Origin of the sequence: Nocardiopsis alba (assembly GCF_000710955.1) — a bacterium.
Taxonomy (GTDB): Bacteria; Actinomycetota; Actinomycetes; order Streptosporangiales; family Streptosporangiaceae; genus Nocardiopsis; species Nocardiopsis alba.
Genome location: NZ_BAZE01000010.1, coordinates 57,672 through 115,342 on the forward strand (window position 1 = coordinate 57,672; position 57,671 = coordinate 115,342).

40 protein-coding genes (2 of these 40 cut by a window edge) are annotated in these 57,671 nt (G+C 70.1%); 10 read left to right on the plus strand and 30 right to left on the minus strand.

The annotated features are described in order from the left end of the window. From TR33_RS18070 to TR33_RS18110, 8 genes are all read right to left on the minus strand, one after another. Window positions 1–972, minus strand: the 5' end (the start) of a protein-coding gene (locus TR33_RS18070; RefSeq protein WP_042284341.1) for a protein kinase family protein. 1,116 nt of this gene lie to the left of the window's left edge; only the first 972 of its 2,088 coding nucleotides appear in the window; the start codon lies at window positions 970–972; the stop codon falls past the left edge of the window. Window positions 973–998: 26 nt separating this feature from the next. Then, a complete protein-coding gene (locus TR33_RS18075) occupies window positions 999–3,029 on the minus strand; it encodes a WD40 repeat domain-containing serine/threonine protein kinase (RefSeq protein ID WP_042284343.1) in 2,031 nt (676 codons plus the stop codon). Between the two features lie 455 nt (window positions 3,030–3,484). Further along, a complete protein-coding gene (locus tag TR33_RS18085; protein ID WP_042284349.1) occupies window positions 3,485–5,521 on the minus strand; it encodes a protein kinase in 2,037 nt (678 codons plus the stop codon). Window positions 5,522–5,567: 46 nt separating this feature from the next. Further along, the gene (locus TR33_RS18090) at window positions 5,568–7,619 is read right to left on the minus strand and encodes a serine/threonine-protein kinase (protein WP_042284351.1); all 2,052 of its coding nucleotides are present in this window, start codon (window positions 7,617–7,619) and stop codon (window positions 5,568–5,570) included. A gap of 16 nt (window positions 7,620–7,635) precedes the next feature. After that, the gene (locus TR33_RS18095; RefSeq protein ID WP_042284354.1) at window positions 7,636–9,735 is read right to left on the minus strand and encodes a serine/threonine-protein kinase; all 2,100 of its coding nucleotides are present in this window, start codon (window positions 9,733–9,735) and stop codon (window positions 7,636–7,638) included. 194 nt (window positions 9,736–9,929) lie between these two features. Further along, window positions 9,930–11,999: a protein kinase domain-containing protein gene (locus TR33_RS18100; protein ID WP_234305884.1), complete on the minus strand. Its 2,070-nt coding sequence runs from the start codon at window positions 11,997–11,999 to the stop codon at window positions 9,930–9,932. A gap of 151 nt (window positions 12,000–12,150) precedes the next feature. Then, the gene (gene solA, locus TR33_RS18105; protein WP_042284358.1) at window positions 12,151–13,341 is read right to left on the minus strand and encodes an N-methyl-L-tryptophan oxidase; all 1,191 of its coding nucleotides are present in this window, start codon (window positions 13,339–13,341) and stop codon (window positions 12,151–12,153) included. 74 nt (window positions 13,342–13,415) lie between these two features. After that, entirely contained in the window at window positions 13,416–13,787 is a 372-nt protein-coding gene (locus TR33_RS18110; protein WP_014910506.1) for a hypothetical protein, read from the minus strand. A 584-nt stretch (window positions 13,788–14,371) separates the two neighbouring features. Between TR33_RS18110 and TR33_RS18115 the strand changes: the two genes are divergently transcribed. Beyond that, a complete protein-coding gene (locus TR33_RS18115) occupies window positions 14,372–15,664 on the plus strand; it encodes an MFS transporter (RefSeq protein WP_042284360.1) in 1,293 nt (430 codons plus the stop codon). Between the two features lie 99 nt (window positions 15,665–15,763). Further along, window positions 15,764–15,985, plus strand: coding sequence for a type II toxin-antitoxin system VapB family antitoxin (gene vapB, locus TR33_RS18120; RefSeq protein WP_042284504.1), 222 nt, complete (start codon window positions 15,764–15,766; stop codon window positions 15,983–15,985). Window positions 15,986–16,090: 105 nt separating this feature from the next. Here the strand turns inward: vapB and TR33_RS25745 are convergent, their stop codons facing one another. Further along, on the minus strand, window positions 16,091–16,903 hold the full coding sequence (locus tag TR33_RS25745) for a VanZ family protein (protein WP_052358194.1): 813 nt from the start codon (window positions 16,901–16,903) through the stop codon (window positions 16,091–16,093). Window positions 16,904–17,291: 388 nt separating this feature from the next. Here TR33_RS25745 and TR33_RS18130 point away from each other — a divergent pair, with 388 nt between their 5' ends. Further along, entirely contained in the window at window positions 17,292–18,791 is a 1,500-nt protein-coding gene (locus TR33_RS18130) for a DUF4190 domain-containing protein (RefSeq protein WP_042284361.1), read from the plus strand. A gap of 106 nt (window positions 18,792–18,897) precedes the next feature. Here the strand turns inward: TR33_RS18130 and TR33_RS18135 are convergent, their stop codons facing one another. The 12 genes from TR33_RS18135 to TR33_RS18190 all read right to left on the minus strand — a co-directional run bounded on the left by TR33_RS18135 (window position 18,898) and on the right by TR33_RS18190 (window position 34,939). Then, window positions 18,898–20,715 (minus strand): acyl-CoA dehydrogenase, encoded by a 1,818-nt coding sequence (locus TR33_RS18135; protein WP_042284362.1) that lies wholly within the window; start codon window positions 20,713–20,715, stop codon window positions 18,898–18,900. A gap of 257 nt (window positions 20,716–20,972) precedes the next feature. Further along, window positions 20,973–22,673, minus strand: coding sequence for a thiopeptide-type bacteriocin biosynthesis protein (locus TR33_RS18140; protein WP_042284363.1), 1,701 nt, complete (start codon window positions 22,671–22,673; stop codon window positions 20,973–20,975). Beyond that, a complete protein-coding gene (locus tag TR33_RS18145; RefSeq protein WP_042284365.1) occupies window positions 22,670–24,085 on the minus strand; it encodes a hypothetical protein in 1,416 nt (471 codons plus the stop codon). Before TR33_RS18145 ends, TR33_RS18140 begins: the two co-directional genes overlap by 4 nt. Further along, complete coding sequence (locus tag TR33_RS18150; RefSeq protein ID WP_042284367.1) at window positions 24,037–25,860, minus strand: YcaO-like family protein; 1,824 nt, start codon at window positions 25,858–25,860, stop codon at window positions 24,037–24,039. Before TR33_RS18150 ends, TR33_RS18145 begins: the two co-directional genes overlap by 49 nt. Before the next feature lie 11 nt (window positions 25,861–25,871). Further along, a complete protein-coding gene (locus TR33_RS18155) occupies window positions 25,872–27,467 on the minus strand; it encodes a hypothetical protein (RefSeq protein WP_042284368.1) in 1,596 nt (531 codons plus the stop codon). Continuing rightward, a complete protein-coding gene (locus tag TR33_RS18160) occupies window positions 27,460–28,614 on the minus strand; it encodes a lantibiotic dehydratase C-terminal domain-containing protein (protein ID WP_042284370.1) in 1,155 nt (384 codons plus the stop codon). Before TR33_RS18160 ends, TR33_RS18155 begins: the two co-directional genes overlap by 8 nt. Before the next feature lie 4 nt (window positions 28,615–28,618). Continuing rightward, window positions 28,619–31,300 (minus strand): lantibiotic dehydratase, encoded by a 2,682-nt coding sequence (locus TR33_RS18165; RefSeq protein ID WP_042284372.1) that lies wholly within the window; start codon window positions 31,298–31,300, stop codon window positions 28,619–28,621. Beyond that, window positions 31,297–32,187, minus strand: a complete 891-nt coding sequence (locus tag TR33_RS18170; protein ID WP_014912034.1) for an ABC transporter permease — start codon at window positions 32,185–32,187, stop codon at window positions 31,297–31,299. The genes TR33_RS18165 and TR33_RS18170 overlap by 4 nt, the downstream gene beginning before the upstream one ends. Further along, complete coding sequence (locus tag TR33_RS18175) at window positions 32,184–33,101, minus strand: ABC transporter ATP-binding protein (RefSeq protein WP_017533063.1); 918 nt, start codon at window positions 33,099–33,101, stop codon at window positions 32,184–32,186. The genes TR33_RS18170 and TR33_RS18175 overlap by 4 nt, the downstream gene beginning before the upstream one ends. An 88-nt stretch (window positions 33,102–33,189) precedes the next feature. Further along, window positions 33,190–33,372: a thiazolylpeptide-type bacteriocin gene (locus TR33_RS18180; RefSeq protein WP_017533064.1), complete on the minus strand. Its 183-nt coding sequence runs from the start codon at window positions 33,370–33,372 to the stop codon at window positions 33,190–33,192. A gap of 159 nt (window positions 33,373–33,531) precedes the next feature. Next, the gene (locus TR33_RS18185) at window positions 33,532–33,714 is read right to left on the minus strand and encodes a thiazolylpeptide-type bacteriocin (protein WP_017533065.1); all 183 of its coding nucleotides are present in this window, start codon (window positions 33,712–33,714) and stop codon (window positions 33,532–33,534) included. A gap of 208 nt (window positions 33,715–33,922) precedes the next feature. After that, on the minus strand, window positions 33,923–34,939 hold the full coding sequence (locus tag TR33_RS18190; RefSeq protein ID WP_042284374.1) for a hypothetical protein: 1,017 nt from the start codon (window positions 34,937–34,939) through the stop codon (window positions 33,923–33,925). 939 nt (window positions 34,940–35,878) lie between these two features. On the opposite strand from TR33_RS18190, the gene TR33_RS18195 reads away from it, so the two are divergent. Beyond that, a complete protein-coding gene (locus TR33_RS18195) occupies window positions 35,879–37,114 on the plus strand; it encodes an MFS transporter (protein WP_042284376.1) in 1,236 nt (411 codons plus the stop codon). Window positions 37,115–37,174: 60 nt separating this feature from the next. On the opposite strand, the gene TR33_RS18200 is transcribed toward TR33_RS18195, so the two are convergent. Then, entirely contained in the window at window positions 37,175–37,873 is a 699-nt protein-coding gene (locus tag TR33_RS18200) for a DedA family protein (RefSeq protein WP_042284378.1), read from the minus strand. Window positions 37,874–37,984: 111 nt separating this feature from the next. Beyond that, the gene (locus TR33_RS18205) at window positions 37,985–38,821 is read right to left on the minus strand and encodes an aldo/keto reductase (protein ID WP_042284380.1); all 837 of its coding nucleotides are present in this window, start codon (window positions 38,819–38,821) and stop codon (window positions 37,985–37,987) included. Between the two features lie 148 nt (window positions 38,822–38,969). Here TR33_RS18205 and TR33_RS18210 point away from each other — a divergent pair, with 148 nt between their 5' ends. Both TR33_RS18210 and TR33_RS18215 read left to right on the plus strand, forming a co-directional pair. Further along, a complete protein-coding gene (locus tag TR33_RS18210; protein WP_026124716.1) occupies window positions 38,970–39,572 on the plus strand; it encodes a suppressor of fused domain protein in 603 nt (200 codons plus the stop codon). Between the two features lie 79 nt (window positions 39,573–39,651). Then, on the plus strand, window positions 39,652–41,676 hold the full coding sequence (locus TR33_RS18215; protein WP_042284382.1) for an acyltransferase family protein: 2,025 nt from the start codon (window positions 39,652–39,654) through the stop codon (window positions 41,674–41,676). 47 nt (window positions 41,677–41,723) lie between these two features. On the opposite strand, the gene TR33_RS18220 is transcribed toward TR33_RS18215, so the two are convergent. The 3 genes from TR33_RS18220 to TR33_RS18230 form a co-directional block, all read right to left on the minus strand. Further along, window positions 41,724–46,736 carry a DNA repair ATPase gene (locus TR33_RS18220; RefSeq protein WP_042284384.1) on the minus strand — a complete coding sequence of 1,671 codons (5,013 nt, stop codon included), beginning with the start codon at window positions 46,734–46,736 and terminating at the stop codon, window positions 41,724–41,726. An 11-nt stretch (window positions 46,737–46,747) separates the two neighbouring features. Beyond that, window positions 46,748–48,793: a flotillin family protein gene (locus tag TR33_RS18225; RefSeq protein WP_017533072.1), complete on the minus strand. Its 2,046-nt coding sequence runs from the start codon at window positions 48,791–48,793 to the stop codon at window positions 46,748–46,750. Between the two features lie 201 nt (window positions 48,794–48,994). After that, window positions 48,995–49,639 (minus strand): OB-fold-containig protein, encoded by a 645-nt coding sequence (locus tag TR33_RS18230; RefSeq protein ID WP_017533073.1) that lies wholly within the window; start codon window positions 49,637–49,639, stop codon window positions 48,995–48,997. A 418-nt stretch (window positions 49,640–50,057) separates the two neighbouring features. Here TR33_RS18230 and TR33_RS18235 point away from each other — a divergent pair, with 418 nt between their 5' ends. The 4 genes from TR33_RS18235 (at window position 50,058) to TR33_RS18250 (ending at window position 53,328) form a co-directional block, all read left to right on the plus strand. Continuing rightward, on the plus strand, window positions 50,058–50,477 hold the full coding sequence (locus TR33_RS18235) for a YciI family protein (protein WP_017533074.1): 420 nt from the start codon (window positions 50,058–50,060) through the stop codon (window positions 50,475–50,477). An 82-nt stretch (window positions 50,478–50,559) separates the two neighbouring features. Further along, the gene (locus TR33_RS18240) at window positions 50,560–51,822 is read left to right on the plus strand and encodes an RNA polymerase sigma factor (protein ID WP_042284386.1); all 1,263 of its coding nucleotides are present in this window, start codon (window positions 50,560–50,562) and stop codon (window positions 51,820–51,822) included. A 68-nt stretch (window positions 51,823–51,890) separates the two neighbouring features. Continuing rightward, a complete protein-coding gene (locus tag TR33_RS18245) occupies window positions 51,891–52,874 on the plus strand; it encodes an NAD-dependent epimerase/dehydratase family protein (protein WP_042284387.1) in 984 nt (327 codons plus the stop codon). Between the two features lie 172 nt (window positions 52,875–53,046). Next, window positions 53,047–53,328 carry a CD225/dispanin family protein gene (locus tag TR33_RS18250; protein ID WP_042284389.1) on the plus strand — a complete coding sequence of 94 codons (282 nt, stop codon included), beginning with the start codon at window positions 53,047–53,049 and terminating at the stop codon, window positions 53,326–53,328. Between the two features lie 58 nt (window positions 53,329–53,386). On the opposite strand, the gene TR33_RS18255 is transcribed toward TR33_RS18250, so the two are convergent. From TR33_RS18255 to dnaJ, 4 genes are all read right to left on the minus strand, one after another. Beyond that, window positions 53,387–53,983: a Uma2 family endonuclease gene (locus tag TR33_RS18255; protein ID WP_042284391.1), complete on the minus strand. Its 597-nt coding sequence runs from the start codon at window positions 53,981–53,983 to the stop codon at window positions 53,387–53,389. Between the two features lie 159 nt (window positions 53,984–54,142). Next, entirely contained in the window at window positions 54,143–56,770 is a 2,628-nt protein-coding gene (gene clpB / locus TR33_RS18260; RefSeq protein WP_017533077.1) for an ATP-dependent chaperone ClpB, read from the minus strand. A gap of 112 nt (window positions 56,771–56,882) precedes the next feature. Next, entirely contained in the window at window positions 56,883–57,386 is a 504-nt protein-coding gene (locus TR33_RS18265) for a heat shock protein transcriptional repressor HspR (protein ID WP_086003582.1), read from the minus strand. Further along, window positions 57,383–57,671, minus strand: partial view of a molecular chaperone DnaJ gene (dnaJ, locus tag TR33_RS18270; protein WP_014908313.1) — the 3' end only. Its footprint extends 875 nt past the window's final position; only the last 289 of its 1,164 coding nucleotides appear in the window; its start codon lies beyond the right edge, outside the window — the gene reads right to left on this strand; its stop codon occupies window positions 57,383–57,385. Before dnaJ ends, TR33_RS18265 begins: the two co-directional genes overlap by 4 nt.

Consider the following 57,671-nt stretch of genomic DNA (forward strand, 5'->3'; position numbering starts at 1 on the left):
TCCGTCGTTGAGGCGCAGGTAGCCCCAGGTGATCCCGGTACCGGCTACCAAGGTCAGGGCCAGAGCGGCCCCCGCCATGCCGAGCAGTCGTTTTCGATGATCGGTCGTTCGGGGAGCGGGTGTCTCGGGGATCAGACGGCGCATCTCGTCCGCTCCCCGGGTGATGAGGGAGCCGAATTCGGGCGGCCATGAGGTCGAGGAGGCGGCGCCACCGAGCATCTCGATCAGGTCGGTCGCGCTCGGTCGCATCCTGGTGGAGGCCTGGAGACAGGAGTCGACGACCCCGCGCAGGTGAAGGGGCATTCTCTCCACCCCTCTCGGGTCGGTGGTACCGCTCACGGCGAAGCACAGGACGGCCGCCCAGGAGAACACGTCCCCCGCCGGGGTCCCCTGCCCTTCCGGTGGGGTGAGAGAGGTGTACGTGTCGTTCGAGCCGTCCAGAGAGGACGCGGCCGGACTCGACAGGAGGGCCCGGGTCTCATCGAGCAGTACGTTCTGTGGCCGCAGTTCGGTGTGCGCGTGTCCTATGGAATGAAGGGACGCCAGGCCTCGAGCGGTGGTCACCGCGAGGGCGTGCAGAGCGGAGACGGAGAGCGGGCCGTGTGTCCGTACGAATGTGGCCAGGTCCGTTCCGGGAGGGTTCTCGGCCGCGACCCAGGGGACGGGTGAGGTCGGGTCGAAGTCCACGACGCGGGCCACGTCAGGTCCGGAGACCGCGAGGGATACTTCCATCCTTCGGGCGAAGGCGGCTCGGAAAATCGGGTCGGTGGCCCTTTCCGGTCGTGCGATCCGTACCCGGACGGGTGGTCGGTTCGGGCCGGTGGCCCAGTAGGAGCGTGTGTCGACGTCCTCGCCCAGCCGGGCCAAGAGGCGGTAGGGGCCGACAAAAGGGGGGTCGTGGGGATGGAGGGGGAGCATGAACGCCTTGTCGATGTCGCGTGGACCGAAGGAACCGGCGGGTGTGCGAACCACCCGTCAGGTGTGGAGGGGGGAGGCCGTCAGCCGATCTCGGAGACCAACTCGAAGGTCTCGGCATCCAGAACGAGGAGGGTCTGGTCCTCCACGGTGACCAAGAGCTCTCCGTCCGGATGGGGTGTGACCTTCTCCAAGAGCAGAGTGTGTCCGGAGGTCAGTTCCTCCCCGGACGCCACGTCCCAGGCTCGCCCACCGGATTCGTCACCGGTCGCTCGAGAGGCCCCGGAGGAGTACAGGATGGTCCCGTCGGGTGAGAAGACCAGGCCGCCGGTGTGAAGGGGAAGCGGGATCTCGTGGAGGTTCTCCCCCTTCTCCAAGTCGTACACGAGGACATGGTCGTCCATATGGATCGACATGATGTCTCCGGTGGGGGAGATCGCCGAGGGGTAGAACTGAAAGTCGTACTCGCTGTCCGGTGCGCTCCCCGGGCCGCTGACGACCTCTTCGAAGGTCTCGACGTCATGTACGAAGACCCGGGGATAGATGTCACGGTAGGTCAGGAGGAGAAGTTCCCCGGTCTGGTCGAACCTCATGTCGAGCAGTGGTTCCTCCAGTTCCGTGGAGAACACGACGGTGTCCTCCCGCCAGTCCCATAGGTAGAGGCGGGAATCCCTCTCCTGAGTGACCACGGTCAGAGCGACGAGGGACGCGTCCGGGCTGATCGAGACGGTGTCATGGAAGAGGATGTCCTCGCTGGGCTCTTCTGCGAGCTTGAACTGGGCGAGGGTCTCGAAGTCGGGATCACGCACCAGTACGGTCGGTTGATGAGCGGTGACGACGGTTCCGTCGTCCGCGATGTCCAAGGAACCCGGGTAGGTGGAGTAACGTTCCAGCATCTCCCCGCTTTCCCAGGCCCAACGGGTCAGTTCGGTAGCGGTGTGAACGTACAGTTCGTCCCCGTCCGGGGTGAAGAACAGGCCGTAGACCGAACCGTTGATCCCGGGGGCGTCCTCTTCCTCCACGGAGTCCTCCGGTGATCCTTCCTGTCCGGTGGCGATCTCCTCGGTCGTTTCGTCTCCCTTCCAAGGAGAGACGACGGCCAAAGCCACCCCTGCTCCGAGGATGAGCGCGGCCGTACCGGCCCCCGCCGCGATGAGACCGGCGCGCCGCCTCTTCGGTCTCGGGACATCGGAGCCGGAGGCTCCCCGAGAGGTGGCCCCTCCAGAGTGGACGGCCTGCCGAGCCTCCTGCTGCCGTACGTCGATCGAGCGATTGATTTCGATGGGAAGCCAACCATGTTCGGCGGCGGGCAGCGGAAATGAGGAGAGTTCGCTGAGGATCTCGTCGGAAGAGGGGCGTTCGGTGGGGTTCTTGGCGAGGCAGCGGGTGAGGAGGGGGCGCAGGTTTTCCGGCACTCCATCCAGATCCGGGTCCCGGCTCACCAGTCGAGACAGGACCTCGGCCGCCGGACCCTTCCCGAAGGGAGCCCGACCGGTGGCGGCGTGGACCACCACCCCGGCGAGGGAGAAGACATCGCTTGTTCGGCCGACCTCCTGCCCCAGTACCTGTTCGGGGGATGTGTACGAAGGGGTGCCGAAGGACTGGCCGGTCTTGGTGAGGACGGTGCCCTCGACGGCGCGGGCGATGCCGAAGTCGATGACCTGGGGCCCACGCGGTGAGAGCAGGACGTTGCTCGGTTTGAGGTCACGGTGCACCAGCCCGGCGGCGTGGATCGACTGAAGGGCACGGGCCAGACCGAGGGTGAGTACCAGGAGGGACGGCTCCGGGAAGGTGCCGTTCTCGCGCACGGCCTCCTTGAGGGTGGGTCCGGGAACGTACTCGGTGGCCATCCAGGGGGCCGGCGCGTCGGGGTCGGCGTCCACGACCGCCGGGGTGAAGGGGCCCGTGACCATACGGGCGGTTCGCACCTCGCGGGCGAACCGGGCGCGGAACTCACGGTCCTGGGCCAACTCGGCTCTGGTCACCTTGACGGCGGCCAGACGGTCGGCCGGGGTCCGGGCCAGATAGACCTCGCCCATGCCTCCCGCCCCCAGTCGAGCGAGGAGACGATGCGGTCCGATACGGACGGGGTCCGAGGGGGCCAGGGGATGCACGGTGGATCGTTCCTTGTGGTCGTCGTGGTGTCGTCGCGCCGAGGCGGTGGCCCCGTTTCACCGGTGCCGGTCGGCCGACCCGGTGGGGGAGGGGTGGTGGGGCCGTGTCCTCGTGGCCGGTATCGGCCACGGAAGCCGGGGTGCGTCCGGCCGGAGGCCGGGAGCCGCCGGGGACGGAGGCGGGACCTCGAGAGGGGGCGCGGGCCTGTTCGGTGCGGACGACCTTGACGGCGGCGGTGCGTCCGTCCCGGTCCAGGCCCAGGTGGACGCGTTTTCCGCCGCCGGTTTCGAGGGGGCGACGATCCGGTGGGGGTCATCGGCGGAGGGCTGACGCATGAGGGCTCTCGTGACGATGCGGTACGGCGTTCCGGGCGAAGTCTACTGGTGCGTTCTATAACGGGGCGTACGCCGTCCCTCGCCCGCCCTTCCCAGGTCGGGAGGGGCGGGCGGCGGGTTCAGTGGAGGGTGTCGATCGGTTCGAAGGTCTCCGGGTCGAGCAGGACGAGACGGGAGTCCGCGGCGGTCGTGGCGGCGATGACCTCACCGTCGGGGTGGAGGGCGAGCCCGGAGTAGCGGACGGGGTCCTCCGCCTCGGCCCACAGGTCCTCGCCCGTCTCGATGTCCCACGCGTAGGGGTGGTGGTTCCAGGCCGCGTCACCGACGGAGACCATCCAGTTGGCGTGGAGGACGTTCCGCTCGGGGTCGATGACCAGGTCGAGGAGGAGGGGGGAGTCGTCGGTCTCGAACTCCTCGCGGGTGAAGGAGGCGATCTCGCCGCCGTCGGAGGTGTCGACGAGGACGATCCGATCGTCGTCGAGGTAGGCGAGGCGGGAACCGGCGACGTCCACCGCCAGCGAGGTGGACGTGGACCCTCGGAACTCGCGGACCTTCTCGCCGGTGTCGGCGTTCCAGATGACGATCTCGTCGCCGGTGCTGGTGGCGAAGTGGTCGTCGTCCACGAAGGTGGTCGTGTACTGGAGCCTGGAGAGCATCGGCTCTCCGGCCTCGCCGGTCTCGGTGTCGACGACGTGGGTGTTCGCCTCGGCCCCGAGCCGGGAGTCCAGGGTGACGGCCAGGCGCCGGCCGTCCGGAGAGAAGCCGAAGGCCTGCACGTTCAGCGGCTTGCTCATCCAACGTCCCTGTTCGTCCGGGCCGTCCTGGGGGCCCAGGAGTTCGGTGTCGGTCCCGGCGGCCAGGTCGTATCCGTGGGCGAGGGTGATGCTGTCGTCGCGTCCTTCGGGCTCCACGAGTTCGGGGACCACCACGGTGCAGCCGAAGGGGGAGAACACCGGGGTGCTCCGGGAACCGACGCTCACGGAGTCGGTGGGGCGGGCGATCTCCTCGCCCTCGCGCCAGTCCCAGATCGAGAGCCCCTCGGTCGAGGTCGTGGCCAGTACGTCCCCGTCGGCGGAGAACACCGGGTTCGAGAGGGAGACGTCCGAGGGCAGGGGGGTCTCCGGGGCGGGGTGGGCCGAGGAGTCCGGACAGTCCGCGTCGGTGACCAGGGCGGTGCCTTCGGGCTCCGGGTCGTTCGTCTCGGAGTGGCCGCCGAGCCGGTCGTAGGCGATCACCGCGCCCACCGAACCGAGCACGACCAGGGTCAGCGCGCCGGCGCCGAGGGCGAGAAGACGACCACGTCCGGGCCTCTTCCCCTCGCCCGCGTCCGTCGTGTCGGAAGGGTCGGAAGGGGAGGCGAGCGCGTTCCGCTGGCGGTCGGCCACGGCGTCGATCACGGAGCGGAGCCGAGGAGGCCAGGCGGGCGGTTCGGCGGGGCCGCCCAACATCCGCACCAGGTCGACGGCGCTGGGGCGTAGTCGCGGATCGAGTTTGAGGCAGGTGTCGACGAGTCCTCGGAGTTGGAGCGGGACGTGGGCCAGGCCCGCGGGGCCCTCCACCCCGCCGGCGGCGTAGCAGAGGGTGGCGGCCCACGAGAACACGTCCGTCGCGGGGGAGGCTCCCCCTTCGGGTGCCGCGAACGCCGGATGCGGCGCGCGTCGTCCGGCGTCGGAGGTCGCCCATTCCAGGCCGGGGTCGGCCAGGAGCGCCGATCGGGAGGCCATCAGTACACCGTCCGGCCAGAGCGAACCGTGGACCAGGCCGGCCGCGTGCAGGTCGGCCAGGCCTTGGGCGAGCGCCTGGGCCAGCGGGGGGAGGGCGTCCGCCGGAAGCGGACCGTGGTCGCGGACCAGGTCGGTCAGGGAGGGGCCGAGGGGGCGGGAGACGGCGGCCCAGGGGACCGCGCCTCGGACGTCGGTCTCCCGGATCGAGCACACGTGGCGTCCCGGAAGGCCGCGGGCCGCCTCCACCTGGCGGGAGAAGGCCGAGCGGAACCCGGGGTCGGTGGCGTACTCGGGACGGACGATCTTCACCGCCACCGGGTCGCGGCCGTCGGCCGTCCCCAGGTACACGCGGGCGTAGGCGTCCTCGCCCAGGCGGGCGCGCAGACGGTAGGGACCGACGGAGGGCGGATCGTGCGGGTGGAGAGGGAACATGGGCCTTACCGGGTGACGAGGTGCGTGTGGACGTCGACGGGCGCGCTCATAGCCGGTCCAGGATCCGCAGTTCGGTGGCGTCCACGACCCACATGCCGTTGCCGTTGCCCGGGACGCCGATGAGGACCTCGCCCTCGGGATGCACGCTGATCTCGTGCATGTAGCCCTCGTTCGCCTCGGCGGTCAGGTCCTCTCCGGTGGAGTACTCCCACACCTTCATGTACGCCTTGGAGAAGTCGTAGTCCCCCGGGACGTAGGTGACGTAGACCCGGTCGGCCTCGAGGCTGTACTCGACGTCGTGCACCCTGAAGTCCTCCTCCATGTCCTCGTCGACGAACCGGGTGACGTCGGAGGTGTCGGTGAAGTTCTGCCGTCGGGCCCCCGTCGCCTCCGGTCGGAGGAGGTTCCGGTCGTCCACGAAGTACACGGCCTCGGGGTTGAGGGCGGGGCTGTCGGTGCCCTCGGCGATGATCTCCCCGCTCTCCACGTTCCACAGGTAGAGCCGTTCGAGCCAGTCCTGGGCGACGACGTGGGAGCCGTCCGCGCTGACGGCGAGGGCTCTCACGCTCGTCGGCCCGTCGGCGAGGGTGGTGCCCAGTTCTCCGGTCTCCAGGTCGTACAGCAGAACGGTGGAGTCGGACGAGGCGTCGCCCGACCCGACGACCAGCCGGCCGCCGTCCCGGGTGAAGGCGATCGATCCGATGTCGAACCCCTCCGCGTAGACGGTGTGCTCCCCGCTCTCCAGGTGGTAGACGTGCGCGCCGTCGTCGGAGGCGTAGGCCAGGAGGCAGTCGTTCGGGCTGAACGTGGGGTGGCCGTACCGTGCCGGGATCTCCGTCTCGATCCGCGCGACCTCCGTCTGTTCCCGCCAGTCCCATAGGGCCAGGCCCCCGGTGCCGGCCACCGCGAGGACCTCGCCGTCGGAGGAGAAGTTCGTGTAGAACATGCCCTCGTCCGTGTTGGGCGGGGTGAGTTCGTCCTCGGCGGCCTCGGCGAACTCGGGCGCCAGGTGTTCCTTCGGAGAGCAGACCTCGCGTTGGGCGACCCCCGGGTCCTCCTCGGGATCGCCGGGGAGGCCACCGATCAGGCCGGCCTGGCCCGCGGTCCACGTTCCCAGGCCGGCGACCATGGTCAGGGCGAGGGCCGCCGCCCCCGCGATGAGGAGTCGGCCGCCCAGGCGTCCCCGGCCTCCGGCCCTCGAACCCGTCGCCACGGCGTCGCGGTACTCGTCGGCGATCCCGGCGATGCGTTCGGCGGCCGCGGGAGGCAACCAGGAGGAGGCGATCGGGGCCGGTGACACGGGGCCTCCGAGGTCCCGCACCACCTGCGCGGCGGTGGGCCGGGACGCCGGGTCCTTGGCCAGGCAGGCCGAGACGATCCCGCGCAGCGACTCCGGGACGTCCTCGAGGTCGGGTTCGAGGTGGGCGATCCGGTACAGGACGGTGGAGGGGTGCCCGTCGCCGAACGGCCCCCGCCCGGTGAGGGCGTGGATCAGGACGCCGCCGAGCGCGAAGACGTCGGCGGGCGGCCCTGGAGCCTTCCCGCCCACGGCCTCGGGGGACATGAAGCCGGGGGTGCCGACGAACCGGTCCTCTCCGCCGTCCTGGGCGTCGCCCAGGGTGTGGGCGATCCCGAAGTCGATCACCTGGGGTCCCTCGCCGGCGACCATGACGTTCCCGGGCTTGAGGTCACGGTGGACCAGCCCGGACGCGTGGACGCGTTCGAGCGCCTGGGCGATGGCCCGACCCATGAAGCGCACGGTCTCCTCGGGGAGGGGGCCGGTGTCCTGCACCAACTCTTGGAGGGAGGGCCCCATCACGTACTCGGTGGCCAGCCAGGGGGTCCGGCCCGAGGTGTCGGCGGCCAGGACACGGGGGGTGAAGAGCCCGTGGACCCGCCGGACGAGGTCGAGCTCTCGGGCGAACCGTTCGCGAAAACCGGGGTCGTAGGCGTATTCGGCGCGGACCATTTTGACCGCGGCCGGGGTGCCGTCGGGGCCCAGCCCGAGGTGGACGCGGCCCATGCCGCCCGACCCCAGCAGGGCGACGACACGGTAGGGGCCGATCTCTCGGGGATCGTTCGGCGCGGATGGACGCATGACTGCCTTCCGGGGATCAGGAGATCTCGGCGACGATCTCGAAATCGCCGTTCAGGATCTGGACGCTCGTGACTCCACCGTCGGTGGAAGTGGTGGCGAGGTACTCCCCGCCGGGGTCGACCCCGATGACGGAGTCGAACTCCAGGCCCTCGGAGGGCAGGGGTTCTCCGGTGGCGGTGTCCCACATGTAGCCCTCGGAGGTGCCGAAGAGGGACGAGGCGCCGTAGGCGACCGAGCCGTCGGGGGAGAGCGCGACGTACCCGAGCTCCCCCACCGCCTCTTCGGGGACGTCCAGGTCCTGGACGTCCCCGCCGGCGAGGTCGACCACGAAGGCCTTCTCGTCGTCGGCGGCCACCACGAGCGTCTCGCCGTCGCCCGACACCCTGGCGTCGTAGGTCTCGGCGTCGTCGAAGCGGTGGAGTTCCTCCCCGGTCTCGGGGTCCCAGACGACCGTGGCGATGGACTCGGAGTAGTCGCGTACGGCGAGGACGCCCACCAGGACCGAATCGTCCAGCGCGTACTCCAGGTGGGTCAACATGCCCTCCACCTCGAAGTCGGAGGTCACCTCGCCCTTCTCCACGTCCCAGATCTGGATGAAGGGGTCGCCTTCGACGGTCCCGTCCTGGCTGGCCAGGGCGGCCAGCGTGGAACCGTCCCTCGTGATCGCCGGCATGTCGAACATGCCGAACTCCTCGGTCCGCCCCAGTACGGCGATCCGGTCGTCCACACCGCCGTCCCAGACACGGATGTACTGCTCGACGGTGGACGCCACGTAGCCGGTGGAGGTGAATCGGGCGCCGGTCGCCGGTGGGTAATCCTCGATCAGCTCTCCGGTGCGCCAGTCCCAGGTGGACAGGGTGCCCGAGCCGAAGACGTGGACGAGGTCCCCGTCCTCGGAGAAGTCGATGGTGTAGACGAAGCCGGCGAAGTGGTCGGAGGCCGGACGTTCCTCGTCGTCGGCCCCCTCACCCGGCGGCTCGGCGTCCGAACCGTCGGAGTCGGTGTCCTCTCCGCCCCCTCCCGCCGTGGGCGGGGGGTCTTCGGCCCGGTCCGGAAGGACGGTCCAGGCGAGGGCGCCCCCGCCGAGCAGGATCAGGGCGCAGACGGCGGCGGCCGCGACCACCACCGATCTGCGGCGCCACCACGACTCCGGGCCCTGCCGGGCCTGTTCCGCCATGGGGACGGTGGTCGATCCGCCGCCCATGGGGACGGTGGTGTGCTCGTTCGCGCCGGCCCGCTCCGTCTCCACGGCCTTGGCGTCGATCTGTCGGTCGACCCGGGTGGGCAGCCATCCGTGCTCGGCCGAGGGCAGTGGCGTTCCGGACAGTTCGTGGAGGATCTCGTCCGCGTCGGGACGTCGAGCGGGGTCCTTCTCCAGGCAACGCGCGAGCAACGGTCGCAATGGTCCCTCGGGGAGCGCACCGAGGTTCGGTTCCCCGTTCATGACCTTGTTCAGCACGCTGATCGACGTGCCCTCGCCGAAGGGCGGGAGCCCGCTCGCCGCGAAGAGCACCGCGCCGGCCATCGAGAACACGTCCGCTTTCGGGGTCACGTTCTCGCCGACGATCTGTTCGGGCGAGGTGTAGGAGGGGGTGCCGAAGGTCTGGCCGGTCCTGGTGAGCACGGTGCCCTCGACGGCGCGGGCGATACCGAAGTCGATGACCTGGGGCCCGCGTGGCGAGAGGAGGATGTTGCCGGGTTTGAGGTCGCGGTGCATCAGCCCGGCGGCGTGGATCGTCGACAGGGCGCGGGCCAGCCCCAGGGTGAGCACCAGCAGGGATTCGGCGGGGAAGGGGCCGTTCTCCCGCACGGCCTCCTTGAGGGTGGGGCCGGGGACGTACTCGGTGGCCATCCAGGGGGCCGGCGCGTCGGGGTCGGCGTCCACGACCGCCGGGGTGAAGGGGCCGCGCACCCGTTGCGCGGTGCGCACCTCGCGGGCGAACCGGGCCCGGAACTGGGCGTCGTGGGCGAGCTCCTCCTTGACCACCTTCATGGCGCACAGGTGGCCGTCGGGGGTTCTCGCGAGATAGACCCTGCCCATGCCTCCGGCGCCGAGGCGGGCGAGAAGTCGGTGGGGTCCGATGGAGGAGGGGTCGTCGACGGCGAGGGGTTGCACGGCTGCGGGTCCTTACTGCGTGCGGGACCTGGTGTTCCGGCTGGTCCAGGGGCGTACGAGGGAGGAGGTACCCCGTCAATGTAGCCGGTCGAGGACAAAGCCCCCAGGGAGATGACCTCTTCCGGACGGCGCTCGCACCCCTCCGGGGAAGGTGGACCGCCCGCGGTGACGGGACCGGGCCGGGTGGAGAGGGGTCAGGGGTCGCCGACCCGACCCAGGGCGACCGTTTCCAGGAAGACCACCTCGTCGACCTTCGGATGCCCCGAGGCGATCACACGCCCCTTCGGCCCCACCGCGAGGATCGGGAAGAGGGTGGTGGCCCCGACGGTGAGGAGCTCACCGGTCGCGCTGTCCCACGCCGAACCCCCGGTGAGGCCATGCGGCCCCTCGACGGGTGCCTGCCCGCCGATCAGGGTCGCTCCGTCCGGGGTGAACAGCAGGGATCGGGCCCTGGAGCCGGGCGGGGTGTCCGAGGGGCGCTCCAAGGTCATGGTCGAGGTCAGGGCGGCCAGGTCGTACAGGGCCAGGTCGGCGTCCTCGCCGTACTCGACGGCCGCGAAGTCCCGGTCGGGCGCCGTGGCGAAGGCCGTGACCCGTGAACGTCGGGCGTCGTCGCCAGAGTCGGCCTCGATCACGCCGTGCGGTGACAGATCGGGGGTGTTCCACACCGACAGCACGGAGCCGCCGGAGGCGTCGGAGACGAGCGCGACCAGCCGGGTGCCGTCGTGGTTGAAGGACGGCGCCTCGGGGATGCCGTCGACGACCGTCTCCGCGAGAAGCCCTCCGCCCGTCAGGTCCCACAGGAGGAGAAGGTGCTCCCCCGCACCGGCCGGATCGGTGTTGGAGAGGGTGGCGGCCATGGTGCCGTCCGGGCTCAACGCCAGGGAACGCAGCATGCCCCGATCCGGCTCCTCCTCGACCAGGACCTCGGGGGCGCCTCCGCTCGCGGGCCACAGCTCCACCCGGTCGAAGGAGGACAGACCCACCAACGCTCCGTCGGAGCGCACCGCGAACTCCCGGGGAGCGGGTTCGTGGACGGACAAGGGGGATCCGGCCCCCCGTTTCCACAGTTCGAGCGAGGCCCGGGTGTGCACCCACAGTCCGCCTTGGGGCGTGAAGGCCAGTCCGACGAGTGGATCGTCGAGGGCGAGCGGAGCGAAGCCCGCCGCGGCTCCACCGCCCCCTTCGGCGCTGGGCCGTAGGACGAACAGCACCAGACAGAGCACGGCGACCAGCGCCATCGCGCACATCGAGATCGGGGCCGTCGGGAACCGCCGCCTCGGTTCCCGGGAGATGGGGCGGACCGGAGCACCGGAGTGGGTGGGCGCGGGGGATCCCTCCTCCCGGAGGTCCACAGGGTCGACCGGAGGGGGCGCCGACGTGGGCGGAGGCTCCTCCTCGGGGGCCAACCGGACGAGCGGGTTCAGGTGGGGAGCCCGGTAGGGGGGATCCCCTGTCAGCGTCGAACGCAGGTCGACTACGGTGCGATCGATCTGCTCGGTGAACGCCTCGGGCAGTCGACCGTCTCCGGGAACGGCCGACACCCGCAGACGCAGCAACAGACTTCCCGCGCTCGGTCGGTCGGCGGGGTCCTCGGACAGACAGGACGCGAGCATCTCCCGCAGCGGAACGGGCAGGACCTCGCCCAGGCGCGAGCGGACCCGTGCGGCCCGTAGCGGAGGCGGCGGAGCGAGGTCCGGGGCGGGGATGTCGGCCCCGGTCGCGGCGAAGACCACGACCTCGGCCAGACGGAACACGTCGTCGGGCAGTGGGGCCCGGGTCCCCGCACGTGATCCGGCGAGGCCGGGGCCGAGGATGCGGGAGAGGGGACCGGCCCCCTCGACGGCGTCCGCGATCCCGAAGTCGATCACCTGTGGGCCGTGCGGTGTCAGGAGCACGTGGTCCGGGCTCAGGTCCAGATGCGCGAGACCCACGTCGTGGGCCGTGCGCAGAGCCTCGGCCAGACCCAGCGTCAAGGGCGGCAGGGCGGAGGAGGGGAGCGCGCCGCACTCGGTGACCGCCTGGGCGAGCGAAGGGCCGGGAAGGTATTCGGTGGCCATCCACGGGATCGACGCGTAGGGGTCGGCGTCCAGGAGCGCGGGGGTGTGAGGGCCGCGGATACGCCGGGAGGCGTGGATCGCGCGGACGAAGCGTCGACGGAAACGGGGATCACGCGCGAGTTCCTCGTCGACCGGCTTCACGGTGGCGGGGTGGCCGTCGGGTGAGGTGCCGAGAAAGACCGTTCCCATACGATTCGTGCGCACTCGCGCACGGAGAGTATAGGGTCCGATGAAGAGAGGGTCCCTGGGCGAGAGAGGTTGCACGATACCGACCTGGGGGTGGGTGGCGCCCCTGGTACGGGGCCGGTCACGACGGGGCGAGGGAGGTCGCCGACGAGAGGCGTCGGGGTGGGGGTCACCCGTCCCAACGATGTGGGTCGAACATACCGATCGGCAGGTCCGTGCGTCCCTCTCCCGCCAGATCGGCCAACGCCTCGCCCACGGCGGAGGCGAACTTGAAGCCGTGGCCGGAGAAGCCTCCGGCCAGGACCAGACCGGGCAGTTCGTCGTGACGGCCGATGAGGAAGTGCTCGTCGGAGGTCATCGTGTACATGCAGGAGACCGTTCGTTCCGGTGTCGGGGCCACCCCGCGCAGCCCGGCGACGAGTGCGCCGAGACGACGGGCATCGGCCGCGTCCGGGGGACGGGGGCCGACGTCGGGGTCGACGGGTTCGCCCCACTGGCTTCCGGGGCGGCGGCCTTCGGGTGCCCGGGTCTCGGGGCCCTCGGCGTGGATCCCGATCTTGAGGGTACGCCCCCCGTCCATGCTGGGGAAGCCGTACCAGAGAGTGCCGTCGGCCTCGTCACGTGCGAAGACGGGTTCGAGCGAGGCGGAGAGCGGGTCGGTGATCGGGAACCAGCCCAGTACACGGCGCTCCACCCGGATACCACCGCCCAGGTCGGCCAGGCCGGGGAGCAGCCGGGTCAGCCAGGCCCCGACGGTGACGATCACGCGTCGAGCACGGATCTCGATATCGCCGATCCATACGCGAGGTCGGTCGGGGTCGGGTTCGATCCGGGTGACGGTCCGTCCGGTGAGGACGCGGGCTCCGGCACGACGGGCCTCGTTCACGGCGGCCAGGACGGCCCGTTCGGGCAGGACGACGCCTGCGGCCTCCTCGAACACCCCCTCCTCGTCGTGACGGACACGGTGTCGAGGGTGACGTTCGGCCAGGTCGGCAGGGGAGAGACGCGCATAGGAGAGTCCGTGCCGTTCCGCGGCGGTGACGGATCCGGCGATCGCGGGGCTCTCGGGGCGGCCGAGCATCAGGGCGCCCGTGCGTACGACGAGTTCGGTGCCGGCGGCCTCTTGGAGCTCGTCCCAGGCACGCCAGGCGGCGCGGACGAGGGGAACGTACTCGGAGCCTTCGAGATAGGCGGTCCGGATGATGCGGGACTCGCCGTGGGAGGACCCCCGGTCGTGGCCGGGGGAGAAGCGTTCGACGCCGATCGCGTCGACACCGTTACGGGCCAGGCGCCACAGGGCCTGGGAGCCCATCGCGCCCAGGCCGACGACGACGGTGTCGGTGTCCAGGCGGGGACTCACGCGATGACCCGGGCCTCGGCCGTCTCACGCGCGTGGAGCGGTGTGCGCGTGTGCCGGCCCGGGAGTGACACGTCCTAGGCGGCGACCGGCTGGCGGTGCGTGTAGTAGTGCGCGGGCTCGGGGATCCGAGCGAAGGGGTTGAGCAGGGCGGCGGCCCCGGCGGGGTCGCTCGCGGGATGCGAGACGGTGCCGCCCTGGAGCAGGTCGTTCCAGAAGAAGCGGCCGTCGCGGCACCAGACGTTGACGTCGCGCATGACGGAGGCGACGGCCATCTCCGAGGTACCGGACCAGTACAGGGGACGGGTGGCCACGGAGGCGAGCTCCTTCAGCAGCGCCGTGATGGCGCGCTGGGCGCAGAAGGCGTGGCGGGGCTTGTGCTTGACCCGTCTGGCGAGTGCCGACTTCGCCCGGGAGGCCCGGGGGTTGTTCAGGCGCCAGTGACTCAAGGTCGTCTCCAGTAAGTGTCGGGTACCGCGGGGTGTGCTGACCGTGTGCGCTTGTTGCGGCCACGACGCCGCGGTGTGAGAGGGGTGTGACGCCTTACGGAGCCGACGGGCCCTTCTCAGCGAAGTTGGCGAGGTGTGAACCAAGTCGTTACCTCGTAGTTATCCTTCGCGTTCCGGATGCTAGCAGCAACCAACCCCATGTAGTCGAGGCTTCAAAGAGTGGTGCATCTCACATCTAACGGATGCGCATCGACCTGTTTGGAATGCGAATGTCCATGTCATATGGGGTTATTCGAACATACGTTCATGGTCTTGAAGTGGGATATCGGGCCCTTGGTCCCATGTCGGTTGTCGTCAGTCTCACCCGATTCGACGACTCTGGGGCTGTTTTCGATCACTCAGGGTGACTTATTGCCGCTTGTTGGGGATGGGGGCACCTGAGAACGGTCTTTACCAAGGACGGACCCGCCGCACAGGCGGACATTCCCGTTCGTTTCGCGTTCCTGGTCACCCCCGGTGCGGTGGGCCTTCACCCGCGTGGAGGACACTGGTGGGCGCTCCGAAAGCAAGAGAGAAGTGGCGAAGTGACCCAGACCGAGACATCCGGTGGCAGGACGACAGCAAACGGAGACTCTTCCGCCGAGCCCGTGGGCGGGTCGCGCGCCTGGTTGGTCTGGGGTGTCGCGGTGGGCGGCTACTTCCTCGCGATGCTGCACCGTAACGGTCTGGGGGTCGCGGCCCTGGAGGCCCAGAGCCGGTTCGACGTGGGCCCCGCCCTCCTTTCCCTGCTTCCGATGCTCCAGCTGCTGATCTACGTGCTGCTCCAGGTGCCGGCCGGACTGCTCGCCGACCGGCTCGGCCCGCGCTACACCCTGGTCATGGGCGCGATCGCGATGGCCCTCGGGTCGCTCCTCTTCGCCCTCGCCCCGGGGATCGAGGTGGCCGTCGCCGGGCGGTTCTTCATCGGGCTCGGTGACGCGCTCGTCTTCCTCAACGTGATCCGTCTGGCCGCCCTGTGGTTCCCCCGGTCGCGCTACGCGCTGGTCAGCGGGTTGACCGGTGTGGTCGGCGGCAGTGGGCAGGTGGCCAGTGCCGCACCGATGGCCTGGGCCCTCGACAACGTCGGTTGGGTCGCGGCCTTCCTCGCCACCGGTGGTCTCACCATGCTCATGGCGCTCCTGGTGCTTCTGGTCGTACGGGACCGTCCCGAGGGCTCGGCCGGTCGTTCCACCGTCGCCGAACCCATCTCCGTGTGGGAGGCGCTCAAGGAGGCGTTGAGGGCGGACGGCCCCCGGATCGGGATGGCGCACCACGCGGCCGTCATGGCTCCGTTCACGATGATGATGGTGCTGTGGGGCTACCCGTTCCTCGTGAACGGCCTGGGCCTGGCCGAGGGGACCGCCGCGCTCGGACTCACCGGACTCGCCGCCGGGGCCCTGTGGGTGGCGCCGGTCGCCGGCGCCCTGATCGGACGGCGGCCGGGAGTACGCGTCCACCTGGCCCTGATCTTGGGCGGATCGCTGAGCCTGGGGTGGCTGCTGTTGGTGGCGTGGCCGGGAGGGCCGCCGGTGGCACTGGGGATCACGGTGCTGGCGGTGAGCGCGCTGGGGCAGACCGTCGCGCCCACCATCTCCTTCGACTTCGCGCGCGACGGGATCCCGGCGAGCCGCACCGGGGTGGCCTCCGGTCTCGTCAACATGAGCGGCTTCAGCACCGCGGTCGTCTGCACCGTGGCGGCGGGCCTTCTCCTTCAGGCGTTGCCCGACGAGCCGACCTCCTACCAGTGGGCGTTCACCCCGATGGCGGTCGGCACGACCCTGGCCACGGTGGCGCTGGCGTTCTTCATCCGCGCGCGCTCCCGGAACCTCGCCCCCTGACGGACGGACGATCGAGAGGACCCCATCGGCGGTCGATCGGAGATCCGCACGACCACCGCCGGGCTTGAGATCGTTGAGCGTCACTTGGAGGTGGTCCTCATGGCCGACATCCTGATCCGCGATGTGCCGGACAGTGTTCTACGGGCGATCGACGCCGATGCCAAGAGACAGGGGTTGTCTCGGAGCGAGTATCTGAGGCGTTCTCTGGAGCGGACGGCCCGCTCTTTCGAGGCCTCGGTGACCGTCGGTGACCTCGAACTCTTCGCGGAGGCCTTCTCCGACCTTCAAGACCCGGATGTCATGAAACGAGCCTGGGAATGATCTGGAGGATCGCGCGGTGAAGGTTCGGTCCGATGCTCGCGGACAGAGGACGGCACACGCGCTCCGGGCGTCCTCGTTCTCGTCCCTCGCATCGACGGGGCGCGCTCACGCAGGCTCGGGGTGAGAGGGGGAGGGGCGACGTGGAGGGAGAAGGGAGACCACGCCGACGGCGACCAGCGCGAACAGGGTGCCGAGCAAGGAGCCCACTCCGTTGACCAGCAGGTCGCCTGTGTCCGCCAGTCGGCCGGTCGCCAGGGCCCACTGGCCCGTCTCGATGAGCAGGGAGAGAACGGGGCCGAAGAGCAGGCGGGCCGCCCAGGAGCCGAAGGCGAAGAACGCCGCGACCCCGATCGGTACGAACAACAGGGTGTTGAGGACACGCTCTTGCAGGGCGAGCCCGCCGCTGTGGCCCCAAAGGCCCTCCTGTTCCAGCCGCTCCGCATGGTCCGCCTGCTGTTCCAGTTCCTCCTCGACGAGCGCCACCGTCGGAGGCGACTCCATCCGGTCTCCGTTCACGTCGGTGACGGTCAGCTCTCCCGGCTCCCCGTGGACGAACAGCGCCTCGGTGCCGGGGGTGCCCCATGTGTCGCGCTCCCGTGGGGTGAGCTCCTTGTGGGAGTAGTGGACGGTGCTCCCGTCTTCGAGGGTCACTCCGAAGCTCGCGAGGGGGTCGGGGGCGTCGCCGATGTCCTGGAAGGAGAGGGTGGGGTCCCAGATCACCGAACGGCCCCCCTCGCCGGGCGACAGGTGGGCGGAGAGCGGGGCGATGAGGACCGCTATGTAGAGGGCGCCCGAGAGGAGGGTGAGGGCGCGTATCGGGGGTCGTGCGCGGGCGAGGAACAGCGCCACTGTGAACGACAGGAGGAGGGCCACCGTGACGGTGGTCGGGTTCACGAGGTAGAGAACGGTCCATAGCACCCCGAAAGGCTAGTGCCGAAGTGGGCGGTCTCCCAGGGGCCGAAGCCACTTCGAAGAGCGGATGTCCTCCCATCGGATTTCGGGATCTCCGTTGATTCGATGAGCCCTTTGGGAGGGCGTTTCGAAGGAACGGGTGCTTTATCTGCAATCCCCGATCGTTCGGCGGTGGTGTGCCAGGATCCACTGTGATGTAGGGCCTCCAACGAGGTGGGAGTGTGTGATGTTGTTCCTCTGGTATGGAAAATAAGAGGACTCGTTCGGATTGGGGAATCCGTTATCGAATTCTGTCTTGTTCTCTTTCGGTGCGTCGTTATAGTGGTGCTCTCTTCCGAAGCGCGGACGTGTGCGCCACCGTGACGCCTGCCATCGGACCCGAACGGGGGCACCTTTGTCAGACGTCGAGACGCTCGTTTCCCAGGTCCTTCCGTACATCCGGAGCGCGATCGACGCCTACGGGCGGGCGGTGCTCTCACAGACGGGGAAGGTCGCGGCCTCCGGCACCGTGGGCCTCGGGCAGCGGATACTGTCGGCCCTCCTGCGTCGTGGCGGGAAGGACTCGGAGGTCGGTGTCGCGGTCGAGAGGCTCGCCGCGGCGCCGAACGATCCCGCCGCGCTCGGAGACCTCCACGCCCGGATCGGGCGGGCCCTGCGCGAAGAACCGGGGCTGGCGGCGGAACTCTCCGCCATGGTGGAGACGCGGGTGTCCTGGTCGACGGTCTCGGGACACCACAACGTGGGTGTGGGCGGCGACCACCAGGGGCCGATCCACCTGGGTGACAACACCAGCAACGTGCACCACACGGTGCACAACACCGTCCACGAGAGAAAGATCAGTGGTCTTTCGATCGCGGCGCTGGTCCTCGGGCTGCTGGGCTTCCTCATCCTGCCCATCCCCGTCGCCGTCGTTCTCGGGATCATCGCCCTCGTCCAGGTGTTGAGGGCCCCGTCCTCAACACAGCTCGCGGAGACGGGCCGGGCGGGAGGGGCCCCTTCCGGCCCCGGCGGCCCCTCGATGTCGCCGGAGGCCCAAGGGTCGATGGCCGGCCCGCCGGTGTCCGCGGGCCCTTCCGGCCCCGGTGCCTTTCCGCCCTCCCCCACCCCCTCCGGCCCCGGCACGCCCTCCGATCCCGGCGCTCACACCGGCCCCTGGACCCCCTCCGCCGGAGGCCCCGGCGCTCCGGCGGACCCTGGAATCGGGGCGTTCCCGCCGCCGGTCCCCGAGCCGGCGGGCGCGGCGGCCTCGTTCACTCCGTCGGCGGCGCCCGCTGCCGCCTTCGCCCCGGCGGCCGGTGGGGGAGGGGCCGCGGCCGGAGGCGGTTTCGCGGCGGCCAAGGCGATCAGTGTGGTCTTCGCGGTGTTCGGGCTCCTGGCGGCCTGCCTGTGGGGCCTGGGCTGGACGGCCGCGGTCGTGGTCCTCGTCGAGGCGGAGACCGTCTCCCAGGCGTCGGGGGACACGGACACCGGGATGTCGGGCACGGAGGACCCCTTCGCCGGCGGGGAGGAGATCTCCCCGGCCGATCTCTGCGAGCCCTCTCCCGGGTACGCGACGGTCTGCACCCTGGAGTCGGGGGACTGCTTCCTCGAACCCGCGGGCACGGAGTTCTACGAGGTGGAGCTCACTTCGTGCGGCGAGGCGCACGACGCCCAGGTGATCGGCTCCTACTCCCCTTCGGGCGAGGTGTGGCCCGGGTGGGGGTCCTTCGACGCCGACATCGACGCGACCTGTGGCCCCATGAGCGAACAGGCCCTGGATCCGGCGCTCACGCCGTCCACGTACTACGTCGGCTACATCGCGCCGAACGAATCCGCCTGGGACTACGGGATCAGGGAGGCCTTCTGTTACGTGTCCGCCGACGGAGAGTCGTGGACCACGTCCCTCCTGTGGTGACCCCGGGCGGGCCCGGGAGACGCCGAGGGGCGGGACGGTCGTCGGACCGTCCCGCCCCTCGGGCGATGTTCTCCTCCGGTGGCCGCGGGCCTCCGAAGCGTGGAGACTAGAAGGCCTCCTCGGGGACCTCCATGACGCCCAGGTTCACGTTCTGGGCGATCTTCAGCTCGGCGGTCACGCGCGGCAGGAACTGCTCGGCGAAGAAGGTCGCGGCGGCGATCTTGCCGGTGTAGAAGTTCTTGTCGTCCTCGTCGGCGCCGTCGATGCTGTTGAGGGCGACCTCGGCCTGGCGCAGCAGCAGCCAGGCCAGGACCACGTCACCGAAGGCGAAGAGCAGGCGGACCGAGTTCAGGCCGACCTTGTACAGCTCGCGGGAGTCCTCGGCGGAGCCCATGGCGTGGCCGACCATGATCTCGACCATCTTCTCGACGTCGCCGAGGGCCTTCAGCAGGAGCGCGCGCTCCTCCTTCAGGCGGCCGTTGCCGGCCTCGCTCTCGGCGAAGGTCTTGATCTCGGCGGACAGCTTGCCGATGGCCTGGCCGCCGTTCTTCACGATCTTGCGGAAGAAGAAGTCCTGGGCCTGGATCGCGGTGGTGCCCTCGTAGAGGGTGTCGATCTTGGCGTCGCGGATGTACTGCTCGATCGGGTACTCCTGAAGGAACCCGGAGCCGCCCAGGGTCTGGAGGGACTCGGCGAGCAGCGCGTAGGAGCGCTCCGAGCCGACACCCTTGACGATCGGCAGCAGGAGGTCGTTCATGGCCTCCAGCTCGGTGACGTCCTCGCCCTTGGACTTGGCGACCTGGATCGCGTCCTGCTGGGTGGCGGTGAAGATGACCAGCGAGCGCATGGCCTCCACGTACGCCTTCTGCGTCATGAGGCTGCGACGCACGTCCGGGTGGTGGGTGATGGTGACCTTCGGGGAGTTCTTGCTCCCGGCGAGGTCGTTGCCCTGGACGCGGTTCTTGGCGTACTCCAGGGCGTTGAGGTAGCCCGTGGAGAGGGTGGCGATCGCCTTCGTCCCGACCATCATGCGCGCGTACTCGATGATGAGGAACATCTGACGGATGCCGTCGTGCTTGTCACCGACGAGGTAGCCGATGGCGGGGTGCTTGTCGCCGAAGGTCAGCTCGCAGGTGGTGGAGGCCTTGAGGCCCATCTTGTGCTCGACGTTGGTCACGTAGGCGCCGTTGCGCTCACCGAGGGAGCCGTCCTCGTTGACCAGGTACTTCGGCACGAGGAAGAGCGAGAGGCCCTTGGTGCCGGGGCCGGCGCCCTCGGGGCGCGCCAGCACCAGGTGGAAGATGTTCTCGGTCATGTCCTGCTCGGCCGAGGTGATGAAGCGCTTCACACCCTCGATGTGCCAGGTGCCGTCGCCCTGGTCGACGGCCTTGGTGCGGCCGGCGCCGACGTCCGAGCCGGCGTCGGGCTCGGTCAGCACCATGGTGGCGCCCCAGCCGCGCTCGATGGCCTGCTCGGCGAACTTCTTCTGCGCCTCGTTGCCCTCGGAGTGGAGGATGCTCGCGAAGCCGGGGCCCGCGGAGTACATGTGGATGGAGGGGTTCGAGCCCAGGATGAGCTCGGCCGCGGACCAGACGAGGGAGCGGGGGGCGCCGAGGCCGCCGAGCTCCTGGGGGAGGTCGAGGTTGTACCAGCCGGCGTCCATGTAGGCCTGGTAGGACTTCTTCAGGCTTTCGGGGATGGCGACGGTGTTGGTCTTGGGGTCGAAGACCGGCGGGTTGCGGTCCGCGTCCTCGAAGGACTCGGCGACGACACCGGTGGCGAGACGGTTGATCTCGTCCAGGATGGTGCGCGCGGTCTCCTCGTCCAGCTCCTCGAAGGGGCCCTGGCCCAGCAGGTCCTGGCGCCGGAACAGCTCGAAGAGGTTGAACTCGATGTCGCGCAGGTTGCTCTTGTAATGCGTCATGGACAGCTCCGCTGTGTCCCTTGCCGCGGTGTCTGTACACGCGGATCTACCGACTAGTAACAAGTCAATGTTACTACTGAGTAGCCCCCGGCGCCAGTAGCGAGGTGCGCGTGTGACGCCAAGTACGCGTCAAAAGTACGAAAGTAAGGAAAGTGCCACTTTCGGACATCCGTGACGATCGGCATCGGTCGTGCCGAAAAGGGGGCCGGGCGGTCCGGAGCCCTCGGGACCTGCCGGACCGCACCTCACCCTGTTATCTACCCTCGTTCGCCGGAGCCCACCGGGATCAGGGAGAGCACCGTCCGGTCGATCCCGTCCAGGTGCAGCAGCGCGTTGGCCGCGTCGTCGGCGAACCCGGAGACCACCAGGGACCGCAGCCCCAACGCCGTGGCGCACAACGACAGGTTCTGCGCCACGTGACCGCACTCTTGGAGCAGCAGGCGCAGCGCCCTCTGCCCGTACCCCTCGCGCAACCGGCCCAGGTCTCCGACCAGCACCACCAGGGCGCCCAGGCCGTCGGCCACCACTCCGGGCCGTCCGTCGGCCTCCGCGCGCAGGAAGGGGGAGAGCTCGATGAGCCGCTCCACGTCCGCGGGGCCGTCCGCCCTCAGTAGCCGGTGCCCCTCCGCACGGTAGCGGTAGGTGCCGGCCTCCAACCCCTCCACGTGACGGACCAGCACCCACACCTCCGTGGCGTAGGCCGCACCCGGCGAGGGGTGCGTACGCGGGGGGCGGTGCCGTCCCGTCCGTCCGCCCCGGGTACGGCTGAGACCGGCGGAGTGCCCGAGCAGGTCGGAGAGCTCGGCCAGGTCCATCCGAGACGAGAGGTCCCCGTGCGCGCTCTCACGCTCGGCCAGCGCCTCGCCCAACGTCATGGTCAACGGCCCGGGCTCGGGCAGCTCCACGACCGGGGCCGCCAGAGCCCCGGGGCGTTCGCCCTCCGGCGCCACCTCCCGAGGGGCGTGCTCGCCCGCCATCGTTCCGGGAAGGTACTTGCCGGCCTCCAGGTACACCCGATCCGGGGCGCTCACGCCGGGCTCGAAGTAGTCGCCCGGCGGCTCCCAGCGCGGGTAGGACAACGACAACAGCCAGGAGATCCGACGCTCGTCGTCGATGTCCAGGCCGAGCCGGTTGCAGGTCATGTGCAGCAGCGACCACATGATCCGGTCGATGCCGTTGGCCAGCCCCTCCTCCGCGTCGATCCGACGCAGCCGGTCGACCGTCGCGCGCATCTCCCGGTGCCACAGATGGTGGGTGGACGACCCCTCGCCCGCCACCAGCCGCTCCACCTTCGGTCGACGCTGCAACCAACGGGAGGGGGAGGCGTGGAAGAGCCGTTCCGCCTCCGACCGGGCCCGGGCGTCACCACGCGCCACCTCCGCCGAGAAGTCCCAGGTGGAGTGGTAGCCGCGCGCCTGGCGGACCGCCTCCACGTCGTCGAACCCCAGCGCCCCGAACGCCAGGGTGGCGAGGTCGACCGCCACCACCTGACGCTGCCCGGGCTGGGGGGCCGAGCGCAGGACCGCCAGGGAGATCCTGGTGCTCGCGCAGAAGAAGTCCTCACAGACCTCCAGGGCCCGGGGGCCGCCGTAGCGTTCGGTCTCGGGTTCGTAGACCGCCTCCAGCACGTCGCCGTCGGTGTGCCACCGCTCCGGGTCGGCCTGGGGCAGATCCGAATAGTAGGAGTCGCGGTCCAGTTCCAGGGCGCTCGCCGAGGTCTCCTTGGCCAGGACGCGCATGCGTTCGGCGAAGCCCGCCACGGCGTCGGGGTCGGCGTTGAGGAAGCGGGCGCGAACATGAGGTCCGCCGTCCCAATAACGCAGGTAGAACCAGTCCTCGGCGTGACCGCCCTCGACCAGCTCCCGCGCCGCCGGGGCGAGGTGTTCCAGGAGGAAGGAGTCGATGTCGGCACGACCGCGGTGCAGGTGGACGTACACGGCCGACCAGGTGCGGGTCATGGGGCCTCCGGGGGATCGGCGTCGACGGGGATGTCCATGTAGGTGCCGCGTTCGGCGCGCACCCACAGTTGGTAGGCGGGGGTCTGCCCGGGCTCCAGCCCCAGGACCGCCCCCCACTCCTCCTCGGCGTAGTTGCGCATGGGGCGGGCGCACAGCCCGGTGGCGGCGGCACCGAGGCACCCCCATTGGGCGATCCAGCCGAGAAGGGTGTGCAGGATCGGTTCGGCGTGCCGGCCGTGGGCGCGTGCCCACGAGGGGAAGTCCACGGCGAGGGTGTGTCCGAGCGTGGCGGAGAAGTTGGTCTCCCCGGTACGCGGGACCTCGCGCTCGGGGCCCGCGCCGCCGTCGGGGGCCAGTTCGCGTACCACGCGGTCGTCGACCCGATCCTCGCGCAGGGCGTGCCGGTACAGGCGTGGCGCCCCGGCCGTCCCGGCGGCCGAGTGGACCTCGGCGAGCGCCGAGACCAGCGACGACGTCACCCCGTCCCCCTCCTCGGGGGAGACGTGGGCACTGGTCACCAGGTTGGCGGTGGAGACCCCGCTGGTGCGCTCGTCCAACCAACGGCGGAGGGAACGTCCGGGGCGGGCCGCGACGGAGGCCGTGCGCGCCGTCGCCTCCGATGAGAGCTCCACCGTTCCGGCCGTCCCCGCCCCTTCCGAGGGCTCCAGGGTGAGCGCCGCGCTCGGTTCCATGCCCTCGGGCAGGAAGGGGGCGGCGTCGACGCAGGCGGGATGGGCCGGACCCACGTGGGTCCGGGGCGCCAGCCCCGCCCTGGTCAGGGTCAGTCCCAGGGTGGCCAGGAGATGGCCGCCCTCCAGGAGGGCCAGCGAGGGCCGCAGTCCGCCGTATTCGGGCGGATAGCGTCCGTGGTCCACCGCTACGACCACGCGGGCCCCGGCCAGCGCCGTCTCCGGATCGTCGGGTGCTCCGGAGTCGGTCAAGGGCTGGAGCGCGTGCGACAGCGGATCGACGCGCAGACACCAGTCCGTTCCGTGCCGGGGCAGGAGGAACAGGTCGGCTCCGAAGAGCCCCCGGGGCGACGGGTAGGCGCGGTGCACCGGGTAGCGGTCGGCCGCGGAGAGGCGCCGGACCCGCACCGCCTCGACGCAGGCGGCGAGCAGCCGCCGGCCCGAGGTCCACGACCCGCCGAGGTCGGGACCGGCGGCGTCGATCGCGCGGAGCGGGGCCAGGACCGGCGACATCGGACGGACTTGGCCCGGAACCGGCCGGGCCAGGCCGTTCGAGATCTCTTCGCCGAAGAACAGTGTCTCCACGGCGGCCACGTCCTTGGCGTACGACTGCCGGTGGAAGTGCGCGAGCGCCTCGGCGCGGCCCCGCCCTTCGGGACCGCCGGTCGCGGCGATCACGGGAACGGATGCGGGATCGGGTACACCTCGCCGGGCGTCTCCCACGGGATCCCCCCTTCGATCAGCTCGGAGGCCCGCGTCAGCCGCTCCAGGGAACGAATGCGCAGATGGGTGTGGCCGAAGGTCATCGGCAGGGCGCCGGGCACGATCACCTTCACCGAGTGCGCGCCCACCGCCTCGGTATAGGGGGCGCCGCTCTGGTCCACGACGATCACGTCCAGGCCGAGCGCGTGCACGGCCGCCAGACGTTCGCGCAGTACGGCGGCCAGGTCGACGCCGGCGAAGGACGAGGGCCGACCGGCGACGAGTTCGTCCATGCCGACGACGCCGGCCGGGCGGCGCAGGAACTCCCACATCGGTCGGGCCTCCCAGAGACCGAACACGCCGGTGTGGTCCTCCAGGGTCCGAATGAGCGTGAAGTCGTCGAGCATCGGCCGGCAGCGCTCCACGGACACCGACTCCCGCATCCGCACCCACTTGGGGTACATCAGGGCGTTCGTGGCGGTCTCCTCGACGGCCGCCATCAGCGCCCGTCGAGGGTCGAGGTGGGTTCCGGTGGCCAGACTCAACGCGGGCGCGAGCCCTTCGCGCACCGCCCCCTCCTCGGCGGTGACCATCGCCAGGACGGTCGGAACACCCAGGTCGGAGGTGATGTCGAGCAGGGACAGCTCCAGGCCGCGCTCGGTGATCAGGTCGGTGAGGTGGTTCAGGTCCGGGTCGTCGACGCCCTCGATCCGGCGTGGTCGGGTGCGCGAGTACCAGGTGAGCAGGAAGGCGTCCCGTTCCACCACCTCGAACAGGCCGTACAGGACGGCCTCGGCCAAGGAGCCGCCCACGGCGCAGCCGTTGGAGGACTCGTACAGGAAGCGCTCCTCGCGCGGTCCGGCGTGCCAGTAGGCGACGTGTTCGGGCACCAGGACGCGGCGGCGTTCCCGGGTGGACCAGCCCCACACCCAGGTGGTGGGGGTGGCCGGTGTGTAGGGGACCGGGTCGAAGGAGGGATGGCCGTACCACTCCTCCTCGTGGAGCCCCAGCAGGGCCGGGTCGACGGCGTCCGAGGCCAGCTCCGCGTAGGAGCCGCGCACGGTGGGTGTTCTCGACAGCCGACGCCCGCCGGTCACCCGTTCCACGCCTTCGAGGAGGGCGGGGACCTCGCTGTCGGTGAACCGGGTGGAGCGCCCGTAGCCGCCCTCGCGGGACGTGCGTCCTGGAGCGACGGTCTCACAGGTCACGAGGGCCAGTGGGGACTCCTCGTCCCGGTACATGTGGGCGGCGGGGCCGAACCGGAAGTCGAGCAGTCTCTCGCGCAGGACCTCGCGGTCCATCCTTCGAACACGCAGGGAGTCGCCGACCGTCGGCGCGGGTGTCTCCAGGCCGAGCGGGTCGGTGTCGTCCGCGCCCGCGCTCTCGTCACCGTTCCGAGGGCAGTGGTCGCAGTGCGGATGGGGGACGAAGCGGTGCCGGGTCAGGGTTCCGTCCCGGCGGTCCAGGGCGATCAGGGACAGCCGGAGGTCGGTCGGGTCGGTGGCGGCGACCAGCGCGTCGAACACCCCCTCCCACAGGTCGAGGAGGCCGTCGGGGGTCGGCCGGTGGACGGCCGTCTCGCCCTCGACGTCGTACCGCCAGAGACCGGCGCATCGCGCGCAGCCGCTCGCGCCGTCGGGGGTCCAGGGGCCGAGGAAGAGCAGCGGTCCACCCGTCGCGGTGTGCAGGATCCCTCCGTCGACCGGGAACTCGCGCGGGTGGTCCAGCGTGGCGCCGACCGGGAGCGCGTTCGCGTCGTCGGGGCGGGGCGGGACCGTTCCTCGAGTGCCGGCCACGGGGACACGTCCTAGCTCCATGAGGCCACCGCCGAGTGCACGCCGAGGTCGCGGAGCCGGTCCGCGCCCTCCGGAGCGGACAGGCGCACCGCGCGTGTCCCGAACGCCCAACGGGCGAGGTCGGAGAGCGTCCGCGAAGTGCCGCCGCCGCAGGCGTCCAGGGGTGGCCCTGGAGGCTCCTCGGCGAGTCGGGCCGAGGCGACCGCGCGGAGCAGCGCCTCCTGGACGGCGGTGTCGGGGTGCGGGGCCACGCCCTCGCCCGAGAACGCGCCCTCGGTCTCCGGGAGCACCCGGGCTCGGTGGAGTCCGTCGTCCGTGGCGTGGACGACCAGGCTCGCGGTCACACCCAGTCGCAGGGTGAGCGCGGCCCACAGACGGCGGGAACCGGGGGAGAGATCGGGCGCGGCCACGTCCTTCCAGCGCTCCCCGGGCATCCGCAGGGCCAGGTCGGCCACGGCCGCGCCGATCGCGGTCTCGGGCGTCAGCCCCAGCCCCAGGCCCACCGGGGCGGCGGAAGGGAGCCACACCTCGGGGCGCAGGGCGCGGAGCAGGGCGTCCAGACGCGCCTCGGCGGTGGTGGGGCCGCAGCCGACCACCGTGCCGGAGCGGGCCAGACCCACCGGGAGTTGGGGCAGTGAGCCGGGGCGCGGCTCGGCCACCGGGCCGAACACCCGGTCCCACAGGTGGGTCACCGAGTCCAGGAGGGCGGGCACCTCGGGGGGCTCGGCCGCTTCCCACACGGGGATCGGGCCGGTGGCCTCGGGGTTCAGCGGGGAAAGGACCGAGAACACGCGCGGTTCGCTGACGAGCTCGTCCGTGGTCACCATGAACTCCGCGTCCTCGGCGGGCGCGGCGTCCTCGGCGTCCCTGGCCACGTGGGCCACCAGGGCCAGCGCCAGTTGGGCGCAGACCAGGGTGTGGACGAGCCGGGACGCGCCCTCGTCCGGGGCGGCGCCGTCCGCGGTCTCCTTTCGGGAGGCGAACCATCTCCGCAGCGGCGCGACCAGGTCCGGGCCGGCCGACCGATCACGGGGGCCGGACAGCCACAGGCCGCCGCCCGAGGCGATCAGGTGCTCGGCGGGTTCGCCCTCGGCCGGCTCCCACCGGGTGGTCAACAGAAGGGGGCTCTCCGGAGCGTCCTCGGGGTCGACCCGGACCGTGCCGACGCCGGCCCTCTCCAGAGCGCGCGCCGCCTCGGCGGCCAGCTCCGGGTGGGACGAACGGACACGGACCGTGCCCTCGCGCAGCGCCGCCAGCGCGGCGTGCGGGCGGCGGGTCAGGGACTCCAGATGCGGGTAGGCGGCCCGTTCCGCCGGGTCGAGGTCCTCGGGCTCGGGTTCGAGTTCGCGGAGGAAACCGTGCTCCTCCAGCTGGTCGAGGATGCTCGCCAGGAAGGGACGGCCGCGTTCGGGGAAACCGCCCAGGAGGGTCTCCCGTTCGAAACCGGCGCGCAACGTCGGCTCCAGGGCGCGCCACACCGTGTCGGCCCGGGACCCCCGGACCACGACGGCGGTGGCGCCCATGCTCAACGCCACCCCCTCCTCGGCGAGGGAACGCGCGCGCACGGCGCTCTTGAGACGGACGGGGTTCGCGGAGGGCTCAGACATCGCCGTCACCCCTCCACGGCAGGGTCGGCCGCAGCTCGGGGTCCCGACTCTGGTGGTCGACGACCCTGCGGACCGTCTCCTCCCAGGACTCGCCCACCACCTCTTGGGCGGCCTCGGTGAGCAGGTACGCCACCGAGTAGCGCTGGATCGGCGTCACGCCCATCAACGGAAGGAGGTCGAAGAAGCAGTTGATGACGAAGCGGAACGCGGCGAACCCGTGCCCGTCACCGAGCCGGGTGAAGTCCAACTTGCGGAACTCACGGTGGAAGTCGCTGTAGGAACGCTCGTCGGAACCGCTCCACCGCACGCCCACGTCGTCGCCGAGCCGGGCCGCGGTCTCCTGCCGTTCGGGGTGCGGAAAGGGCAGGATGTGTCCCTGCCGGGCCAGCGCGACCGCCTCGGGCAGCCAACGGTCGACCCAGGTGCCCCAGGCCTCGGCGTAGGGGTCGGCGCCGTCGCCCTCGTGGATCCCGCGCAGGGTCGCCACCAGGTTCTCCCGCTGCCCTCGGTAGGAGGCGGCCAGCCGTTCCTGGGCCCGCCCTTCGGAGTCCGACCAGTGGAAGTACTCCTTCCAATGCGACAGGAACGCCTGGTAGCCGGACCTGAGCCCCCACTCGGGGTAGCGCGTGGCGATCGCGCCCATCCCGGAGAACACGTTCGCCGTCACCGCGCTCCGGCCTCCGCGTCCGTCGACCTGGTCGGCGACCCGGTCCAGGCCGTCGGTGAGCACCCGGCCCTTGAGCGCGATCGCCTCGGGGCCGCGCAGGAACGTGTCGACGGGATCGCCGGGCAGGCGGAGCACGGAGTTGTCCGGTGTCAGAGGGGAGTAGGGGCCCTCCACCAGCTCCAACCGGCCCATGCTCCGGGAGAAGCCCTCGTATTCGGCGGGGTCCAGCACCCTTCGCGAGGGGTGTCGTTCCACGAAGGCGGAGAGCCGTCGTTCGGCCCGGTCGGCCGCCTCGGCCACCGCCTCGGGGGATCCGTCCAGGTAGAGCACACAGTGCGGGCCGAGCCGCCAGTGCAGGTGGAGCCACGCGGCGGTGACCCCTTCCCTGGCGGCGGCCTCGCGCGCGGCGGGCACGAGACAGTCGCCCAACAGCGCGCTCTTGTCGCTGTCGTAGTAGGTCACTCTGAGTCCGACGGTCAAGGGGTCAGCCTCGCTTCGCCTGGGGGTTCTCTGGGGGACGCACGGTTCCGGGGGCGCCGGGGACCGTGGAGAGTTCGAGGAAGACCTCGGCCGCGTGCCGACCATCGGGGCTGTCGACCCCCGAGGTGGCCGGGTGCGGGGACAGTTCCTCCGCCATCAGGGTCGGGCCCAGGTGGGCCAGCCGTTTGGCGGCGGTCGTGGTGTGCAGCCGGCTCAGGAAGTCCACGTGCTGCGGTTTGGGGGCCATGGCCCGCTCCAGCGGACCGAGCCTGGACCCCTGGAGGGGCCGGACGAACACCTCGTCGGGCAGCCCCCGACGCAGACGTTCGACGTTCACCCGCCGGTACAGTCCGGCCGGTGACTCGCCGTCGCGGGCGGTGAACATCGACGTGTCCAGGCCCCAACGGCGACGGAAGAGGGTGAGCGAACCGAAATCGATCCTCGGCGCCTCACCCGTCCCGTTCCGCTCGGTCCATCGTTCGTGCAGGTCGATGCTGAGATCGCCGAAGGAGAAGAACGGGGAGTCCGCCACCATCGCCACGAGCATCTCGTCGTAGGGCAGCGCGTGGGGGACCAGGAAACCGGTGTAGACCGGGTCGATCCCGGACCCGTCGGACCGGACGAGACGGAGCCCGTTCGGTGTGTGGACCAGGGCGAGGTCGCGGGTGGCCGGACCGGGGGACAGGGTCGGCTCGTCGCGCAGCGCCACCTCCTCCCCGGCCAGGGCCGGGGACAGGTTGGCGTTGAAGCCCAGGGCCGACCGCATGTGCACGGTGTCGGAGTCCTCCGGCCCGAGCCGTCCCACGTGCTCGGCGACCCGGGCGCGGACCTCTTCCGGCAGGTGCCCGAGGAAACGGCTGAAGTAGCGTGCCCGACCGCCGTAGACGTGGTTGATCACCAGACGGTCGTCGTGCTCCGTCCGCTCCGAGGTCAGGGCCTGGCCGAACACCGCGAAGGAACGGCGGGCGAGGAACTCGCGTTCGGGCAGCAGCGACGCCACCTCGTCCACCGTCGCCGGGTCGACCTCCACCCGCTCCGCGTCGGAACGTCCCAGCCCCACCAGATGGTCGACCGCGCGAGCCCGCGCGGCCAGTACCCGCCGCAGACCCTCGTCCGCGTCGGCCAGGGCGGCGGGGTCGCCGCCCATGAGCCGTTGGGTGAGGGGGAAGGCGGCCCGGGCGTGCTGGGCGAAGGCGTCCAGGTCGGAGCAGCGTCCGCCCCGCCCGTAGTGGGCCACGAACACCTGCTCGAGGGCGCCGGAGAGCACGCGCTGATCGTCCAAGGCGAACAGCAACGGCATCAGTCGTTCCAGGTCGGCCGACCACCGTCGCGTCACGGGGCGCTCCACCGGAACACCTCGCGATACCAGACAGTCCTCCACCACCGGCGAGGTCGCCGAGCCCTCGACACCCACCGCCGACGACCACACCGTCTGGAGCCGACGTACACCACGGGCGCGTTCGGCCCCGTCGGCCTCGGCGAAACCGGACAGGACCTCTTCGGTGGCGTCGAAGGCGGAGGCCACCCGTTCGGCCGTCGCGCCCGGCAGGCTCCGGGCCAGTTCGTGCCAGCGGCGCCCGTACCCGGGCGACTGCTCGGGCGCGGGTGCCCAGGGCACCAGGACCCCGACGTCGACCAGCCGCTCCAACACGGACGGCACCTGCTCCGGGGCGTACCCGAGGTCGGCGGCGACGGCCTCGCACAGCAGGTCCCAGCGCACCGGTGTGGCCGCCCTCTTCTCCAGGGCCTCGACGAACCGTCCCCGGGCCCCGGTCAACGGGAGTCGGACCTCCTCCTCGCCGAACGCCTCGGCACGCAGCCCGGAGGAGGGCGGTGTCCAGCGACGACGGCGCACCACGAGTAGAGGGCCGCCCTCGGCGTCGGTGATCCGTCGGGCACCACCGGTCAGCACCCACTCCAGCCCGGGGCGGGCCTCGGGGTCGGCGGCCAGCGCGCGACCGGCCTGGCGGATCAGCAGTCGTCGCAGATCCGCGTGGGGAGAGGGGGAGAGGGGGCCGCCCGCGAGACCGGGGGAGGAGGGCTCCTCCAGGTCGTCGAAGTGCACGGCCGTGTACAGCGAGTACGGGCTGACCTTCAGCGTGGAGCGCGAGAAGTACCGCACCAGCGACGCCTCGGCCTTGCGCATCCGCTTGTCCGGATCGGCGTCGGTGGCGGCCCGCGCCGCCACCGCCCGGTGCAGATCGGCGCTGGACAGAGCGGTCGAACGGTCCACGTACGGATGACGGGACCACTCCGCCAGGACGGCGCGCTCGGCGCTCAGGGCGGCCTCGTGACCGTCGTCCATACGTGCGGCCGCGGCCTCGGACCGTCGCCGACTCTCCGTCCACTCCGCCAGGCCGGGCACCTCGGCGGTGACCGGATGCCCGTACAGGGTCGGACGCGGTGGGCGACGGTTGAACACCGCGCGTTTGGCAGCCAAGGCCTCGCGTCGATGGCCCTCCCGACCCGGGCCGCCCTCGTCCAGAGTGGGAGCGGCCCGGTGCAGTGCCTCCAACAGGTCCTCGCGAAGCCGCTCGCGCGCGTGTTCCTCCTCGACGAGGGAACGCGCCAGAGCGCCGTCCTCCCGGGCCCCCTCGTCGGACGCGCGCAACCACCGATGGGGGTACAGGTTCACTCGGGAGACCAGGTAGGGGCCCTCCACCAGGGTGAACGAAGGCGTGCTCAACCCTTGGCCTCCGTGCCCTCGTCCTCCCGCTCGGAGGTCTCCGCCCGGCGCTTGGCCGAACCGAAACCGCGCGGCTCACGTTCGGAGGCCCACCGGAACCAGCGCAGCGCGACCACCGTGCCCACCAGCGACCAGGCCGACAGCAGCCAGACCGACGGCCAGTCCCAGACGGGACCCGCCTCGGAGAGCGAACCCTGGATCAGCACGGTGAGCGGACGGCCGGGCAGCAGGTCGACCACGGCGCTCACCGCGTCGCCCAAGGGCAGGATGACGAACCCTCCGGCCAGGAAGGCGGCGGGGAAGAAGATGCCGTTCACCATGGGCACCGCCGCGTCGGCGTTGGGCGGCAGCAGGGAGACGGCCGCCCCCAACGGAGCCATGCACACGAAGCCGAGCATCAACGCGACCAGTAGTTGCGGGATACGCGCCGGGTCGATGGTCACACCCATACCGAGCAGACCGATGGCGGTGACCACTCCCAGCACGATCACGGCGGTGAGCAGCGTGTTCACCAGATAGGCGCCCATCACCGTCGCCGGACTCACCGGGGTGGTGCGGAAACGCTTGAACAGACCGTGGTGGCGTCGGATCGCCAACCCGATGGCGACGTTGGCGAAGGCCACCGACATCAGGGCGAACCCCAGGATGCCGCCGAAGCTCAGATTGGCCTGGGTGATCTCGTGCTCGCCCACCAGCCGGATCTCGTCGGCCTGGGAACGGAACGCCAACCCGAAGCCCACGTAGAACATCACCGGCATCGCCACGATGAACGCCAAGGTGATGGGGGAGCGCCAGAACTCCTTCAGCTCCCCGTCCACGTGCAACAGGAAACTGCTCGGACGTCGCGTGCGGGGCGAGCGGCGGGCCCCGGCCTCGGTGGTGCTCATTCGGACCTCTCCGTCTCGGGTCGCCGGTTCTCCAACATCGCCACGTAGGCGTCGTCCAGACTGGGCGGGACGATCGTCAGACCGCTGATGCGCGTCCCCTCGTCCCGGGCCCAGGTCTGCACGCGTTCGACCACGGCGTCCTGGTCGTCGGTCTGGATGCGCGCGCGACCGTTGACCAGCGCGGCCCCCTCGGGCAGGCGTCCATCGACCCCCTCGGGAACGGCGAACTCCACCACGGTGAAGGCCGACGAGTCCCGGACCAGCTCGTCCGGGGTGCCCGAGGCGATGAACTCCCCGTCGCGGATCACGTCCACGCGGTCGGCCAGTTCCTGTACCTCGGCCAGGTCGTGCGAGGTCAACACGACCGTGGTGCCGCTCTCCCGGAGACCGGCGACCAGCGCGCGGATCCGACGTCGGGAGACGGGATCGAGCCCGGTGGTGGGCTCGTCGAGGAAGAGGAGTTCGGGGCGGCCGGTCAGGGCCAACGCCAGGTCGAGACGGCGGCGCTGACCATCGGAGAGGGAGCGGACCAGAGCGCTCCTCTTCTCGGTGAGCTCCACCTGGGCGAGCGCCTCGTCGACGTCGAGAGGGTCCGGGTAATAGGAGGCGTGCCGGCGCACGATGTCGCGGACCGACAGGCCCGGCTCCAACATGGTCTGCTGGAGCACGACGCTCATCCTGGTGCGGAGCTCGGCGAAGTCGCGCCGGTTACCGGGATCGAGGCCGAGTACCTCGACGGTGCCCGAGGTACGACCGCGGTGCCCCTCGAGGATCTCGATCAGCGTCGTCTTGCCCGCCCCATTGGGGCCGAGCAGCGCCGCGATCCGTCCGGCGGGTACCCGGTAGGAGATGCCGTGGAGCACCTCTCCCTTCCCATAGTCCTTGGTGATGTCCGTGGCGTTGATCGCGTACACGTGCGGCCCTCGTCCTGCTTCTTCTGGGGGCGTGGGGGACGGTGAGAGGGGGCGACCCCGACGGAAGCGGGGTCGCCCTTGGAGAAGGTCAGCCGCACGATCCCGACGAGCAGCAGCTGCTGGAGCCGCAGCACGAGGTGGAGGTGCAGGAGCTGGAGCCACTGGTGGCGCCGGTCTCCGGGACGGCGACCGCCTCGCGGACGCTCATCACCTCCATGTCGTCGAAGTCGAGCTCGGGCAGGTCGATAACAGCGGTTTCCTTGGTGGCCATCGGGCACCTTCTTCTGGACGGGGGAAGGGGATGTGGGCGCGATACAGCCGGTGCGCCCATGGAGAATTCACGCTTTCCCGTGAGAGAGCGCGAATTCCGTCTGGGGTTGTGTGGGGATGGTGAAACGGGGTACGGAGGTTGGTCCGTGTCGTGTGCGGGTCAGCCGCAGGAGCCACCGGAGCAGCAGCTGCTGGAGCCGCAGCACGAGGTGGAGGTGCAGGAGCTGGAGCCACTGGTGGCGCCGGTCTCCGGGACGGCGACCGCCTCGCGGACGCTCATCACCTCCATGTCGTCGAAGTCGAGCTCGGGCAGGTCGATCGCGGGTGCCGTCGAATGGGGCATCAGGACCTCTTTGTCGGTATCTGCCAATCGGATCCCCCGGGAGAGAAAGAAAGTAACATGTAAGTTCGCAGGTCGATAGAGGTTGTATTGATCCTTTTCTGGAACGTGGCCTTCGGTTCTTCTACGTGTTACCGAGGGAACTACGAGAAACAAAAGTGGGCTCTGGTCCCATAAGAGACCAGAGCCCGTTCTATTCGACATTCCGTGATCAGCAGGCTCCACGACCCGCGGTCGTGTCGCACACCCCCTGGCCATCGTTCCAGGTCAGGGAGTCACGCGCGTTTCCGCCGAACGGCCGTGTCACGCTCACGTGCGTTCCGTGACCGGAATCCTCGGCCAACCAGACGCGCACTTCCTCGCCGCCGGCCCTGAACACGTAGAACGGATGCGGCACGGGAGAGCGTCCGCTTCCCGGATTGGTCCACCAGGTCGCCCCTTGGGCCTTGGAGACGTCCACGAACAGGCAGTCGTACGAGGTCCCGCCGAAGGTGCAGGTGCGGGGCTCGGCCCCGCCATAGCGGTTCACCGACGGGTCCGAGGTGATCCCGGTGTTCATCGCGCGCCAGTACATCGTGTCGCAGTCTCCGCCGCGGCAGGCGTTCCAGTCCGCCCACGCCCGGGCGCGGGCGTCGGGGGCGGCGGCCCCGCCTTCGAGGGCGGCGCAGTACTTGTTCACGATGTAGGGCACCACGAAGTCGGAGACCCACACCGAGTCGATGGCCTCGCCGGCGGTGTTGTTCGTGCCCAGGCCGGCCGAGTCCATCTGCCACAGGCCCACGCCGGGGTTGAAGAACAGCCCGTCGCGTCCGGCGGGATCGTAGAGGCCGGACTGGTTGTCGTAACGGGACAGGGTCATCGGCGAGGGCGGAAGCGGGGAACTCGCCGACACCTCCGGCCAGACCGGGGCCAGGGCCAGGGCGGTGGCCGATTCGGAGGTGATGGAGCAGGAGGCGTCGGCGGCGGCCCGTTCCGCCGCGCTCCTGGCGGCGGCCAGGGGCTCGGCCCCGAAACTCAACGGGCCGGGAGGGATGGCGGTGGCGGCCAGCTTGTCGTTCAAGGCCTGACGGTCGGCGGCCTCACGCTCGGCGGGGGTGTCGGCCGGAGTGGGCACGAAATCGGGGGTATCGGCCAAGGCCGTCTGCGGCGCGTAGAGCAGCGCGGCCGCGGCCAGGGCGGTGAGTGTGGTCAGAGCGCGTCGCAGGCGTCGCGGTCGGGGGGTCTTCACGGATCCACCTCTTGAGCGGGTTCGAGGGGAGAAGGAACACCGACCGGAGCACTGTCGGCGGTTTTCTTCATGGGCGTGTGACTCGGAGGAAAGTTACAACCGTTCCCCGAAGCCCGACAAGACCCCTCGCCGTGGCGCCCCGGACTCTCACCTCAAGGACAGGAGAATGTGTCCTCCTCCTCGTCGGGACGGGCCTCTCCGCCCTTGCCGCCCGCTCTTCGCGCGCGCCGACGCTCCCTGACCCGGGCCACCACGAACCAGGCGCACGCCACCGCGACCGGCCGACTCGCGCGCTTCGCCCCCGGGCGTTCGGTGGAGAACCCACCGGGATCACCTCACCGAGCCTCCCGGTGATCCTTCGCTCCCTGCCGTGACCCTCTGATCGAGCCGTCCGGATGTGGTCGTGCTCGTTTTTGTCGAGGAAATTTCAATACGTTTCATTCTTCCTCTCGGGGGTTGTAGGTCTTCGGTTTGTGGCATCTCTCCTTCTTGGCGTTGCGGTGAGTCCTTCTCCAGTTCAGGGGTCTGTACGTGTGCGGGAAACGCTTATAGCGTTTTCGGGGTCGGAGGTCAATGTAAAAAATATTCATTCTGGTTCGTGTTTGCCTTGGAACTTGCGCATCGGGAAACATCAAGGCTGATCCCGGCACCCCTTGAAGTTCCCATCGGCATGGAGGCGTTTCTTGCGCAGAATCCTCATGGTCTTCCCGCCTCCCCGAGAGCCGAGGGTCGGGGCCGTACTTCATCTCGTGCGGCCACACGAACCTCGCCCACAGCCGGTCACACCACGACGACGAACCGCTCGGCTGTCGGTGACAGCGGTATCCCCCGGCCGGACGGGCGCACCGTCATGAACGACGGGGAACGCGCCGCCCGCGCGCGGCGCATGCCGGAGGACGGTGGCGATCGGGCGTTTCCGCTGGTGGAGCAGGTGGACACATGAGTGGGGCCACACGTTCCCTCTGGAGGTTCAGCCCGGACGAGCGCACCCTCATCGCGGGGGCCTTACTGAACTCGATGGCCTTCTTCGCGGTGCTACCGTTCGCCTCGCTGTACCTGTCCGACCGAACGGAGCTGAGCGTTCCACTGATCGGCGCGGTGGTCGGCGGCATCGCCCTCATCGCGGCGGTGGGCGGTCTGTTCGGCGGCCTCCTCGTGGACCGCTCCCGGGCGGTGCGACTCATGGGCATGGGTCTGGCCGCCAACGTCGCCGTCTACGCCGCGCTCGCCTTGGTACGGATCCCCGAGCCGATCGTTCCGCTGCTCCTTCTGCTCGGCGCCGTGCGCACCCTGGTCGAGCCCGGCACGAAGAAGCTGCTGTCCCTGGCCGACACCGGGGACGGGCGGATCTTCCGGGTCCGTTACATCACCCTCTGCCTGGGGGCGATCATCGGACCCGCCGTGGGCGCGGTGCTCTACAACATCAGCCCGGTGGCGTTCTTCCTGGTACCGGCGTTCCTGTTCTTCCTGTACCTGCTGCTCCTACTGTCGAGGAGCCGTTCACTGAACGCCCTCGAGGGGCCGAAGAGCCCGGTTCCGCCGAGTTCGGCCCTGGCCGTGAGCACCGCTCTGCGCGACCGTTCGCTGCTGCTGGCGGTGGGGGCCGGTGCCGTCATTTTCCTGGTCTTCTCCCAGGTCGAGTCGATCATCCCGCTGTACATGAGGGAGCGGTACGCGGACCGGACCGAGTACCTGTTCGCTCTGCTCCTGATCTGTAACGCGGTTCTGGCGTTGGCCGTCCAGCCGGCGATCATGTGGCTCTCGGAGAGACTTCCGCGTCGGTCGCTGGTTCTCCTGGGCAGTGTCTCCTTCACCCTGGCCTTCGTGTTCTTCTGGCTGAGCCCCGTCCACCTGGCCCTGCTGTACGTCGGTATCGTTTTCTGGACGCTGGGGGAGGCGATCCTGCTCCCCTTGCCCGACATCGCCGTACACGAACTCGCGGTGGACGAGCGCAAAGGCACCTACTTCGGGCTGTCCGAGTTGCGCCACCTGGGTTTCTTCGTGGGCCCCGTGACGGGCGGATGGCTTTTGACGATCAACGCCTCCGTCTACTTCCTGTTCATGGGGTTGTTCGTCTTCCTGTGCGTGCCCCTGCTCCTGGGGATCCGAGGGGCGGCGGCCGGTACGGACGAGGACCCTGAACCGGTCCTGAGCTCCGAACCGGACCAGGCGTGAGCCGTGAACGGGCTTCGGGAAGACGCGACGGGACCTCGGGGAGAGACTCCGACTCTCACCTCAAGGACAGGAGAATGTGTCCTCCTCCTCGTCGGGACGGGCCTCTCCGCCCTTGTCGTCCTCTCTTCGCGCGCGCCGACGCTCCCTGACCCGGGCCACCACGAACCAGACGCACGCCACCGCGACCGCCCCCAGGACCACCTTGGATCCGATCCCGACGTACCCCTCCACCAGGTGCCACCGCTCGCCCAAGTGGTAGCCGAGCAGGATGAAGAGCGTGTTCCACAGGGTGCTGCCCAGAGCGGTGAGGAACAGGAAGAGGGGCGGGTTCATCCGCTCGATCCCGGCCGGGATCGAGATGAAACTACGGAACACCGGCACCATTCGACCCAGGAACACGGCCTTGGTGCCGTGACGCAGGAACCAGGCCTCGGTCCGGTCGATGTCGGAGACCTTCACCAGAGGCACCCGCCCGGCGAGCGCGCGAAAACGCTCCCGACCCAGCCAGGCCCCCAACCCGTAGAGGATCACGGCGCCCGTCAACGACCCGATCGTGGCCCAGACGATCACCTCGACCAGCCCCAGCTCCCCGCGGGACGCGGTGAACCCCGCCAAGGGGAGGATCGCCTCACTGGGGATCGGCGGAAAGAGGTTCTCCAGAGCCAGAGCCAGCGCCACTCCGGGGCCGCCCAACGGCTCGATCAGGCCGACCACCCACCCCACGACGCCCCCCGCCGCGGTCGGATCACTGCTGCTCACTCGGTATCTCCCGTTCGGTCCCCTCTCCTGCCGTCGAGGAGAGGGGGAACACACTACGGAGGGTGATGCAAGGTCCTCGTAAAGACCGACATCGCCGTGTCGTCCGAGGGATCAGAGGATCTCCAACGGCACCTTCCCGGTGGGAGCGGGGAAGCGCTCGTCGAGGGCCCTCAGATCGTCCGAGGTCAGACGCAGGTCCAGAGCCGCCCGGTTGGCCTCGACGTGCTCGACCCTGCTCGCCTTCGGAATGGCGCACAGGTTCCGGTCCGTCAGGATCCAGGCCAAGGCCACCTGCGCGGGCGAGGCCCCGTGCTCCTCGGCGATCCGGCCCAGCACCTCGTCGCCCAGAAGGCGCCCCTGCTCGATGGGGGAGTAGGCCATCACCGGGATCCCGTGCTCACGGCACCAGGGGAGCAGGTCGAACTCCGGCCCCCGACGCGTGAGGTTGTACAGGATCTGGTCGGTGGCGCATTCCTCGCCGCCGGGGACCGAACGCAGCTCGCGCATGTCGTCGGTGTCCAGGTTGCTCACCCCGAACGCCCCGATCTTCCCCGCGTCCCGCAGCTCGGCGAAGGCCTCCAGGGTCTCCTCCAACGGGTGCCCGCCACGCCAGTGCAGCAGGTACAGGTCCAGGTGGTCGGTGCCCAGGCGACGCAGGCTCCGCTCACAGGCGGCCACGGTGCCCGACCGGTCGGCGTTGTGCGGTAGTACCTTGCTGACCAGGAACACCTCGTCCCGGCGTCCACGGATCGCCTCGCCGACCACCTCCTCCGAGCCGCCGGAGCCGTACATCTCGGCCGTGTCGATCAGCCCCAGACCCAGGTCCAGCCCGTGCCGCAACGCCGCAACCTCGTCCGCCCGCGCCGAGGCCGTCTCGCCCATGCCCCAGGTCCCCTGACCCAGGACCGGCAGTGGTCGCTCGCCGGACGGAGTGTTCAGATCTCGCATGGTCCTCTTCCCGTTCGTCTCTCAGGGCCCGCGTGGTCTCTCTCACCCCGAGGGCATGATCGAAACACACACGTCGGTCGGGGTGCCCCCGGGGCACTCGTATCCTCTGGGGTGCGACGTCGTACATCGAGCAGGAGAGCGACACACGATGCTGGAGATCCTTCCCGGACTCACCCGGATCTACGAGGGATGGGCGGAGAAGTACCCGGACGTGCGTCCGTTGACCGTCCAGTTCGCCGCCGACGGCTCCACGGAGGGCCTGAACGGGGTGCTCGCCTACCCCCTGGAGGGACACTGGCTCCTCGTCACCTTCGGCCTCACCGAACTGGGCGAGAAGACCAGCGAGGAGAAGCGCGTCTCCGGAGCCGGGTTCGAGTTCACCTGCCGTATCCCGCGCGAGGACGGCGACGAGACCGTGCCCGCGTGGATCCTCCGCGTCCTGCACGCGCTCGCCTCGCAGTTCCTCGCCGGTACCGCCCTGGACGTCGGCCACTGGATCGTCACCCCCGCCCCGCTGGGCGGCGAGCCCGCCAACGGCGACATGACCTCGCTCGCGATCGTGCCCGACGTCGACATCCGTGTCATGGACACCGACAACGGCCTGGTGCTGTTCTTCCAGGTCGTCGGGCTCAAGACCGAAGAGGGCGAATACGCTCAGAAGGCCGACACCGTCGCCCCGATCGTCGCCCTCCTGCGTGACCGCGACCCGAAGATGATCACGGACCCGAATCGCGAGACCATCCGTCTCTGACGAGGTTCGCCCGAGAGTGGCCGGAAGGTCGCTCCGAGTACGACCGCCCGTCACCCGGGGGCGTGAGCATGGGCTCCCCGTGAGAACGATCAGTCCCCCCACACGCATCGACCATCGACCGGAGATCGACGGGCTACGGGCGGTCGCCGTCCTGCTCGTCGCCGTCTACCACGTGTGGTTCGGCCGGGTCTCCGGCGGCGTGGACGTGTTCCTGCTGCTCACCGGCTTCCTCATCACCGGTTCCCTGATACGCGCGGTCGAACGCGACGGACGGATCCGCCTCGGAGCCTTCCTCTCCCGGCTGGCCGGTCGGCTGGTCCCCACCGCGGTCCTGGTGATCGCGGTGACGCTCGTCGGGGCCCGGCTGTTCCTGCCGGAGCCCCGATGGCGCGAGACCCTCACCGAGGCCGTCGCCTCCGCCCTCTATCACGAGAACTGGGCCCTGGCCCGGAACGCGGTCGACTACCTGGCGCGGGACACGGCCGTCAGCCCCTTCCAACACTTCTGGTCACTGTCCGTCCAAGGGCAGTTCTACCTGCTCTGGCCCCTGGTCGTCGGCCTGGCCGCCTGGTGGGCGCACCGGCGAGGACGGGCACCGCGTCGAGTGCTGGTCGCGGCGCTGGTCGCGGTGTTCGCCCTGTCGCTCGCCTATTCGGTGGTCGTGACCCGGGCGGATCAGGCCTGGGCCTACTTCGACACCGGGGCCCGGTTGTGGGAGTTCGCGCTCGGCGGCCTTCTGGCCCTCGCCGTACCGCTCCTGAACCCGCCCAGGACGGCGCGACTCATCCTGGGCTGGGCCGGGTTGGTCGCCCTGGTCTCCTGTGGGGTGCTCCTCCAGGTGTCCACGGTCTTTCCCGGATACGCCGCGCTGTGGCCCACTCTGGCGGCGGTCGCGATCATCACCGCCGGCACCACCGGCTCCCGCCTGGGGGCCGACCGGCTGCTCACGCCGCGTCCGATGCGCTACCTCGGATCGATCTCGTACGCGCTCTACCTGTGGCACTGGCCGATCCTGGTGTTCTATCTGGAGTACACCGGGCGCACCCTGGCGAGCCCGTTCGGCGGGGCCTTGGTCCTGGCCCTCTCGGTGGCCTTGGCCGCCGTGACCACGCCCATCGCCGATCGGCTGGTCGCCCTCGTCCGCGCCGGCGGCGGTCGGTCCGCCCGGGTACGGGCCCCGGCCCTGGCCCTGGCCTGCCTATTGCCGTTGCTGACGGTCACCGGTGCCTGGACGGCCCGGATGGACGCCGAACAGCGCCGTCTGGAGGAGCTGATCGGCGATCCCCTGCGCTATCCGGGGGCCGTCGAACTGGTCGATGGAGAACGTTCCTCCTATCCCGACCCGGTTCTTCCGGACCCGGCCTCGGCCGACCAGGACGTCCCCGTCACCTACGAGGAGGGCTGCAACCAGACGATCGCCGGTACCGAGGTCATCACCTGCGAATACGGAGAAGAGGACGCCGACCGCACCGTCGCCCTGGTGGGAGGCTCCCACGCGGCCCACTGGTTCCCGGCCCTGGAAGAGATCGCGGACCGGCACGGCTGGAGACTCGTCAACATCGTCAAGGGGGCGTGCCTGTTCACCGACGAGCCGCAGCGCTACCGGGGCGAGCCCTACACCGAGTGTGCCGAATGGAACCGCGGCGTGATGGACGAACTCGCCGACCTGCGCCCGGACGCCGTGTTCACCACCGGAACCACCACCAGCCTCGACACCTCGGCCGGGTTCGGGGAGGAGACGCTGGTGGACGGCTACGTCGACCGTTGGCGCGAACTCGACGACCTGGAGATCGAGGTGGTCGCGGTCCGGGACACCCCACGCCCGGGGTTCGACGTCCCCGAATGCCTGGCCACCGACGAACCCTCGGAGTGCACGGCGGCCCCCGAGGATTCGATGGCGCGGACCTCGCCCCTCGAAGACGCCGCCCTTCCCGACAACGTGTCCACCCTCGACCTCACCGACCTGGTGTGCGACCCCGACCTGTGCCGCCCCGTGGTCGGCAACGTGCTGGTCTTCTGGGACGGCGGCCACATCACCACCACCTACATGCGCACCCTCGCCCCCGAACTCGAACGCCGTCTCCTCACCGCCACCGACTGGTGAACGCGAAGGGCCGCCGTGGGGGTCACGGCGGCCCTCGGGGTGGGTGATCAGCGTCGGTCGTGGTCGAGGGCGGCGCCGATCTCGCCGACACGGTCGGCCAGCAGGCCCATCGCGCCGATGGCGCGGGTCATCGGGTCGTCCTCGGCGCCGCCCAGCGCACGGCCTCGGCGGAAGCCCTCCTTGACCTCGGTCCAGCGTCGTTCCTGCTCGGGGGTCATCACCCCGCGCAGCTCGGCCAGCTTCAACAGGTTGGCCTCCGCGCCCGACGTGAGGGTCTGGGCCTCGCCCACGTAGTGGTCGTCGATCGCGGCCTCCACCTCGGCGTCGTTCATGACCGGCACGATCTTCTCCGCGAGCCGGTTCATGTTCCGGTACGACCCCTGGAGTCGGAACGGCGGTTCGGTGCGCGAGTCCTCGGACTGGGCGGCCGAGGCGATGTAGGCCTGGTTGTTGGCCAGCACGACCTCCTGCACCCGCAGCATCTTCCGCAGCACCGACACGATCCGGTCGACCTCGGCGGCCGAGTACGGATGCTTCAACCGGTCGGTGCCGACCGAGTCGTCGCCCTGGGCCATGCGCACGAACGTGTACACGTCCTCACGGTCACGCGTCGACAGCGGGGCCAGGGTCGGGTTGGAGGTGAGCGCGTTCTCGATGTAGCTGAGCGCGAACAGTTCCTCCTTGCCGGACAGCACGTCGCCCAGGTTGTACACGTCGGCGCGGTTGGCCAACATGTCCGGGATCCGGAAGCGCTTGCCCTGTTCGGTGTAGGGGTTACCGGCCATGCACACCGCGAACCGTTTGCCGCGCAGGTCGTAGGTGCGGGTACGGCCCTCCCAGACGCCCTCCATCCGCCGTTGGCCGTCGCAGAGGGAGATGAACTTCTGCAACAGCTCGGGATCGGTGTGCTGGATGTCGTCCAGGTACAGCATCGTGTTCGAGCCCATCTCCAACGCGAAGGAGATCTTCTCGACCTCCTGGCGGGAGGTGGCGTCCGGTGCCTCGGCCGGGTCCAACGAGGTGACCCCGTGCCCGAGGGCGGGCCCGTTCACCTTGACGAACACCAGGCCCAGGCGGCTCGCCACATACTCCATGAGCGTGGTCTTGCCGTAGCCGGGCGGGGAGATGAGCAGCAGGAGCCCGCTCTGGTCGGTGCGCTTGTCGTCGCCGGCCGCCCCCAGCTGTTTGGCGAGGTTGTCGCCGATCAGCGGCAGGTACGACTCGTCGAGCAGACGGTTGCGGACGAAGCCGCTCATCACCTTCGGCCGGTACTCGTCCAACCGGAGACGTTCGCGTTCGGCGGCCACCAGTTCGTTGCGTCGCCGCTGGAAGTCCCGGTAGGCGGGCACGTCCAGGGTCCGGAACCGTCGGGTGCGCGGCAGGATCTCGTCCAGCCGGACCGTGAGGGACCGTTCGGTGACGCGGGGGTGGGAGCCGAGCAGCCCCGCGACCCGCTCCTCCACGGCGGCGGACGACTCGTAGCGGTCCACGGAGGCCAGCTCGAGGGCGACGGCCTCGGGCAGGTCGCCCTCGGCGATCGGTTCCTCCAACGTGGTGCCGTAGGCCTCCAACCACGCCGTCACCAACTGGTGGCGGGCGGACACGTCGTCGCCCAACCTCCGCAGGTCCTCCTCGAAGGCCTTGCGGGTGGTCTCCCTGGTGCTGCCGAGGGCACGGTGGAAGCGGTCCAGCAGGGTGCGGGCACCCGCGCCGGAGACGAACCCCCGCTCGTTGGGGCCGTCCAGTGCCAACTCCTCGAACAGGTACTCGCCCACCAGGTCGAGGTCGGTGTCCTGGTACAGCCCGGTCTCGACGAGGAAGGAGTCCACACTCCCGGCGAGTTCGGCGCGCAACGCCTCGATCGCCGACGACCGTCGGGCCCCGAACACGCTCCGGGCCCGGGCCAACGAGCCGGCCCGGGTCCGCCAGGCGCGCTGACGTTCCTTGTCGGCGCCGAACGCCCAGAACATCTGGGCGACCGCGCGCACCCCTCCCGGGTAGCGCAACAGTCCGGCGCCGGCGCGCAGACGGAGCAGCGCGGCCAGGATCCGGGCGGCGTCCTGGTCGTGCACGCCCCGTTCGTAGCCCTCGTCGTAGCGGCTCTCGGCGACCCCGCGGACCAGAGAGGCCAGGGAGTCGCCGTTCTCGGGGTGCAGGACGGCCTCGTTCAGGGCCTCCAGGGTCGGCGTGCCCTCGCCGTCCTCGGCCCTCGCCAGGATCGACGTGGCCAGGTACTCGGACCGGTACACGTCGGGGCTCTCGGAGACCAGCAGCCGGTCCCACAGCCGTTCGGTCTCCTGGAAGGCCTCATCGGTGACGGGCGACCGGAAGTCGGTGCCGGTGATGGCCACCGACATACGCCCGTCGTGCGGGGTGAGGGTGAGGTCGATCGGCTGGGTGTTGACCGCGAAGCGGTGGCGGCCCAACCGGATCGTCTCGCCGCCGACGCCGCCCTCGAACAGGTCGGCACGGTCCTGGAGGGCCCGCCCCGCCTCCTGCCGGGCGGCGAGGATCCGCCCCTCCAGCTCCTCGGCGCGCACGGTGTCGCCGAGTTCGCGCATCTCCTCGACGGTGCGGCGCAGCCGCGTCACCATCGCGTCCGAGGCGAAATAGGTGTTGATGTCCTCCAGGGTGGTCAGCGTGGCGACCCGCCGGTGCACCCCCTCCAGGACCCGGGCGGCGGAGGAGGCCAGGCGGTCGGCCCTGCGGGACCGCTCGTCCACCAGGGCCTGTTTGCGGGTGGAGAACGCCTCGTAGACGTCCTCGCGCTTGTCGGCCAGCTCTTGGAGGAAGTCGTCGAACTCCGCGAAGCGCGACTCCAGGTTCTCCAGTTGCAGCATGATCCGGCCGAGCTGCTCGTCGCAGCCGTCCGGGGTGTCCGCGGCGGCGATCGCCCCGGTGACGGCCTGACCGAGCAGGGCGAACTCGGCGGCGAACTCGGCCCGCCCCTCCAGGGCGAGCAGCTCCTTGCGCCGGGAGTCCAGGGTGGCGCGGGCTCGGTTGACCCCGCCCATCACCTCGCTGATCCGCTCCAGGATGCGGGTGCGCACCTGGGCGTCGCCGATGTCCAGGGAACCGATCACCTCGGTGACGACCTGGAGCCCTTCGGTCTGTTCGGCGATGCGCTCGCCGACGGCGGTGGCGGCGCTGACCGCCTCCAGGGCCTCGGCCTCCTCGACCAGCCGCTCCACCTCGGAGTGGTAGCCGTCGAAGGCGTCCTCCTGTTCGAGGAAGGACACCGTGCGCCGGCCGGTGGAGGCGATCTCCTCGTCGAGACGCCCTTCGAGCGCGTCGATCCGGTCGGTGTCCACGTAGCGTGTCTCGCGCAGCGTGGCGGTCCGCCCCTGGGCCCGGCGCAGCTCGGTCAGCCGGGTCACCCATCCCTCCGCCGACCGGGGGGTCTCCCCTCGGGACCGGCGGATCAGCGAGGTGACCTTCTCCTCGGTCTCGGCGAGGGTCTCGGCGGCCTGACGGGTCAGGGCCTGGACGGTCTCGAACTCCTCCAGCACCCGCTCGGCGGTGCCGCGCACCTCGGCGAGCGGGGAGGCGAGGTCGCCGAGCTCGTCGTCGCCCAGCCAGTGGAACCGGTCCAGGACCCGGCGGCAGGAGGCGATGAGGGCGGCGAACACCTCGCTGGAGGGGGTCATGTCCTCGGCGATCCGGGCCACCGACAGACACTCGGAGACACCCTGGACCAGTTCGGCGTTGCCGATCCGCTCCAGTGGTCCGGTGCCCACGGGTTGGGCCGCCGCGTAGACGTCGGAGACGAACGGGGTCCGCCAGACCTGCATCGGGTGGACCCGTGTGGGTTCGCCCGAGTTGTCGCGGAAGACCGTCATGGTCCCGTCGTCGAACAGTGAGTAGCCGTGACAGACGATCGGGTTGGCGACCTCCTTGCGGATGGTGTTGTACGGCAGCAGCAGACTGCGGCCGTCCGCCCGCGAGTGGAAGACGTACAGCACGTCCTCGCCGTTGGGCGAGCGCACGACCCGCTCGAACTCCAGGTCGGTGACGTCGGTGTCGAAGGTGCGCGCCACCCCGGTGGACAGGTAGTAGCCGCCGGGGAAGATGAGCCCCTGGTCGTCGGGCAGACGCTGACAGGACTGGCCGATGCCGTCGAGACGCTCGACCCCCTTGGTCCGTGTGTTGAAGACCAGGTAGCGCCACGTGGACTCGTTGTAGGGCAGGATCCGCAGCAGGATGAGCGGGCCGACCTCGGCGTGGAACACCGCCGCGTCGGCCAGACTCTGGAGCGGCTCGTCGACGGGCTCGCTGTAGATGCCCTCGCCGACCTCGGTGTTGTTCTCGATCTTGATGGTCAGGTCGCCGCCGACCGTCTCGACGAACAACTCGTCGTGGATCGAGATGTGCGGGTGCCGCCCCTGCACGTGGTCCTCGCGGGTGGCCTCCACCCACTCGAACTCGTGCGAGGGCGGGAACACGTGGTCGCGTTCGCCCCGGTCGTCGAGGTAGGCGATCTTCCCGGTGGGGGAGACCGACCACCGCAGCACCCGGACGTCCTCCGTGCTCGGCCCGGTCTGGAAGACGGCGAGCAGACGCTCCTCCACCCGCCTCAACTGGAGCAGGCGGGCGTCGCGGTAGTAGCGGTAGAGCCGCTCGAACTCCTGCCGGAAACGCTCGTCGGAGAGCAGTCCGGAGACGGCGTCCTCGGGTGCGTCGACGAACGAGAAGGAATCGCCGTCGTGTTCGTATCGGTGCAGCGAGAACACGTCGGAGACGTGCGTGGTGCTCTGCATCCCGATGTAGACGTTGTAGCCGAACAGGAACACGGCCCCGTCGGTACCGTCCCCCACGCTCACCAGGTCGCGGGGTGCACAGTTGTGCTCGGTACGGATGCGTTCGGTGCCGAGCAGGGAGAGTTCGGTGCCGCCGAACACCTCCAGACGGCGGTCGTTGAGCTCCTCGGTCCGCCGGGCCAGCTCGCCGGTCTGTTCACGGAGCCGGGCGCGGAGCACCTCGTAGGTGCCCGCGTCCAGCGTCCGCGCGTCCTCGGCTTCGGGCCCGGGGCCTTCGGTCTCCTGGGACTGGGCCTCGGTCACGGAGGACTACCTCACTGCTTCACGGGGGCGAGAGTGGTCACGGGCAGCTGGTCCAGCCCCAGGGAGCGGGCCGTGCCGAGCAGCCGGTTCAGCTTGCCGGTGTCCTCGCCGCCCGCGCCGATCAGCTTGAGCAGCAGGGCGGAGACGGTGAGGTTCTTGAGGTCCTCGGTGTCCACCGTGGCCAGGATCCGCTTCATGTCCGCGGCGAAGTCGCCCTCGCCGTTGAGCCAGCCGTTGCCCAGGGCCTGGACGGTGTCGGAGCCGTTGACGAAGCCGTCCACGGCCTTGCCCATGCCGATCGAGTTGACCATGCGGTCGAAGAAGGCGCCGTCGCCACCGACGATGTTGATGTCGGCGCTCTCCAGGCCGGCGGCCATGGCCGTGGCCTGGGCCTCGGCGATGTGGCGGTGCACGTCGATCCCGGCGAGGCGGACCTCCTTCTCCGCGTCCAGGCGGAGACGGTACTCCTCGTGCTCGCGGCTGACCTGGTCCAGGGCGGCCATCGCCTCGGCCTTGTCGGTCAGACCCGCGGCCTCGGCGCGCAGCTTCTTCTCGATGGCGTCGGCCTCGACCTCGGCCTTCTCGCGGGCCACGACGGCCTCGGCGCGGCCGAGCTTCTCGACGGCCTCGGCGTCCTGCTCGCGGACCTGGACCTCGGCCAGACCGGCGGCCGCGGCCTCGGCCTGGAGCCCCTCGGCCAGACGGATCTTGGCGCGGGTGTCCAGCTCGGCGGCCTGCTGACGGGCCTCGGCGAGCGTGAGCTCCTCCTGGGCCTTGTGCTTGGCCGCGGCCTCGGCGGCCTCGGCGGCCTTGATGTCCTTGACCAGGTTCTCCTGGGCCTCGGCCTCGGCGTGGATGATGATGGCCTGACGCTGGCGCTCGGCCTCCTCGACCGCGCGCAGCTTCTTGATCGCCTCTTCCTGCTCGGCGACGGTGCGGTCGACGGCCACACGCTCACGGATGACGTCGGCGACCTCGCGCTTCTCGGCCTCGACCTCCTTGTCCTTGGAGATCCGGCTCAGCTCGGTCTCGCGTTCGCGGCCGATGACCTCCAGCAGACGGTCCTTCTCGATACGCTCGCTCTCGATGGCGATGACCCGCTCGCGGTTCTTCTCGGCGACCGCGATCTCGCGCTGCTGGTTCTGGTGCTGGACGCCGAGCTGCTCGTTGGTGCGCAGGTTGGCGGTCTCCGCCTTCAGCCGCTCCTCGGCCTGGACGCGGGCGGTCTCGGCCTCCTCACGGGCACGGATGATCTCGATCTCGCGCTTGGCCTTGGCGGCCGCCTCCTCGCGACGCTTCTCCAGCTCGGCGAGGGTCTCGGCGGTCTCCGTGTTCTGGCGGTCGATCTCCTTCTTGCGGTCGTTCTCGAACTCGTTGGTGCGCTTGTGCTCCTTGGAGGTGCGCTCCGTGATCTTCGAGATGCCCTGCGCGTCCAGGATGTTGTTGGAGTCGTGCTGGTGCAGCGGGGTCTGCTCCAGCTCGTCGATGGCGACGTCTTCGAGGATGTAGCCGTTGAGGTCGGTGCCGATCAGGGAGACGATCGCCTGGCGGAACTCCTCGCGGTGGGTGAACAGCTCTTCGAAGTCGAACTGCTTGCCGACGGTCTTGAGGGCCTCGGAGAACTTGGAGTTGAAGAGCTCCTGGAGGGTGTCCTGGTCGCTGGCGCGCTCGGTGCCGATCGCCTTCGCGACCTTCTTGACGTCCTCGGCGGTCTCGTTCACCCGGACGTAGAAGAACACCTTGATGTCGGCGCGAATATTGTCCTTGCAGGTCAGGCCTTCGCGGCCACCGCGCTCAAGGGTCAGGGTCTTGAGCGAGATGTCCATGACCTCGGCCTTGTGCAGGACCGGAAGGACGATGGCGCCGGTGAAGGTGACGTGGACGTCCCGCACCTTCGAGATGATCAGGGCCTTGCCCTGTTCGACCTTGCGGAAGAGTCTGGTCACCATCAGGAGCAGGGCGAGGAGGACGACGATACCGATGGCGAGGGCTACGCCGACGGTCATGAAGGCGGCGTCGGCCGCGTCCTGACCGGTGGTGGGGGCGCTCAGCAACACGTAGGGGTCTCTTTTCTACGAGTGACGTGGGTCTGGACGCGCGGTACCGGGAGGCTGGAGGACGGTCGCGGGAGGGCCGTACCGGAAGCGCTCGTCACGGGGTGAGACGCGTCGATGGGACGAACGGTTCCATTCGGACGAAAGAAAGTCCCTGCTCACGGCGGGTGAAAGAGGGCGGAACCGGTGGAACGGGGTGTGGCGTCAGGAGGACTGTCCGGGATCCAGCGCGGGATCGAAGGCGGTCACCAGGAAGACGTCGTCCTCCTGCCGATGGTCGAAGATGAGCGCGGTACCGCCGACGGGGAGGATCTCGCCGCCGGTGGTGCGCACGGGGATGGAGATGGCGGCCCCGCCCGCGGTGGTGATCTCGGCCTGGCCGAAGGACCCGTGGGCCTCACCGATACGGATGAGGCAGGTGCGGCCGACCAGCTCGTGCTTGGACCCGCCGGCGCGCTTGGGCAGGAAACGCTGGAGGCCCATCACCAGGCCGCTGGTGACCGCCCAGGCGGCGACCAGCGCGATGAGCAGGACGACAGCCCCCAGGGCGTACAGCAGGGGGGTCGAGGTGGTGCCGACGAGGCTGGTCACGATGCTCCCCATCATGCTGACGAACCAGGCCACGGAGACGAGCATGGTCAGGGCCACGGTCACCGGGACTCTTCCCATCCCCGCCCGGCTCAGGAAGGCGCTCAGCCCGGTGGCGTCGCCGTCGGCGTCCACGCTGTCGAGCGTCTCGGTGTCGGCCGCGCCGACGATCACGAAGATCCAGTAGCCGAGGACGACGATGAGCAGCGGGGTGAACAGGACGGTGGGGAATCCGAAGGCGGTGCTCAGGAAAAGTCCCATCCCGCCCGACCCACTCTCCTCATGTCCTCCGGGGTCGGGCACGCCGAGACCCCGGTACACCGTCGTTCCGTTCGGGAACCGTGTCGGAACTCTACCGAACGTCCCAGTTCAGGAGGGTCTCAGGGGTCGGTTTGACCGCTTGTGGCCATGGCCGTCGCACTGCGCTCCGGCCCCGTCACGCAGAAGACCCGCCCGGCGGACGGACACCGGGCGGGTGGATCGAGGAGAGGAGGCCGAGCGGGTTTCCAAGGGCTGGGAAAACGGCTCCGACCAGGGTGGACGGGGCGGGGAAACGGGGCAGGGGAAGAAAGAGGAGAAAAGATTCGGGGAGGATGTCGATTCGGGGCCGGCCCGTTCGACGAACGGGTGAGAGCGGCGGAAGAGACACCGTTCCGTACCCGGAAGAGGGCGAACAACGATGCGTTACCTGATGTCGATCATGAGCACCCCCGCCGATGAGGCCGCGGCCTATGAGGCCGGGCCCGAGGTCTACGAGGCGATGGCCGCCTACAACGAGGAGCTGGTCAAGGCCGGCGTCCTGCTGACCGGAGAGGGGCTGGCCCCCACCTCCGAGGGAGCCGAGGTCATCTTCCGGGACGGCGGCGCGAACGTCGTCGACGGTCCCTTCACCGAGGCCAAGGAGTTCATCGCCGGTTACTGGGTGCTCCAGGTGTCCTCCCATGAGGAGGCCGTGGAGTGGGCCAAGCGGTGCCCGCACCCGCCGGAGGGCGAGATGAGGCTCCAGCTGCGCCGGATCGCCGAGCTGGAGGACATGGACACGATGCCCGAGGAGCTCAAGGAGCGCGAGCGCGAGCTGCGCGCCTCCCAGGAGGGCTGAACGCGGCGGGGCCCGGATCGGTGAGGCCGCGATCCGGGCCCGCCCCTTGCGGTGGAGGTCACGGCGGTGCTCTGATGTTCCCGTGGGCCACACCGATGTCACACCCGAGGTGGAGGCGGTCTGGCGTATCGAGTCGGCCCGTCTGATCGCCGTTCTCACCCGTATGGTCGGCGACGTCGGCCTGGCCGAGGAGTTCGCCCAGGACGCCCTGGTCTCCGCCCTGGAGAAGTGGCCGGAGAAGGGGGTCCCCCGTAAGCCCGGCGCCTGGCTGACCACCGTCGCCAAACGCCGCGTCCTCGATCGTTGGCGTCGGGACGAGCGTTTCCAGCGGCACATGGTCGAACTGGGACGCGACCTCGTCGAACAGGACGGGAGCGCCGATTTCGACGCGGTCCTGGAGGAGGACTACGGCGACGACCTCCTCAAGCTCATGTTCGTGTGCTGCCACCCGGTGCTGTCGACCTCGGCCCGGATCGCGCTCACTCTGCGCATGCTCGGCGGGCTCACCACCGACGAGATCGCCCGTGCCTTCCTCGTTCCGGAGGCCACCGTCGCCCAACGCATCGTGCGGGCCAAGAGGACCCTGGCCGCGAAGAGGGTGCCCTTCGAAGTACCGTCCGGAGAGGAACGCGACGCGCGGCTCTCCGACGTCCTCGAAGTCCTCTACCTGGTGTTCAACGAGGGGTACACGGCCACCTCGGGGGACCGCTGGCTGCGGCCCGAACTGTGCGACGAGGCCATGCGTCTTGGGCGGGTCCTCGTCGCGTTGACGCCCTCGGAACCCGAGGCGCACGGTCTGCTCGCGCTCATGGAGCTCCAGGCCTCCCGTTTCCGCGCGAGGGTGGGCACCGACGGGTCTCCCGTGCCGCTCGCCGAACAGGACCGTTCACGCTGGGACCGGCTGCTCATCGGACGGGGGATGAAGGCCCTGATGGCCTCGCTTCCGGAGGACCCCGCCGAACGGGGCGTCTACTCGCTCCAGGCCGGGATCGCCGCCGCGCACGCCGTCGCCGTGACCGCGGAGGACACCGACTGGCGAGCCATCGCGGCCCTGTACGAGGCCTTGGTCCGGCGCACCGGGTCGCCGGTGGTCGAGCTGAATCGGGCGGTGGCGGTGTCGATGGCCTTCGGCCCGGAGCCCGCCCTGCGTATCGTCGACGCGCTGCGTGATTCGGGTGCCCTGGCCGACTACCACCTGCTTCCCGCGGTCCGTGGAGACCTGTTGCGGCGGCTGGGACGCGAGGACGAGGCGCGGACCGAGCACGAACGGGCCGCGAGGCTCACCCGCAACGAGCGCGAACGCGAACTGATGGTGGAGCGCGCGCGGCCCGGCGATCGACGGTAGGGAGCCCCCGGTTCTGCCGGTGGCAGTACCCCCTGGCGCGTTCGGTGGTCCCGGATCAGAATCTCCCCATGAGACTTCTGGTTCTGGGTGGTACGGAGTTCGTGGGGCGGGCCGTCGTGGAGGAGGCCCTCGCCCGAGGCCGGGAGACCACGGTCTTCCATCGGGGACGGCATGAGCCGCCCTCCGGGGTGGAGGTCCGGAAAGGGGACCGCACGGAGGAGGGTGGTCTGGCCGAGCTGGAGACGGGGGAGTGGGACGCCGTCGTCGACACCTGGTCGGGCGCGCCCGCCGCGGTGACCGCCGCCGCGCGTCTGCTCTCGGAGCGGGTCGATCGCTATGCCTATATCTCCAGCCGTTCCGTGCACGGGATGATCATCCCGGCGGGGGCGGACGAGACCGCTCCGACGGTGGAGTCCTCGCCCGAGGACGACGGTACCGACTACGCGCGGGCCAAGCGCGGGGGTGAACTGGCCGCCGAGGCGGTGCTGGGAGATCGCGCCCTCTTCGTGCGGGCCGGTCTCATCCTCGGCCCGTACGAGAACATCGGTCGACTCCCCTGGTGGCTGGGGAGGATCGCCCGGGGCGGCACCGTCCTGGCGCCCGGCCCCCGTGATCTGCCGTTGCAGTACATCGACGCCAGAGACCTGGCCGTGTGGACGCTGGACGCGATCGAGAAGGGATCGGGCGGGCCGTTCAACCTGGTCTCTCCCACTGGTCACACCACCATGGAGGGGCTGCTGACCGCCTGTCGGGAGGCGACCGGCTCCGATGCGGTGTTCCGCTGGTTCGATCCCGAGGTGATCGTCGAGGCCGGTGTGCGGCCGTGGACGGACCTGCCGGTCTGGCTTCCACCGGGCGAGCCGCACGGGAGCATGCACCAGGGTGACGTGGGGCGCGCGCTCGCCACCGGTCTGCGCTGCCGCCCGGTGGCCGAGACCGTCGCCGACACCTGGGCGTGGCTGGAGTCCATCGGCGGCACGGCTCCTCAACGCGAAGGGTGGCCCCGACTGGGACTCGACCCGGAGGTCGAGGCCCGGCTGCTCGCCTCTTGAACGGAGTCGACGCCACCCCTGCGCCGGGACCCGTGGCGGGCAGGACCACGGACCGGACGCGGATCTCCCTCTCGTCGGACGTGGCCTCCGGGTCTCGGGGACGGTGGAAACCGGAGCCCGCCCTCCGACGTCCAAGGGGGTGGTTCTTCCCCCGACGTGAAGAGGTTCCCCCGTGTCGTACCCCTCCGGCCCCGCTCCCCAGTACGGTTCGTCCTCGAGCGGTAGCCCGGTCAGCGCGCTGATCTGGTCGATCCTGATGACCCTGTGCTGTAACCAGATCTGCGGCATCATCGCGATCGTCTTCTCCGTGGTCGCCATGACCAAGGAGCACGAGCCGGCCGAGCAGGAACGGTTCGTCCGCTACGCCTGGAGGACGATGGGTATCGGCCTGGCCATCACGGTGGGCCTGGTGATCCTCTACTTCCTGTTCGGATCGGCCCTGGCCCTGGCCTGACCCGTACGACACGAGGGGCCGCGTCCGTTTCGTCGGACGCGGCCCCTTGGTGCGCGGATCAGCGGGCGTAGCGCTTGAGCCCGTCGGTGTTCAGAGTGACCTCGACCCCCGGGATCTCGACGGTGTGACCGTAGCCGAGCTTGTTGATGTTGCGGTAGCGGCCTTTCAACGGCTCGCTGTGGACGGTGACGCTGTCATCGTCGCGGTCGACGAGCAGATAGACCTCGATGTCGCAGGCGGCGTAGGCGTGTGCCTTCTCGACCCGATCCCGGGAGTTGGTGTCGGAGTCCCATGAGGTGACCTCGACGACGGCGAGGACTCCCTGGGGGTCCGCCCATTCGCCTTGGCCCGCGAAATGGTCGACGGGGGCGAGGATGCCGTCCGGGCGTGCCCGGCCCTTGCGGTAGGAATCCACCTTCAGACCCTGGCCGGTGACGTTCAGGTCCAGATCGGCCCTCTGCGTCATGAACTGACGCATCAACCACATGAGGATCGCGTTGCGGTCGCTGTCGGGCACGGTCCGGATCTCCATCTGTCCGTTGAGGTACTCGAGGGTGACGTCCTCACGGGCCGCGGCCCTGGCGATGACCTCGAACTGTTCGATGCTCAGCTTCTCGACGGGAGATCTCGGTGAGAGGTGGTCGATCACGGTCATGGTGTACGGCCCCTTCCGCCGTGGCGCGGGTTCCGGAACGCGTCGCGGACTCCTGGGACCAGGGTACCCAGGGAGCCTCCGCGAGCCCGGGGTTCGTGGAATTCGTGGAACACGAGGGGCCGCGTCCGTTTCGTCGGACGCGGCCCCTCGCCGTACGGATCAGGCCGGGAGTTCGGGCTCCTCGGCCTTGCGGGTGGCCACGGTCAGGCGCTCCCGGGCGTCGTCCACGTCCACGAAGACGGTGTCGCCCTCGGAGAGGTCGCCGGAGAGCAGCTCCCTGGCGAGCGGGTCGCCGATCGAGGACTGCACCAGGCGTCGCAGCGGTCGGGCCCCGTAGTTCGGGTCGTAGCCGGTCAAACCCAGCCACTCGCGGGCGGCCTCGGTGACCTCCAGGGTGAGGCGCCGGTCGGCCAGACGCCGGGCCAGCTTGTCGACCTGGAGGTCGACGATCCGGGTCAGGTCCTCGGTGGACAGCGCGTCGAACATGATCACGTCGTCCAGTCGGTTGAGGAACTCCGGCTTGAAGGTGGAGCGCACCACGTTCATCACGCGTTCCCTGCGCACCGACTCCTCCAGCGTCTGGTCCACCAGGAACGGCGAACCCAGGTTGGAGGTGAGGATGAGGATGGTGTTGCGGAAGTCCACCTGGCGGCCCTGGCCGTCGGTCAGGCGACCGTCGTCCAGCACCTGGAGCAGGGTGTCGAACACCTCCAGGTGGGCCTTCTCCACCTCGTCCAACAGCACCACGGTGTAGGGGCGGCGGCGTACCGCCTCGGTGAGCTGGCCGCCCTCCTCGTAGCCGACGTATCCGGGAGGCGCTCCCACCAGACGCGACACCGAGTGCTTCTCCGAGTACTCGCTCATGTCGATGCGCACGATCGCGCGTTCGTCGTCGAACAGGAACTCGGCGAGGGCCTTGGCCAGCTCGGTCTTACCGACACCGGTCGGACCCAGGAACAGGAACGAACCGGTGGGGCGGTCCGGGTCGGAGATGCCGGCCCGGGCCCGACGCACCGCGTCGGACACGGCGGCCACCGCGTCCTTCTGGCCGATGAGGCGTCGGCCCAGCTCGTCCTCCATGCGCAGCAGCTTGGAGGTCTCGCCCTCCATCAGCCGGCCCACGGGGATCCCGGTCCAGGAGGAGACGACGTCGGCGACCTCGTCGGCGCCCACCTCGTCCTTGACCATGGGGTCGTCCTGGGCGCCGCCGGACTCCTCGGCGTCCTCCTCGGCCTTGGAGGCCTCCTCGATCTGCTTCTCCAGCTGCGGGATGTCCCCGTACATCAGCCGGGAGGCCTCTTCGAAGCGGCCCTCGCGTTCGGCCAGTTCGGCCTTGGTGCGCAGGTCGTCCAGCCGTCCCTTGAGCTCACCGACCCGGTTGAGGCCGGCCTTCTCCTGTTCCCAGCGGGCCACCAGGCCGTTGAGCCGTTCCTGCTTGTCGGCGAGGTCGGAGCGCAGCCGCTCCAACCGCTGCCGGCTGGCGGTGTCGGACTCCTTGTCGAGTGCCATCTCCTCCATCTTGAGACGGTCGACGATACGGCGCAGCTCGTCGATCTCCACGGGGCTGGAGTCGATCTCCATGCGCAGGCGGGAGGCGGCCTCGTCGATGAGGTCGATGGCCTTGTCCGGGAGGAAGCGCGCGGTGATGTAGCGGTCGGACAGGGTCGCGGCGGCGACCAGGGCCGAGTCGGAGATCTGCACCTTGTGGTGGGCCTCGTAGCGCCCCTTGAGACCGCGCAGGATCGCGATGGTGTCGGTCGCCGACGGCTCGCCGACGAACACCTGCTGGAAACGGCGTTCCAGGGCGGGATCCTTCTCGATCCGTTCCCGGTACTCGTCCAGGGTGGTGGCGCCGACCATGCGCAGCTCGCCGCGGGCCAGCATGGGCTTGAGCATGTTGCCGGCGTCCATGGCGCCCTCGGCGGCGCCCGCGCCCACCATGGTGTGCAGTTCGTCGATGAACGTGATGACCTGGCCCTCGGACTCCTTGATCTCGGAGAGCACGGCCTTGAGACGTTCCTCGAACTCGCCCCTGTACTTGGCCCCGGCGACCATCGCGGACAGATCCAGGCTGATCAGGCGCTTGCCGAGCAGGGACTGGGGCACGTCGCCGGCCACGATGCGCTGGGCGAGGCCCTCGACCACGGCGGTCTTGCCCACGCCGGGCTCGCCGATGAGGACGGGGTTGTTCTTGGTGCGCCGGCTCAGGACCTGGATGACGCGGCGGATCTCTCCGTCGCGGCCGATCACCGGGTCGACCTTGCCCTCGCGGGCGCGTTCGGTGAGGTCCACACCGAACTTCTCCAGGGACTGGTAGGTGTCCTCGGGGTTCTCCGAGGTGACCCGTCCGGTGCCGCGCACCCTCTCGAAGGCCTCCAGGAGCTCGTCCGGGCCGGCGCCCGCCTCCTTGAGGATCCGTGAGGCCTCCCCGCCGTCGGTGGCCAGCCCCACCAACAGGTGTTCGGTGGAGACGTACTCGTCCTCCATCCGCTGCGCGCGCTGGGCGGCGGTGTTGAGGGAGACGATGAGCTGGCGCGAGGAGCTGGGAGAGCCGACCGTGGCCCCCGAGGCCTTCGGCAGCCCGCCGATCGCCGCCTCGACCTTGTCCTTGATCAGGTCGGGGTCGGCCCCGACCTCCTTGAGCAGCGGCCTGGTGATGCCCTCGGCCTGGTTCAGCAGAGCGTTCAGCAGGTGCAGCGGCTCGGTCTGGGGGCTGCCGTCGGACGTGGCCTGGCGGATGGCGTCGGCCAACGCCTCCTGGCTCTTCCGGGTGAGCTTGTAGTTCATGATTACGTGACTCCCTCCGCATGAAGTGTCACTCAGAGTGATCGAAAGCGGCCGACTCCGCCGCGCCGTGGACATCGACCCCCGGGGTCCCGGGCGCCGTCGGTCCGACCTCTCAGCCCTGGTCGGGCCCGCTCTGTCCGCGGTTGTCGCCGGTGTCCCCGAGGCCGCCGCCCCGCTCGGGGCGCTCCTCGGGATCGGTGGCCGTATTGAAGATCGTCACGCGGGTGCGGCGCACCAGCTCCCCGCGGACCGGCCCACCCTCGGGGTGGGCGGGGCGGCCGCGCCGGGACACCGCCCGGCGCGCCGCCTCCAGTTCGTTGGCGAGGTGGAACACCTGCTCACGCAGCTGGTCCACCTCGTGTTGCAGCTCCAGGATCCGCTTGATCCCGGCGAGGTTGACGCCCTCCTCCTGGGACAGACGCTGCACCTCGCGCAACGTCTGTATGTCACGCATGGAGTAGCGCCGGCCCCGCCCGGACGCACGGCCGGGCGACACGATCCCCAGACGGTCGTACTGGCGCAGTGTCTGCGGGTGCATACCGGCCAGTTCCGCGGCCACGGAGATCACGTAGACCGGGGCATCGACGCCGAAGGAAGGATCGTTCACGACTCTCACGCGCCCTTCGCCCGCGCTTCGAGCCCGTCGCGCGGGTCGTAGTCCGACGTCGCGGCGCGGAACTTCTCCAGCGCCTCGCGCGCGTCGCCGTTGAGTGTCTGTGGCACCGCCACCTCGAAGGTGACCAGCATGTCGCCGATGGTGCCGTCCTTACGGGTGGCGCCCTTGCCGCGGACCCGCAGCGTGCGCCCGTTCTGGGTGCCCGGCGGGACCTTCACGGTCACCGGGAAGCCGCCCAGGGTCGGAACCCGCACGTCGGCGCCGAGCGCCGCCTCGGGGAAGGTC

Coding starts and splice junctions, on each gene's coding strand:
- TR33_RS18185 (WP_017533065.1), bottom strand. CDS start 33,714: ATGCCCCATTCGACGGCACCCGCGATCGACCTGCCCGAGCTCGACTTC.
- TR33_RS18085 (WP_042284349.1), bottom strand. CDS start 5,521: ATGTTCCCTCTCCACCCGCACGATCCGCCCTCCGTCGGTCCCTACCGT.
- TR33_RS18245 (WP_042284387.1), top strand. CDS start 51,891: ATGAGACTTCTGGTTCTGGGTGGTACGGAGTTCGTGGGGCGGGCCGTC.
- TR33_RS18235 (WP_017533074.1), top strand. CDS start 50,058: ATGCGTTACCTGATGTCGATCATGAGCACCCCCGCCGATGAGGCCGCG.
- TR33_RS18180 (WP_017533064.1), bottom strand. CDS start 33,372: ATGGCCACCAAGGAAACCGCTGTTATCGACCTGCCCGAGCTCGACTTC.
- clpB (WP_017533077.1), bottom strand. CDS start 56,770: ATGAACTACAAGCTCACCCGGAAGAGCCAGGAGGCGTTGGCCGACGCC.
- TR33_RS18230 (WP_017533073.1), bottom strand. CDS start 49,639: ATGGGACTTTTCCTGAGCACCGCCTTCGGATTCCCCACCGTCCTGTTC.
- TR33_RS18205 (WP_042284380.1), bottom strand. CDS start 38,821: ATGCGAGATCTGAACACTCCGTCCGGCGAGCGACCACTGCCGGTCCTG.
- vapB (WP_042284504.1), top strand. CDS start 15,764: ATGGCCGACATCCTGATCCGCGATGTGCCGGACAGTGTTCTACGGGCG.
- TR33_RS18135 (WP_042284362.1), bottom strand. CDS start 20,715: ATGACGCATTACAAGAGCAACCTGCGCGACATCGAGTTCAACCTCTTC.
- TR33_RS18210 (WP_026124716.1), top strand. CDS start 38,970: ATGCTGGAGATCCTTCCCGGACTCACCCGGATCTACGAGGGATGGGCG.
- TR33_RS18170 (WP_014912034.1), bottom strand. CDS start 32,187: ATGAGCACCACCGAGGCCGGGGCCCGCCGCTCGCCCCGCACGCGACGT.
- TR33_RS18195 (WP_042284376.1), top strand. CDS start 35,879: ATGAGTGGGGCCACACGTTCCCTCTGGAGGTTCAGCCCGGACGAGCGC.
- TR33_RS18155 (WP_042284368.1), bottom strand. CDS start 27,467: ATGTCTGAGCCCTCCGCGAACCCCGTCCGTCTCAAGAGCGCCGTGCGC.
- TR33_RS18090 (WP_042284351.1), bottom strand. CDS start 7,619: ATGCGTCCATCCGCGCCGAACGATCCCCGAGAGATCGGCCCCTACCGT.
- TR33_RS18255 (WP_042284391.1), bottom strand. CDS start 53,983: ATGACCGTGATCGACCACCTCTCACCGAGATCTCCCGTCGAGAAGCTG.
- TR33_RS18140 (WP_042284363.1), bottom strand. CDS start 22,673: ATGACCCGCACCTGGTCGGCCGTGTACGTCCACCTGCACCGCGGTCGT.